The 55830-nt window shown below is 61.8% G+C and carries 56 protein-coding genes (2 of these 56 cut by a window edge); 34 read left to right on the forward strand and 22 right to left on the reverse strand.

What is annotated here, in order from left to right; all coding sequences use genetic code 11:
* Together rnd and ACSQ2W_RS00870 are read left to right on the forward strand one after the other, a co-directional pair.
* On the forward strand, positions 1 to 978 hold the 3' portion of the coding sequence (gene rnd / locus ACSQ2W_RS00865) for a ribonuclease D (RefSeq protein WP_436084537.1). Its footprint begins 168 nt before the window's first position; 978 of the gene's 1146 nt are visible here — the last part of the coding sequence; the start codon falls outside the window, past its left edge; its stop codon occupies positions 976 to 978.
* A 118-nt stretch (positions 979 to 1096) separates the two neighbouring features.
* A complete protein-coding gene (locus ACSQ2W_RS00870) occupies positions 1097 to 2167 on the forward strand; it encodes an adenylate/guanylate cyclase domain-containing protein (RefSeq protein WP_436084538.1) in 1071 nt (356 codons plus the stop codon).
* A gap of 89 nt (positions 2168 to 2256) precedes the next feature.
* Here ACSQ2W_RS00870 and ppx read toward each other — a convergent pair whose 3' ends face one another.
* From ppx to ACSQ2W_RS00890, 4 genes are all read right to left on the reverse strand, one after another.
* Positions 2257 to 3777: an exopolyphosphatase gene (gene ppx / locus ACSQ2W_RS00875; protein WP_436084539.1), complete on the reverse strand. Its 1521-nt coding sequence runs from the start codon at positions 3775 to 3777 to the stop codon at positions 2257 to 2259.
* A 12-nt stretch (positions 3778 to 3789) separates the two neighbouring features.
* The gene (locus tag ACSQ2W_RS00880; RefSeq protein WP_436084540.1) at positions 3790 to 5976 is read right to left on the reverse strand and encodes an RNA degradosome polyphosphate kinase; all 2187 of its coding nucleotides are present in this window, start codon (positions 5974 to 5976) and stop codon (positions 3790 to 3792) included.
* Between the two features lie 66 nt (positions 5977 to 6042).
* Positions 6043 to 6729 (reverse strand): DnaA regulatory inactivator HdaA, encoded by a 687-nt coding sequence (gene hdaA / locus ACSQ2W_RS00885; RefSeq protein ID WP_436084541.1) that lies wholly within the window; start codon positions 6727 to 6729, stop codon positions 6043 to 6045.
* Positions 6730 to 6736: 7 nt separating this feature from the next.
* On the reverse strand, positions 6737 to 7858 hold the full coding sequence (locus ACSQ2W_RS00890) for an AI-2E family transporter (RefSeq protein ID WP_436084542.1): 1122 nt from the start codon (positions 7856 to 7858) through the stop codon (positions 6737 to 6739).
* A 219-nt stretch (positions 7859 to 8077) separates the two neighbouring features.
* Between ACSQ2W_RS00890 and purM the strand changes: the two genes are divergently transcribed.
* From purM to ACSQ2W_RS00910, 4 genes are all read left to right on the forward strand, one after another.
* Positions 8078 to 9148 (forward strand): phosphoribosylformylglycinamidine cyclo-ligase, encoded by a 1071-nt coding sequence (purM, locus tag ACSQ2W_RS00895; RefSeq protein WP_436084543.1) that lies wholly within the window; start codon positions 8078 to 8080, stop codon positions 9146 to 9148.
* 8 nt (positions 9149 to 9156) lie between these two features.
* A complete protein-coding gene (gene purN / locus ACSQ2W_RS00900) occupies positions 9157 to 9780 on the forward strand; it encodes a phosphoribosylglycinamide formyltransferase (protein WP_436087634.1) in 624 nt (207 codons plus the stop codon).
* Between the two features lie 83 nt (positions 9781 to 9863).
* Positions 9864 to 10103, forward strand: coding sequence for a type II toxin-antitoxin system Phd/YefM family antitoxin (locus ACSQ2W_RS00905; RefSeq protein ID WP_436084544.1), 240 nt, complete (start codon positions 9864 to 9866; stop codon positions 10101 to 10103).
* Positions 10103 to 10510: a type II toxin-antitoxin system VapC family toxin gene (locus ACSQ2W_RS00910; RefSeq protein WP_436084545.1), complete on the forward strand. Its 408-nt coding sequence runs from the start codon at positions 10103 to 10105 to the stop codon at positions 10508 to 10510. The genes ACSQ2W_RS00905 and ACSQ2W_RS00910 overlap by 1 nt, the downstream gene beginning before the upstream one ends.
* On the opposite strand, the gene ACSQ2W_RS00915 is transcribed toward ACSQ2W_RS00910, so the two are convergent.
* Positions 10507 to 11106, reverse strand: a complete 600-nt coding sequence (locus tag ACSQ2W_RS00915) for an NUDIX domain-containing protein (protein ID WP_436084546.1) — start codon at positions 11104 to 11106, stop codon at positions 10507 to 10509. The genes ACSQ2W_RS00910 and ACSQ2W_RS00915 overlap by 4 nt on opposite strands.
* A gap of 7 nt (positions 11107 to 11113) precedes the next feature.
* Entirely contained in the window at positions 11114 to 13246 is a 2133-nt protein-coding gene (locus tag ACSQ2W_RS00920) for a molybdopterin-dependent oxidoreductase (RefSeq protein ID WP_436084547.1), read from the reverse strand.
* A gap of 68 nt (positions 13247 to 13314) precedes the next feature.
* Between ACSQ2W_RS00920 and ACSQ2W_RS00925 the strand changes: the two genes are divergently transcribed.
* The 4 genes from ACSQ2W_RS00925 (at position 13315) to ACSQ2W_RS00940 (ending at position 16039) form a co-directional block, all read left to right on the forward strand.
* On the forward strand, positions 13315 to 14181 hold the full coding sequence (locus tag ACSQ2W_RS00925) for a 23S rRNA (adenine(2030)-N(6))-methyltransferase RlmJ (RefSeq protein ID WP_436084548.1): 867 nt from the start codon (positions 13315 to 13317) through the stop codon (positions 14179 to 14181).
* Between the two features lie 61 nt (positions 14182 to 14242).
* Complete coding sequence (locus ACSQ2W_RS00930; RefSeq protein ID WP_436084549.1) at positions 14243 to 14674, forward strand: hypothetical protein; 432 nt, start codon at positions 14243 to 14245, stop codon at positions 14672 to 14674.
* 5 nt (positions 14675 to 14679) lie between these two features.
* Positions 14680 to 15411 carry a ribonuclease T2 family protein gene (locus tag ACSQ2W_RS00935; protein ID WP_436084550.1) on the forward strand — a complete coding sequence of 244 codons (732 nt, stop codon included), beginning with the start codon at positions 14680 to 14682 and terminating at the stop codon, positions 15409 to 15411.
* A 37-nt stretch (positions 15412 to 15448) separates the two neighbouring features.
* Entirely contained in the window at positions 15449 to 16039 is a 591-nt protein-coding gene (locus ACSQ2W_RS00940; RefSeq protein WP_436084551.1) for a glutathione S-transferase, read from the forward strand.
* Positions 16040 to 16115: 76 nt separating this feature from the next.
* Here the strand turns inward: ACSQ2W_RS00940 and ACSQ2W_RS00945 are convergent, their stop codons facing one another.
* Positions 16116 to 16754, reverse strand: coding sequence for an outer membrane protein (locus ACSQ2W_RS00945; protein WP_436084552.1), 639 nt, complete (start codon positions 16752 to 16754; stop codon positions 16116 to 16118).
* 367 nt (positions 16755 to 17121) lie between these two features.
* On the opposite strand from ACSQ2W_RS00945, the gene ACSQ2W_RS00950 reads away from it, so the two are divergent.
* From ACSQ2W_RS00950 to ACSQ2W_RS00970, 5 genes are all read left to right on the forward strand, one after another.
* Positions 17122 to 17886, forward strand: coding sequence for an SDR family oxidoreductase (locus ACSQ2W_RS00950; protein WP_436084553.1), 765 nt, complete (start codon positions 17122 to 17124; stop codon positions 17884 to 17886).
* Positions 17883 to 19904 carry an excinuclease ABC subunit UvrC gene (uvrC, locus tag ACSQ2W_RS00955; RefSeq protein ID WP_436084554.1) on the forward strand — a complete coding sequence of 674 codons (2022 nt, stop codon included), beginning with the start codon at positions 17883 to 17885 and terminating at the stop codon, positions 19902 to 19904. Before ACSQ2W_RS00950 ends, uvrC begins: the two co-directional genes overlap by 4 nt.
* A 171-nt stretch (positions 19905 to 20075) precedes the next feature.
* Entirely contained in the window at positions 20076 to 20663 is a 588-nt protein-coding gene (pgsA, locus tag ACSQ2W_RS00960; protein WP_436081930.1) for a CDP-diacylglycerol--glycerol-3-phosphate 3-phosphatidyltransferase, read from the forward strand.
* The gene (gene moaD / locus ACSQ2W_RS00965; protein WP_436084555.1) at positions 20663 to 20923 is read left to right on the forward strand and encodes a molybdopterin converting factor subunit 1; all 261 of its coding nucleotides are present in this window, start codon (positions 20663 to 20665) and stop codon (positions 20921 to 20923) included. The genes pgsA and moaD overlap by 1 nt, the downstream gene beginning before the upstream one ends.
* 4 nt (positions 20924 to 20927) lie before the next feature.
* Positions 20928 to 21398 carry a molybdenum cofactor biosynthesis protein MoaE gene (locus ACSQ2W_RS00970; RefSeq protein WP_436084556.1) on the forward strand — a complete coding sequence of 157 codons (471 nt, stop codon included), beginning with the start codon at positions 20928 to 20930 and terminating at the stop codon, positions 21396 to 21398.
* Here ACSQ2W_RS00970 and ACSQ2W_RS00975 read toward each other — a convergent pair whose 3' ends face one another.
* Positions 21399 to 22295, reverse strand: coding sequence for a branched-chain amino acid ABC transporter permease (locus ACSQ2W_RS00975; protein WP_436084557.1), 897 nt, complete (start codon positions 22293 to 22295; stop codon positions 21399 to 21401).
* Positions 22296 to 22371: 76 nt separating this feature from the next.
* Between ACSQ2W_RS00975 and ACSQ2W_RS00980 the strand changes: the two genes are divergently transcribed.
* Both ACSQ2W_RS00980 and ACSQ2W_RS00985 read left to right on the forward strand, forming a co-directional pair.
* Entirely contained in the window at positions 22372 to 22932 is a 561-nt protein-coding gene (locus ACSQ2W_RS00980; protein ID WP_436084558.1) for a CGNR zinc finger domain-containing protein, read from the forward strand.
* Positions 22929 to 23450: a hypothetical protein gene (locus ACSQ2W_RS00985; RefSeq protein ID WP_436084559.1), complete on the forward strand. Its 522-nt coding sequence runs from the start codon at positions 22929 to 22931 to the stop codon at positions 23448 to 23450. Before ACSQ2W_RS00980 ends, ACSQ2W_RS00985 begins: the two co-directional genes overlap by 4 nt.
* A 98-nt stretch (positions 23451 to 23548) precedes the next feature.
* Here ACSQ2W_RS00985 and ndk read toward each other — a convergent pair whose 3' ends face one another.
* Positions 23549 to 23971, reverse strand: a complete 423-nt coding sequence (gene ndk / locus ACSQ2W_RS00990; RefSeq protein ID WP_436084560.1) for a nucleoside-diphosphate kinase — start codon at positions 23969 to 23971, stop codon at positions 23549 to 23551.
* A gap of 266 nt (positions 23972 to 24237) precedes the next feature.
* Between ndk and ACSQ2W_RS00995 the strand changes: the two genes are divergently transcribed.
* The 4 genes from ACSQ2W_RS00995 (at position 24238) to ACSQ2W_RS01010 (ending at position 28242) form a co-directional block, all read left to right on the forward strand.
* Positions 24238 to 24753 carry a DinB family protein gene (locus ACSQ2W_RS00995; RefSeq protein ID WP_436084561.1) on the forward strand — a complete coding sequence of 172 codons (516 nt, stop codon included), beginning with the start codon at positions 24238 to 24240 and terminating at the stop codon, positions 24751 to 24753.
* A 136-nt stretch (positions 24754 to 24889) separates the two neighbouring features.
* Entirely contained in the window at positions 24890 to 25969 is a 1080-nt protein-coding gene (locus ACSQ2W_RS01000; protein WP_436084562.1) for a GGDEF domain-containing protein, read from the forward strand.
* A gap of 58 nt (positions 25970 to 26027) precedes the next feature.
* Positions 26028 to 27917, forward strand: a complete 1890-nt coding sequence (locus tag ACSQ2W_RS01005; protein WP_436084563.1) for an ATP-binding cassette domain-containing protein — start codon at positions 26028 to 26030, stop codon at positions 27915 to 27917.
* A 106-nt stretch (positions 27918 to 28023) separates the two neighbouring features.
* Positions 28024 to 28242, forward strand: coding sequence for a hypothetical protein (locus ACSQ2W_RS01010; RefSeq protein WP_436084564.1), 219 nt, complete (start codon positions 28024 to 28026; stop codon positions 28240 to 28242).
* Between the two features lie 4 nt (positions 28243 to 28246).
* On the opposite strand, the gene ACSQ2W_RS01015 is transcribed toward ACSQ2W_RS01010, so the two are convergent.
* Positions 28247 to 29089 carry a GNAT family N-acetyltransferase gene (locus ACSQ2W_RS01015; RefSeq protein WP_436084565.1) on the reverse strand — a complete coding sequence of 281 codons (843 nt, stop codon included), beginning with the start codon at positions 29087 to 29089 and terminating at the stop codon, positions 28247 to 28249.
* 159 nt (positions 29090 to 29248) lie between these two features.
* On the opposite strand from ACSQ2W_RS01015, the gene ACSQ2W_RS01020 reads away from it, so the two are divergent.
* Positions 29249 to 30175 (forward strand): Gfo/Idh/MocA family protein, encoded by a 927-nt coding sequence (locus ACSQ2W_RS01020; protein WP_436084566.1) that lies wholly within the window; start codon positions 29249 to 29251, stop codon positions 30173 to 30175.
* A gap of 30 nt (positions 30176 to 30205) precedes the next feature.
* Here ACSQ2W_RS01020 and ACSQ2W_RS01025 read toward each other — a convergent pair whose 3' ends face one another.
* The 4 genes from ACSQ2W_RS01025 to ACSQ2W_RS01040 form a co-directional block, all read right to left on the reverse strand.
* Positions 30206 to 31345, reverse strand: coding sequence for a DUF418 domain-containing protein (locus ACSQ2W_RS01025; RefSeq protein ID WP_436084567.1), 1140 nt, complete (start codon positions 31343 to 31345; stop codon positions 30206 to 30208).
* Positions 31346 to 31431: 86 nt separating this feature from the next.
* Positions 31432 to 32046, reverse strand: coding sequence for a TetR/AcrR family transcriptional regulator (locus tag ACSQ2W_RS01030; RefSeq protein WP_436084568.1), 615 nt, complete (start codon positions 32044 to 32046; stop codon positions 31432 to 31434).
* A 214-nt stretch (positions 32047 to 32260) separates the two neighbouring features.
* Positions 32261 to 32710 (reverse strand): DNA polymerase III subunit chi, encoded by a 450-nt coding sequence (locus ACSQ2W_RS01035; protein ID WP_436084569.1) that lies wholly within the window; start codon positions 32708 to 32710, stop codon positions 32261 to 32263.
* 8 nt (positions 32711 to 32718) lie between these two features.
* Positions 32719 to 34215: a leucyl aminopeptidase gene (locus ACSQ2W_RS01040; protein WP_436084570.1), complete on the reverse strand. Its 1497-nt coding sequence runs from the start codon at positions 34213 to 34215 to the stop codon at positions 32719 to 32721.
* On the opposite strand from ACSQ2W_RS01040, the gene ACSQ2W_RS01045 reads away from it, so the two are divergent.
* The 7 genes from ACSQ2W_RS01045 (at position 34214) to rsmA (ending at position 42121) form a co-directional block, all read left to right on the forward strand.
* Complete coding sequence (locus tag ACSQ2W_RS01045) at positions 34214 to 34543, forward strand: hypothetical protein (RefSeq protein ID WP_436084571.1); 330 nt, start codon at positions 34214 to 34216, stop codon at positions 34541 to 34543. The two genes, ACSQ2W_RS01040 and ACSQ2W_RS01045, sit on opposite strands and share 2 nt — an antisense overlap.
* A complete protein-coding gene (lptF, locus tag ACSQ2W_RS01050; RefSeq protein WP_436084572.1) occupies positions 34540 to 35715 on the forward strand; it encodes an LPS export ABC transporter permease LptF in 1176 nt (391 codons plus the stop codon). The genes ACSQ2W_RS01045 and lptF overlap by 4 nt, the downstream gene beginning before the upstream one ends.
* Positions 35712 to 36797, forward strand: coding sequence for an LPS export ABC transporter permease LptG (lptG, locus tag ACSQ2W_RS01055; RefSeq protein ID WP_436084573.1), 1086 nt, complete (start codon positions 35712 to 35714; stop codon positions 36795 to 36797). The genes lptF and lptG overlap by 4 nt, the downstream gene beginning before the upstream one ends.
* Entirely contained in the window at positions 36797 to 39130 is a 2334-nt protein-coding gene (locus ACSQ2W_RS01060; RefSeq protein WP_436084574.1) for an LPS-assembly protein LptD, read from the forward strand. The genes lptG and ACSQ2W_RS01060 overlap by 1 nt, the downstream gene beginning before the upstream one ends.
* Before the next feature lie 183 nt (positions 39131 to 39313).
* The gene (locus ACSQ2W_RS01065) at positions 39314 to 40252 is read left to right on the forward strand and encodes a peptidylprolyl isomerase (RefSeq protein WP_436084575.1); all 939 of its coding nucleotides are present in this window, start codon (positions 39314 to 39316) and stop codon (positions 40250 to 40252) included.
* A gap of 10 nt (positions 40253 to 40262) precedes the next feature.
* Complete coding sequence (gene pdxA / locus ACSQ2W_RS01070; RefSeq protein ID WP_436084576.1) at positions 40263 to 41294, forward strand: 4-hydroxythreonine-4-phosphate dehydrogenase PdxA; 1032 nt, start codon at positions 40263 to 40265, stop codon at positions 41292 to 41294.
* Positions 41294 to 42121: a 16S rRNA (adenine(1518)-N(6)/adenine(1519)-N(6))-dimethyltransferase RsmA gene (rsmA, locus tag ACSQ2W_RS01075; RefSeq protein WP_436084577.1), complete on the forward strand. Its 828-nt coding sequence runs from the start codon at positions 41294 to 41296 to the stop codon at positions 42119 to 42121. The genes pdxA and rsmA overlap by 1 nt, the downstream gene beginning before the upstream one ends.
* 253 nt (positions 42122 to 42374) lie before the next feature.
* On the opposite strand, the gene gmk is transcribed toward rsmA, so the two are convergent.
* The 7 genes from gmk to fabD all read right to left on the reverse strand — a co-directional run bounded on the left by gmk (position 42375) and on the right by fabD (position 49313).
* Positions 42375 to 43040, reverse strand: coding sequence for a guanylate kinase (gene gmk, locus ACSQ2W_RS01080; protein ID WP_436084578.1), 666 nt, complete (start codon positions 43038 to 43040; stop codon positions 42375 to 42377).
* Between the two features lie 2 nt (positions 43041 to 43042).
* Positions 43043 to 43930, reverse strand: a complete 888-nt coding sequence (locus ACSQ2W_RS01085) for a YicC/YloC family endoribonuclease (protein ID WP_436084579.1) — start codon at positions 43928 to 43930, stop codon at positions 43043 to 43045.
* A gap of 155 nt (positions 43931 to 44085) precedes the next feature.
* Positions 44086 to 45264 carry an endolytic transglycosylase MltG gene (mltG, locus tag ACSQ2W_RS01090; RefSeq protein WP_436084580.1) on the reverse strand — a complete coding sequence of 393 codons (1179 nt, stop codon included), beginning with the start codon at positions 45262 to 45264 and terminating at the stop codon, positions 44086 to 44088.
* Positions 45265 to 45572: 308 nt separating this feature from the next.
* Positions 45573 to 46832, reverse strand: coding sequence for a beta-ketoacyl-ACP synthase II (gene fabF / locus ACSQ2W_RS01095; RefSeq protein WP_436084581.1), 1260 nt, complete (start codon positions 46830 to 46832; stop codon positions 45573 to 45575).
* A 219-nt stretch (positions 46833 to 47051) separates the two neighbouring features.
* Positions 47052 to 47288 (reverse strand): acyl carrier protein, encoded by a 237-nt coding sequence (locus ACSQ2W_RS01100; RefSeq protein ID WP_018327362.1) that lies wholly within the window; start codon positions 47286 to 47288, stop codon positions 47052 to 47054.
* 317 nt (positions 47289 to 47605) lie between these two features.
* Positions 47606 to 48343 carry a 3-oxoacyl-[acyl-carrier-protein] reductase gene (fabG, locus tag ACSQ2W_RS01105; protein ID WP_436084582.1) on the reverse strand — a complete coding sequence of 246 codons (738 nt, stop codon included), beginning with the start codon at positions 48341 to 48343 and terminating at the stop codon, positions 47606 to 47608.
* 25 nt (positions 48344 to 48368) lie between these two features.
* Positions 48369 to 49313 (reverse strand): ACP S-malonyltransferase, encoded by a 945-nt coding sequence (gene fabD, locus ACSQ2W_RS01110; RefSeq protein WP_436084583.1) that lies wholly within the window; start codon positions 49311 to 49313, stop codon positions 48369 to 48371.
* Positions 49314 to 49478: 165 nt separating this feature from the next.
* Between fabD and ACSQ2W_RS01115 the strand changes: the two genes are divergently transcribed.
* Positions 49479 to 50522 (forward strand): aldo/keto reductase, encoded by a 1044-nt coding sequence (locus ACSQ2W_RS01115; RefSeq protein WP_436084584.1) that lies wholly within the window; start codon positions 49479 to 49481, stop codon positions 50520 to 50522.
* A gap of 102 nt (positions 50523 to 50624) precedes the next feature.
* On the opposite strand, the gene ACSQ2W_RS01120 is transcribed toward ACSQ2W_RS01115, so the two are convergent.
* Positions 50625 to 51668: a class I SAM-dependent methyltransferase gene (locus tag ACSQ2W_RS01120; RefSeq protein WP_436084585.1), complete on the reverse strand. Its 1044-nt coding sequence runs from the start codon at positions 51666 to 51668 to the stop codon at positions 50625 to 50627.
* 305 nt (positions 51669 to 51973) lie between these two features.
* Between ACSQ2W_RS01120 and ACSQ2W_RS01125 the strand changes: the two genes are divergently transcribed.
* From ACSQ2W_RS01125 to ACSQ2W_RS01140, 4 genes are all read left to right on the forward strand, one after another.
* Positions 51974 to 53977 carry a putative bifunctional diguanylate cyclase/phosphodiesterase gene (locus ACSQ2W_RS01125; RefSeq protein WP_436084586.1) on the forward strand — a complete coding sequence of 668 codons (2004 nt, stop codon included), beginning with the start codon at positions 51974 to 51976 and terminating at the stop codon, positions 53975 to 53977.
* Positions 53978 to 54370: 393 nt separating this feature from the next.
* Positions 54371 to 54820: a 30S ribosomal protein S6 gene (gene rpsF, locus ACSQ2W_RS01130; protein ID WP_056332059.1), complete on the forward strand. Its 450-nt coding sequence runs from the start codon at positions 54371 to 54373 to the stop codon at positions 54818 to 54820.
* 18 nt (positions 54821 to 54838) lie between these two features.
* Positions 54839 to 55087 carry a 30S ribosomal protein S18 gene (gene rpsR, locus ACSQ2W_RS01135; RefSeq protein WP_158473674.1) on the forward strand — a complete coding sequence of 83 codons (249 nt, stop codon included), beginning with the start codon at positions 54839 to 54841 and terminating at the stop codon, positions 55085 to 55087.
* A gap of 255 nt (positions 55088 to 55342) precedes the next feature.
* Positions 55343 to 55830, forward strand: partial view of a DUF2232 domain-containing protein gene (locus ACSQ2W_RS01140; RefSeq protein WP_436084587.1) — the 5' portion only. The gene runs 490 nt beyond the window's last position; the window shows 488 of its 978 coding nt (coding positions 1-488); its start codon is at positions 55343 to 55345; its stop codon lies beyond the right edge, outside the window.

Here is a 55830-nt window from a genome sequence, read left to right on the forward strand (position 1 = left end):
GATATCGATCTTGCGCCGTTCTTCGAACTGATGGCCGATACCAGCGTGATCAAGGTGTTTCACGCCGCGCGCCAGGACATCGAAATCATCTACAACCTCGGCCAGCTGATCCCGCATCCGATCTTCGACACGCAGGTCGCCGCCATGGTCTGCGGTTTCGGCGACAGCGTTTCCTATGACCAGCTCGTCAGCCGCATCAAGGGCGTGCACATCGACAAGTCCTCGCGCTTCACCGACTGGAGCCGCCGGCCGCTGTCGGACAAGCAGCTCGATTATGCGCTGGCCGACGTCACCCATCTGCGCGAGGTCTACCTGCATCTGAAGGAAGAGCTTGAGCGTGAAGGCCGCTCGCTCTGGCTGACCGAGGAGATGGCGATCCTCGAAGCCAAGGAAACCTACGACATCCACCCGGACGATGCCTGGCAGCGGCTGAAGATGCGGCTGAAGAAGCCGCAGGAACTCGCCGTCTTGCAAAAGGTCGCGGCCTGGCGCGAGCGCGAGGCGCGCAGCCGCAATGTGCCGCGCGGCCGCATCCTCAAGGATGACGGCCTCTACGAGATCGCCCAGCAGCAGCCCAAGGACACGGAAGCCCTGTCGCGCCTGCGCACGATCCCCAAGGGCTGGGAGCGTTCGGCAGCGGGCACAGCCATCCTCGAGGCCGTCAACGCCGCGCTCGAGCTGCCGAAATCGGAAATGCCGAAGCTGCCGCGTCAGAACCAGTCGGCGGAAGGGGCCGCTGCCGCCAGCGAAATGCTCAAGGTGCTGCTCAAGCTGATCGCGGAAAAGCAGGGCGTCGCCGCCAAGATCATCGCCAATTCCGACGATCTGGAGCGCATCGCCTCGGAAGGCCCGAAGGCTGATGTCGGGGCGCTTAAGGGCTGGCGCCGCGAGTTGTTCGGCGATACCGCGCTTAAGCTGATCAATGGCGAAGTCGCGCTGCGTTTCATCGACCGCAAGATCGAGGCGGTGGAGCTTTAAGCTCTCCGGCGACCGTGACGTCATCCGACCCATTTCGACAAGAAGATTACGCGAATTTTCTTGACCCTACGTCCCCAAGTGGAACAATGGCGTCTCCTGCCACGGCGAACCGGGTATCATGAGAGAAATATCTCCCACAGAGAACTGGCTGATGATCACGCTCGGCATGGCGCTGAGCGGCGTGCTCTACGGCCTGGTGGTCTATCCCGACTCACCCGTGATCATCGGCGCGGTCTTCGCTGCCTTTTTGGGCGTGCCGATCATCGCGTTCGAACGCCGGCTGCTGTTTCGCCCGCTGAGCCGGCGGATCGAGCGGCTTCCAACGCCGGTCTTCATCGTTTCAGCGCTGGTGATCTATGAAGTGCTGATGAGCGCCGGCTATGCGCTGGCGGCCCTGTTGCTGTGGGGGCTGGGCTTCATCGAGCCGAAGTCGCTGGCCGACATCATCGTCATGCCGTTCCACGTCTTCCTCTATGCGCTCGCCGTCTGCGCCCTGATCGTTTTCATACTGCGCGTCCGCGACCTGCTCGGCCACGATGTGTTCACGAGCATGCTGATCAGCCGTTACCGCACACCGGTAAAGGAGGAGCGCGTCTTCCTGTTCATCGATCTCGCCGATTCGACTTCCTTTGCCGAGAAGCATGGCGACCTGCGCGCGCAGCAGTTTCTGAAGGCGCTGTTTGCGGCCTTTGCTGAGCCGGTCCGGCGCCACAAGGGCGCGATCGACGACTATGTCGGCGACGCTGCGATCGTTACCTGGCCATTGGAAAAAGGCGTGAAACATGCACGCTGCGTTCGCTGCATCTTCGATATCCTTGACGATATCGAAGCCGATGCGGAAGCCTGGCGCAAGCGGTTCGGCCAGGTGCCACGGCTGCGGGCCGCCCTTCATGGCGGATCGATCATCACGGCGGAAATCGGCGTACACCACCACAAGATCGCCTATTTTGGCGACACGGTGAACACGACGGCGCGGCTGGAATCGCTGTGCAAGACGCTGAACAGGCCGGTGCTGATCTCGGCCGAGCTTGCGGAAAGGATCAAGTTTCCGCACACGGTCGCGATCGAGGATCTCGGCAGCCACGCGGTCAAGGGACGTGGCCAGACGCTAGGCGTAATGGCACTGAGATCACAGGCCAAGATCGCGGCCGCCGCCGAGACGTTCGATCTGCGGATTCCGGCCGAATAGCATTTTGCACCGAAGTTGAACCAGCGATATTCGCCTGGGCCACCGCCTCATCTCCGGAAAGCCGCCTAACCAACAATCGGATTCCCTGCCTACTGGAACCGAAACGCGATCCGCTTGCCTGTCAGCCTGGCAAGCTGCTGCAGCCGGCCGTCGAGACGCTCGCCGGTAAATTCCGAATAGGCGGAGGGCACGACGAATTCGAGATCGAGGTCCGGGGCCCTGGACGGGCGGATATCGAGATTGCGAACGATGCCCGGCATTGAGGCCGACAACAGGTAGACGACCCTGAGCAGGCCGCCCAGAAGCTTGGCGAGTTCCAGCAGGCGCGGCGTGGCGATCGCCGCCAGGGGTTCGGTGGCGCCGTCGTCGTTGAGGCCTTCGAAACGATAGTAGTTGGCAAGCGCGATATAGGCGCGACCGGCATGGGTGATGCCGGCGAAGGTACTGTGGGCGATGATGTTGAGCGCCTGCAGTCCGCGGTAGTCGGGATGGGCGCGCCAACTGATATCGGCGAGCAGGCAGGCGGCCTGGCGGTAACGCCCCTCTTCCTCGGTCTCGGTGATGCCGAAATGCGGCACCATCTTGCCGCTCCAATCGGCAAGCTCGCGCGCATGCTCGGGCGAGCGGGCACGCAGGATGGCGATTTCGCCGGCCGCCGTCAGCAGCGGATCATGGGCGCGCATGGTTTCCGACAGCAGCGAAAACAGATAGCCCTCGCGAACGCCGAGCGCTGAAAACGAGATGCGTGCCGGCTTCATCTGCGCGATCGCTTCCTGCATGGCAACGGCGCCGAAGGGCAGGAGTGCACGGCGGGTCTTCGAGATGCTCGCATATGCCGGAGACCTGGTGTCCTTCGGCTCGATCACCTCGGGCAGGAAGGCAATGGCTTCCTCATAGGAGATCTCGTACCCCTGCATCATGTTCAGCGGATAATTGCGCATCTCCATATGCAGCTTGGCGATCGAGCGCCAGGTGCCACCAACGGCGTAGAAGGTGCGGCCGGCAACGTTCCGCAGCACCTGCGCGCCCTTCATGTAGCGGCGCACATGGCTGCGCGCCTTGACGATCGATCCTTCGGCGTGTTCCGACAGTCGGATGCCGCCGAGTGGCAGGGTGATGCCCTTGCCGACCTTGGTGCCGACGACATCGACAAGCTCCAGCGAACCGCCGCCGAGATCGCCGACGACGCCGTCCGGATCGTGATAGCCGCTGATGATGCCCATCGCGGAGAAATAGGCTTCTTCCTCGCCGGTCAGCACGCGAATCTTCTGGCCGAGTATGATCTCCGCCCGGCGGATGAAATCCGGGCCGTTCGAGGCATCGCGGGCGGCGGCTGTGGCGAGCACGAAAACGGTCGAGGCGCGCGCCTGGGTGGACAGAGCCCTGAAGCGATGCAGCGCCTTCAGTGCCCGCTCGACGCTCACGGCGTCCATGCGTCCGGTCGCGTCGATGCCCTTGCCGAGGCCGCACATGACCTTTTCGTTGAACAGCACTGCGGGGGAGCGGCTCAGCCCCTCATAGATCACCAGTCGAATCGAGTTCGACCCGATATCCACGACGGAGACCGGGGCAATTCCAGGCAAACGCCCCTGGGCTTCAGATTCTACCATGCAAATCCAGTTTTATCTTCTGCGGCCGCTGTCCCAGCCGGCGATTACCTTCGGGGTGCTGGATTTCAAGGCTTCTCCCCGCCCGGACAGGCTGGGGTTGGTCATGAAATAGACCTGAGCATTGAACGGCTCGGAATCGCGGGCGACTTCCATGCGCCGCGACGTTCCGTCCGGAAGGATCTCGTAGCTCTGCTGGTTATCGATGAGATTGCCCAGCATGATCTGCGACAGTACCTGTTCATGCACAGTCCGGTTGATGAGAGGCACAAGGGTCTCCACCCGCCGGTCCAGATTGCGCGGCATCATGTCCGCCGACCCGATATAGACGAGCGCGTGCTCGGAGGGAAGTCCATGGCCGTTGCCGAAGCAGAAGATGCGCGAATGTTCAAGGAAACGTCCGACGATCGATTTGACGCGGATATTGTCGGACAGACCCGGCACCTGCGGCCGCAGGCAGCAGATGCCGCGCACCACCAGGTCGATCTCGACGCCCGCCCGGCTTGCGCGGTAGAGCGCGTCGATGATCTCCGGATCCACCAGCGAATTCATCTTCATCCAGATCGACGCGGGACGGCCGGCCTCGGCATGGTCGATTTCCTCGCCGATATGCTGCAGGATGCGCGGACGCAGCGTGTGCGGCGAAATCGCCAGCTTCATGCCGGCCTCGGGCTCGCCGTAGCCAGTGATAAAGTTGAAGATATTGGCCATGTCATGGGCAATCTTCGGATTGCAGGTGAAGAAGGACAGGTCCGTATAGATCTTCGCCGTGACCGGGTGGTAGTTGCCGGTGCCGAGGTGGCAGTAGGTCCTGAGCTTGCCCTCCTCGCGACGCACCACCATCGACATCTTCGCATGTGTCTTCAGTTCGATGAAGCCGAACACCACTTGCACGCCGGCGCGTTCGAGGTCGCGCGCCCAGCGGATATTGGCTTCCTCGTCAAAGCGCGCCTTGAGTTCGACCAGCGCCGTCACCGACTTGCCCGCTTCGGCGGCATCGATCAACGCACGCACGATCGGGCTGTCGTTGGACGTCCGATAAAGCGTCTGCTTTATCGCCAGAACGTCAGGATCGCGCGCAGCCTGGAGCAGAAACTGGACCACCACGTCGAAGCTCTCGTAGGGGTGGTGGACGACCATGTCCTTTTCGCGGATGGCTGCAAGACAGTCTCCGGCGTGTTCGCGGACGCGTTCGGGAAATCGCGCATTGTACGGCTCGAAGCGCAAATCGTCGCGCGGCGCCTTCGTGATCTCGGACAAAGTGTTGAGGGCCAGAAGGCCGGGCAGCACGGCGACGCGGTTTTCCGCGACGCCGAGTTCGCCGACAACGAAATGGCGCAGTTCCAGCGGCATCTCGGAATCGATCTCGATACGGATCACCGATCCGCGGCGGCGGCGCTTCAGCGCCGTCTCGAAGAAGCGGACGAGATCTTCGGCCTCTTCCTCGACTTCGATATCGCTGTCTCGAATGATGCGGAAGGTGCCCGAACCCTTGACCTCATAGCCGGGGAACAGCCGCTCGATGAACAGGCTGACCGCATCCTCCAGCGTGATGTAGCGGATAACGGACTTGGCGTCCGGCAGGCGGATGAACCGTTCGAGCGCGACCGGCAGGCGTAGAAGCGCCGTCATCGGCTCGCGGCCGCTTTTGCTGACGAGCTGCAAGCCCATGGTGAAGCCGAGATTCGGGATGAACGGGAACGGGTGCGCCGGGTCGATCGAAAGCGGCGTCAGCACCGGAAAGATCGACTGCTCGAACTCATTCGCCAGCCAGGTCCGGTCCTGCGCCGACAGCGACACCGGGCGGACGATGAGAATATCTTCCTTGGCGAGATATTGCTGCAGGACGGCAAGCGAGGCCTGCTGTTCCATCTGCAGATTGTCGATTTCCTTGAGGATGTCCTCCAACTGCTCGACCGGCGTCTTTCCATCCGGGCTGCGCACCAGCACGCCCTGACGCACCTGGCCTTCGAGACCGGCGACGCGGACCATGAAGAATTCGTCGAGGTTGGCGGCGGAAATCGACAGGAAACGCACGCGCTCCAGCAACGGATGCGCCGTGTTCAGCGTTTCCTCCAGAACGCGGCGGTTGAACTGGAGCCAGGAGAATTCGCGGTTGATGAAGCGTTCCGGGCTCGTCAGGAGATCGGTTTCATACGCCACAGGCTCATGGGCGATTGTCGCAGATTTTACAGTGTCCATTATCTTCAGCCCGCCTTATGCTTTTCCCGAAGCGCCTAGCCCAGTTTGACGACGGAACTGTGACAGTCAATCGATTTCGCGTGTCTTTCCAAGGGTGTTGAGCACTTCCGACGCCAACGCCCTATTGATGCGCGTTCCGCGTGCAAGCGCCAGATGATCGAGCCGCTCGACGATCGTCTGAGCCGATTCGAGCGAGCGTTCCATGCGCGCCACGATGTAGCCGATCAGCCGGTCATCGACGCTGAGCTGGCGATCGGCCAAAAGCTTGACCAGAACCTGGGCCAGCAGCTCATCATCCGGCTCGCCGATCTCGACCACGGTTGCAGCCTTCAGGCGCGAGCGCAGGTCGGCCAGCTCGACCGGCCAGGACATCGGCCACAGCCGGCTGGTGATCAGCAGGCTGGTGCCATTCTCGCGCACGCTGTTGATGACGTGGAACAGGGCCTGGTCGTCAAAACCCTGCCGGTCGGCATCCTCAAACAGAACTGGGTTCTTCGCCGCGACCTCAGCTGCGTCGCTGCCCGCTGCCGGATGAATGGCGACAGCGCCGCTCGTTTCCCGCCAGATGGCTGCCAGATGCGATTTTCCCGAGCCGACAGGCCCGGCCAGGATGACGACCGGCGACGGCCAGCGCGGCCAGCTGTCGATGATGGACACGGCTGCCCTCAGCCGTTCGGAAACGAGAAGATCGTCACGACCGGTCTGAGGCTCGTGCTGGAAAACGAGCGGCAGTTGTTCGAACTTGCTGACCATACGCTGCTTACTCTGGAAATTCCTGCTCCGGCGCGGTCTTCTTGCCGGTCCGGTGGCCGTGATAGAGCGTGCTGTCAAGGTAGCGCCCGATGCCGAAGCGGACAAGCACGCCGATCGCGGCAGCCGACGGTACCGCCACCAGCAGGCCAACGAAACCGAAGAGGGCGCCGAACGCCAGAAGCGCAAACATCAGCCAGACCGGATGCAGCCCGACGCTCTTGCCGACCAGCCGCGGCTGAAGCACGTTGCCTTCGAGAAACTGCCCGACGAAAAAGATGCCGGCCACGATACCGATGTGAAGATAGTCCGGCCAGAACTGGACGAGCGCCACGCCGACGGCAAGCACGAGGCCGACGAGCGAGCCGACATAGGGAATGAAGCTGATCATGCCGGCAAACAGGCCGATGAGCAGGCCGAAGTTCAGGCCGGCGAAGGACAGCCCAATGCCGTAGAACAGGCCGAGAATGATGCAGAGCGACCCCTGTCCGCGCACGAAACCGGCAATCGTCAGGTTCATGTCCCGGGCGATCTGGCGAACGGTGGCGACATGGTCGCGCGGGATCCAGCTATCGACCCTCCCGACCATCCGGTCCCAGTCGAGCAGCAGATAGAAGGCGACGACCGGGGTGACGACCAACAGCGAGATGATATCGAGCAGCGCCATGCCCGAATTCCATATCTGCTGGAACAGCGTGCCGAGGAAGCTCGCGCCCTGTTCGAGCAGCTTGGCGGAGTTCTGCTTGATCGTATCCATCTGTCCGGCCACCCAATCGGGCAGCCACGAGGCATGCGGGCTGGTGACGAATTCCTGCAGCTTGGTGATGTATCCCGGCATCTTCTGAATGAAATCGGCTGCCTGGGTGAAAACGATCGGGATGATGACGACGAGCGACAGGGCAAAGACGACAACGAAGCCGAACAGGATGACGACCGTCGCCATCAGGCGGCTCAAGCCAAGCCTCTCCAGCCGGTCGGCGACCGGATCGAGAAAATAGGCAAGCGCCATGCCGGCGATGAACGGCAGGAGGATCGTCGAGAACACCATCAGGAAGGCGATGAAGGCGGCGAGGAAAAGCACCCAGAAGATGACCTGGCGCTGCAGTCCGCTGCTGCTTACTTTGTTGACCATGCCGCTATTCCGATGCCCCGCGCTTGAAGCCGCATAACGCCGCTTCTGCCTTTGGAGATAGGATGGGCCACCGACCGCGGTCAAGCCTATGGCTGCAAACGGTCGGGACAACGCGGCAAAACAGTAAAAAAGCGGGCGTTTCAGGGGCAATATGCTTGCACTTCCCTGATCGTCATGCCAATCGCATTGCCAAAACGACAAACCGCCGGAGATCAAGCCATGAGCGAGCCAGGAAAGAACGGTCTGACCTACAGCGATGCGGGTGTGGATATCGACGCCGGAAACCTTTTGGTGGAAAAGATCAAGCCGCACGTGCGCTCGACCCGGCGTCCCGGCGCCGACGGCGAGATCGGCGGTTTCGGCGGCCTGTTCGACCTGAAGGCGGCAGGCTTCACCGATCCGGTTCTGGTTGCCGCCAATGACGGCGTCGGCACCAAGCTGAAGATCGCCATCGACGCCAACAAGCACGACACCGTCGGCATCGACCTTGTCGCCATGTGCGTCAACGATCTCGTCGTGCAGGGCGCGGAACCCTTGTTCTTCCTCGATTACTTTGCCACCGGCAAGCTCGATCCGGACCAGGGTGCCGCGATCGTCGGCGGCATCGCCGCGGGCTGCCGCGAGGCGGGCTGCGCGCTGATCGGCGGCGAGACGGCCGAAATGCCGGGCATGTATTCGGGCGGCGACTACGACCTCGCGGGCTTCGCCGTCGGTGCGGCCGAACGCGGGCAACTGCTGCCGGCGGGCGATATCGCCGAGGGCGACGTCATCCTCGGCCTCGCCTCCTCCGGTGTTCATTCGAACGGTTATTCGCTGGTCCGCAAGATCGTTTCGCTCTCGGGTCTTGCCTGGGACGCGCCCGCTCCCTTCGGCGAAGGCACGTTGGCCGACGTGCTGATGACTCCGACGCGCATCTATGTGAAGCCGCTCCTGAAGGCCATTCGCGAGACCGGCGCGCTGAAGGCGCTTGCCCACATCACCGGCGGTGGCTTTCCGGAAAACATTCCGCGCGTGCTGCCGAAGCATCTGGCCGCCGAGATCGATCTTTCGGCCATCCAGCCGCCGGCCGTCTTCTCCTGGCTTGCCAAGACCGGCGGTGTCGCGGCCAACGAAATGCTGCGCACCTTCAACTGCGGCGTCGGGATGATCGTCGTCGTGGCAGCGGAAGATGCTGAAAAAGTGGCTTCGGTTCTCAAGGCCGAAGGCGAGACTGTCTTTGCGCTTGGCCGCATGGTCGCCCGCGCAGAAGATGGAGCCGGCACGATCTACAAGGGCACGCTTGCTCTATGAACGATACGGTGAAAACGGCCCGCAAACGGGTCGTGGTGTTCATTTCCGGCGGCGGCTCCAACATGCTGGCGCTGGCGAAGGCAGCCTCGGAACCGGATTTTCCGGCTGAGATCATCGGTGTGGTTTCCGACAAGGCCGATGCCGGCGGGCTCGCCAAGGCGGCGGCACTCGGTATTCCGACCTTTTCCTTCGTCCGCAAGGACTATGACAGCAAGGACGCGCACGAAGCGGCGATCCTGTCGGCGCTGGAAAGCCTTTCGCCTGATATCATCTGCCTCGCCGGCTATATGCGCCTGCTGAGCGCGACCTTCATCAACGCCTACGAAGGCCGGATCATCAACATCCACCCTTCCCTGCTGCCGCTTTTTCCAGGCCTGCATACCCACCAACGGGCAATCGATACCGGCATGACGGAAGCCGGCTGTACCGTGCATTTTGTCACCGAGGGCATGGACGAGGGGCCGGTTATTCTGCAGGCAACCGTCCCGGTCATTGCCGGCGATACGGCGGAGACCCTTGCTGCGCGGGTGCTGGTGGAAGAGCATCGGACTTATCCCGCAGCGCTGCGGCTCGTTGCTGAAGGCAAGGTGCGGCTGGACGGCGGCAAGGCGGTTATGGCGGACGCCTTATAAAACGCCGGCCCTTGACCAACCCCTTGACCAAGTACGCGCCCGCGCCTAGTTTGTGCCAGTGGATTTTACATTGGAGCATGGCCATGACCCGAACCGTCAAGGTGGCCGAGGCCAAGACACATCTTTCCGAACTCCTTGTTAGCGTCGAAGCGGGCGAAGAAATCATTATCGCCCGGGGCGACGCACCTGTCGCACGCCTAGTACCGATCAACGATCGTGAACAGCGCGCCAACCTGGTACGGCTCTTGCGGCAAGAGCGGGCCGCGCGCAAACCAGTGTCCCTGGAAGAAATTCTTCAATGGCGTGACGAAGGCCGAAAATAGTGGCCGCCTTTGTCGTCGATGCATCGGTCGCGGCTGTATGGTTCCTGCCCGAAGAGGACCATGAAATCGCCGAAGCGGCGATGGACCAACTCGTAAGCGAAGCGGCCCTGGCGCCTGATCTTCTCGCGCACGAACTGCGCAGCATTCTGCTTACTGCCGAAAAACGGAAACGCATTCCGGGCGAGGATGTGCTGACTTCGCTCATTCGCCTCCGGCAACTGCCGATCAAAATCGTCGGTGACGGTGACGACGCCGTTATCATCAGGCTTGCCCGTAAACATCAACTGACGGCCTATGATGCTGCATATCTCGCACTTGCTTTGACGCAAGGCGTACCCTTGGCAACGCTGGACCGGAAACTGCAACAGGCAGCGATGGCCGAGGGCATTCCGCTTTTTGGACTCTAAGTGACCGCCAACCTCTCCCGGTTCAGCATCGCCCATTGCAGCAGCATGATCGTCTTGCCGTCGCAGATCTCGCCGCTGTCGATCATCGCCATAGCATCCTTCAGCGGAACCTCGAGAACCTCGATGTCCTCGTCCTCGTGCGAGGCACCGCCGCCGTCTTCGGCGCGCACCGTCACGTCGATGATCGCGGCGAAGAAATGGATGGTCTCGGTCACTGCGCCGGGCGACATGAAGGCCTGGAAGACGGGACGCACATCGGTGACCAGATAACCGGTTTCCTCCATCACCTCGCGCCGGATCGCCTCCTCCGGGTGATCGCCGTCAAGCAATCCGGCCGGCGTTTCGAGCAGCCAGCCGGAATGGCCGTTGAGGTGTGCGGGCACGCGGAACTGGCGCACGAGGATGACGCTGTCGCGCCTCGGATCGTAGAGCAGGATCGTCGCGCCGTTGCCGCGATCGTAGACCTCTCGTTTCAGCTTCTTCGTCACTCCATTGGAGCCGGTATAGTTGAAGGTGACATTGCGCAGGTGATACCAGTTCTTCGAAAGCGTCTCGTCTTTCAAGAGTTCGATCTTTGCGTCGCGAAACTTCGTCATTCGCCCTTCAATCCTTGCGCAGCCATACGTGATTGTCATGGAAGGCGGCACCGCCATAGGGCGCTGCCGCATCGGCACCGGTGAGCACGTTGATGCCCTCCCCGTCCAGGTGCGAATCGTTCGGCCAGAGCCCCTCGGCGATCACCACGCCGCGCCGCGCGCCGCCGCCGAGCCTGGCATGCAGGCGGATTTCGCCGCGCTCGTTGCCGATCCGGACGATATCGCCGTTTGCAAGACCAAGAGCCGCAGCATCGTCCGCGTGGATCATCGCCTCGGGGCGAACCTCCTTCTGGATGGAAGACGGCGTCTCGGCAAACGTCGAGTTCAGGAAGGAGCGCGCCGGCGACGTTGCCAGCCGGAACGGATGTTTCTCGTCCGCGACCTCGATCAGGTCGACATGATCGGGAAATTCCGGCAGTTTTGCATGCGGGCCTTGGAGGCCGAGTGCCTTCGGTGGCCGGTTCGGCGCCGGCGTACCGGTCCAGTCAGCCTTGAAGCGGAATTTGCCGTCTGGATGGCCGAACCCCTTGATGAAATGCGCCGTGTCGAAATCCGGCTGGACATCCAGCCATTTGTCGCACTTCAGGCCCTCATATCCGATGCCGTAGTTCACCAGGATATGGTCGATATGCTCGCGCTCGCTGAGGCCGAAGCCGGGCTTGTCGGCCACGCCGAGGCGCTTGGCCAGTTCCTCGATCACGAAGAGATTGGTCCGCACCGTCGAGGGTGGCTCGACCACCTTGGGGCCGAGCAGGATGTGTTGGTGGCCGCCGCCGCGATAGAGATCGTCATGCTCGAGGAACATCGTGGCGGGCAGGACGATATCGGCGAGTTTCGCCGTATCGGTCATGAACTGCTCGTGCACGGCGACGAACAGGTCGTCGCGCAGGAAGCCGCGCTTCACCAGCCGCTGCTCGGGCGCGACGTTGGCCGGATTGGTGTTCTGGATCAGCATCGCCGTGACCGGCCCGCGATGGCGCAGTGCCTCGGCGTCGCCGGTCAGCACCCGGCCGATTTGCGATTGATCGAGCAGACGGATATCCGGGTCGAGCATCGCCGAACCCACCAGTTCGCGCTTGTCGAACTTGAAGATATCGTTGTTGGAATGAAACGCGCCGCCGCCTTCGTGTTTCCACGATCCAAGAACGGTCGCCACCGAGGCGGCCGCGTGGATCGCGACGGCGCCGTTGCGCTGGCGGGTAAAGCCGTAGCCGAGGCGGAAGTAGGTTTTCGGGGTCGTGCCGACGAGCTTGCCGAAAGCCTCGATCTCCGCGGCCGGCAGGCCGGTGATGGCGGACGCCCATTCCGGCGTGCGGGTTTTCAGGTGACTTTCGAGCCCGGCCGGATCATCGGCATAGTCTGCCAGATAGGACCGGTCCGCATAGCCGTCGCGGAAGGCGATATGCATGACGGCGCAGGCGAGCGCCGCATCGGTGCCGGGCTTTAGCACCAGCCCCATATCCGCCTGCTTGATTGTCGGATTGTCGTAGATGTCGATGACGACGATCTTGGCGCCGCGTTCCTTGCGCGCCTTGATCGCATGGGTCATCACATTGACCTGCGTCGAAACTGCATTGGTGCCCCAGATGACGACGCAATCGGATTTCGCCATCTCGCGCGGATCGGGGCCTCGGAGCGAGCCCGTGGCCATCGTCAGCCCCGTCCAGGCGAGATTGGTACAGATCGAGCCGAAGAAGCCCGAATAGCGCTTGGCATGGCGCAGGCGTTCGATCGAATCGCGCTGCACCTGGCCCATCGTGCCGGCGTAGAAATAAGGCCAGACAGCCTCGGAGCCATATTGCTGTTCGGCCTTGACGAAAGCCCCGGCGATTTCGTCAAGCGCATCGTCCCAGCTGATCTCCTGCCAGCTTCCCTCACCCTTCGCCCCCTTGCGCCGCTGCGGCACCATCAGGCGGCCCGGATGGTAGATACGCTCGGAATAACGCGCGACCTTGGCGCAGATGACGCCGGCCGTATAGGTATTGGCGCTTGCGCCGCGAACCCGGCCGATCCGGCCCTCCTGCGTCAGATCGATTTCGAGCGCGCAGGCGGAGGGACAGTCGTGCGGACAGACCGAATGGGCGATGGACTTTTCTGGCTTGATGGGGGTCGCAAGGTTCATGTCTTTTCTATATTGCATCGCGCAAGGGTCTCAAAGTCCCAACCGCCATGCATTCCAACATTTCATCGGCACCATCAGGGACGCGAATGAATTACCGTCACATCTACCACGCAGGCAATTTCGCCGACGTCCTGAAGCACGCCGTGCTCGCCCGCCTGATCGTCTACATGGAACAGAAGGACAAGGCTTTCCGAGTGCTCGATACGCATGCGGGCATCGGCCTTTATGATCTGTCGAGCGAGGAGGCGCAGAAGACCGGCGAATGGCAGGACGGCATCGGCCGCCTTCTCGACGCGGACATCCCGGCGAAGGCAAAGGCCCTGCTTCAACCCTATCTGACGGCCGTACGCGACCTCAACCCGGATGGCGGCCTCAAGCTTTATCCCGGCTCGCCCAAGCTCACCCGCATGCTGATGCGGCCGCAGGACCGGCTGTCGGCGATGGAACTGCACCCGGATGACTACGAGACGCTGCACCGCCTGTTCGACGGCGATTTCCAGAGCCGCATCACCCAGCTCGACGGCTGGCTGGCGCTCGGCGCCCATCTGCCGCCGAAGGAAAAGCGCGGGCTGGTGCTGGTCGATCCGCCCTTCGAGGTGGCCGGCGAGTTCGAGCGGCTGGCGGACGGTCTCGCAAAAGCCTGGCGCCGGTTCTCCGGCGGCACTTTCTGCCTGTGGTATCCGCTGAAACAGGGCGCACCGATAACCGCCTTTCACGCCGCGCTGAAAGCGCTGGAAATCCCGAAGATGCTGTGTGCCGAGCTGTCGGTGCGCAGTGATCGTGACACGACCGGTCTTTCGGGGTCGGGACTGATCGTCGTCAACCCGCCCTATACGCTGAAGGATGAGCTCGATGTCCTCCTGCCCTTCCTCAAGGACCGGCTGAAGCAGGATCGGCACGCCTCCGCCCGGGTCTTCTGGCTGCGCGGCGAGGAAGTGCCGGAGCAGGATTGAACGAGACTTGACGGCTAGCCCCCGGAGACGCAATCTCGGGGGGACATTTCGGGAGACGATCATGACCAGAATGCGCGCCGCATGCCTCCTTCTCTCCCTCGCGACTGCCTTGCCCGGCGCGGTCCCGGCCAGGGCAGCCGAACCGTCGAGCACACTGGATTATACCGCGACAGCTTGCCGCAACCGGTCAATTCTCGGCTTCATCACAGCCGATTTCGGCTATCGCGCTCGCCACTACCTGAAGGCGGACATCGCCATCGCGGAAATCCGCGACATGGGCCTGAACCGGATCGAACTTCGCGACGAGACCCACCCGGTGGAGCGCGAATATTGCTTCGCCACGGCCGTCACGACCGATGGCGAGCGGCGGGCTCTCTGGTATCTGATTGAGCGCGGCTGGGGTTTTGCCGGCATCGGCTCCAACATCGAGTTCTGCCTGAGCGGCCTTGATCCCTGGTATGTCTACGGCGCGCAATGCGCCTCGCTGCGGTAAGCCTTGTGAGGGATTTCCGGCGCCTGTTCCTGCCGCTCGTCGGCGCGCTTCTGCTGGCCGCATGCAGCGGAGAAGATGAACAGCAGCAGGCGGGGAAGACCGGCACGCCGGCCTCTGCCTCTACCGCTTCCGTCGCCAGTACGCAGGCCAAAGCCCAACTCATACCGCTCGGCAGCGGCTTCGATTTCTACGTCCTGTCGCTGTCCTGGTCGCCGAGCTGGTGCATCGAAAACGATCCCTCCGGCCGGACTGAACAATGCGCGGCGGGCCACGGCTTCATCGTTCACGGTCTCTGGCCACAGAACGAGCAGGGCTATCCGGAATTCTGCCGGACGCGCGAATCCGACCGTGTGCCGGAGGCGCTTGGGCGCACCCTGTTCGACATCATGCCATCGATGGGCCTGATCGGCCATGAATGGCGCAAACACGGGTCCTGTTCGGGGCTGAGCCAGAAAGACTATTTCACCGTGCTCCGTGCCGCCCGCGAGAAAGTGACGATACCGCCAGCGCTGCAATCGGTGGAAACGCACCGGCGAACAACCGCGGCGGAGATCGAAACCACCCTATCCGCCGCCAATCCAGGCCTGCGCGACGATGCGCTGGCCGTCACTTGCGCAGAGGGACGCATCGAAGAGGTGCGCATCTGCTTCAGCAGGGACCTCAGTTTCCGCACCTGCGGCGAAATCGATCGCGGGGGCTGCAAACTGAAAAACTTCAACCAGCCGCCTATACCCTGATATCTAACGGGCCTTGAACACAAAAAGAAAGAACACGATGAAGATTCTCTACTCCCCCGCCTCCCCCTATTCCAACAAGGTGCGCATGGGCGCTCGCTACGCCGGAATTGCCGCCGAAAGCGTGCTGACCGATACGAACGCCAACACGCCCGAACTGATCTCCAACAACCCGCTCGGCAAGATCCCGACGTTGATCACCCCCGATGGAAAGTCGATCTACGACAGCCGGGCGATCATGCATTTCATCGACCGCGAGACGAAGGGAAAGCTCTATCCGCGCAATGCCGAAAAGCGGACCGAGGTGGAAATGCTGGAGGCGCTCTGCGACGGCATTTGCGACAGCCTGCTCGCCATCGTCTACGAAAAGCGCTTCCATCCGCCGGAAAAGATCCACCAGCCCTGGATCGACAAGCAGTGGGAAAAGGTCGTGCGCGGCCTCGACTACCTCAACGCCAACCTGCCGAAGACCGGCGCCAAGCTCCATGCCGGCCATTTCGCGCTTGCCGCGATGCTACGCTATATCGAACTTCGCTTTGCCGGCGAATGGCAGAAGGGCCGTCCGAAGCTGAAGAACTGGCCGCAGAAGTTCGAGAAATTCTTCCCGGACTATGCGCAGTTCAAGGCTTGAGCCGCAGCAACGACTCATCCAGAAACGCAAAAAGGCCGGATCGCTCCGGCCTTTTTGTCATGCATGAACTTCGGTATCAGAACTTGACGCCCATACCGACCTTGACGCTGTGTTCGTCGTAACCGGAGGAAACGTTGCCGCCCGGCAGGTTGAAGTCCTTCGAGCCGTAGTCGGTGTAGCGATATTCGACGCGCGCCGTGACGTTGTCGGTGACGAACGCTTCGGCACCGGCACCGGCCGTCCAGCCGAGCAGCGTGTTCTTGTCCGAACCGCCAGCCTGCGTTGCCTTGACGCTGGATGCGGCAACACCGGCCGTACCGTAGAGGAGAACCGGGTTCAGGTCGTAACCGACGCGGGCACGAACCGAGCCGTTGACGCCCTGCTCCATCTTGCGGGTGGGGCTGCGGGTGTCGTTGTCGCCGTAATTGATATCGGCTTCACCGCCGTAGACGATCTGGCCGCTCTGCATGTTGTAGCCGCCGTAGAGACCGCCACCCATACCGGAAGCGCCGCGACCGCCCGTCGCATCATATTCGCCGCGAGCCCAGTTGGCCGTACCACCGACGTAGGCGCCCGACCAGTTCTTCACGGCCGGCTCGCTGTATTCGGCAGCCGGGGCAGCCGGAACTTCGTCGATCGCATCTGCGGCCTGCGCGGCGGAGAAGGCGATGAGGGACACGGCAGATGCCATGAGGGTAGCGATGAGAGTACGCATTAAAGTCTCCTTTCGAACCGATGCTCCGGACCCTCGCGGTCCTAAACTGATACATCGGACAAATTGCAATTAACCCGCCCGGTTGACGGAGAAATTGGCGACCAAATGCGGATTCACAAGAGCCAAATTGTGAATTTTTAGTGGCACGAGGGCGGCAGAAATTCGATGTTGCTGTGTAGCCACAGGGTATTTATTAACCACAAAATAGGTTTAACCAAATATATACTACAACTATCGAAAACAATTCAATTTAGCGCTCTCCCGTTAATTTTTCCGAAACGAACGAGCGGGCCGGTTTCGCAATCTGTCGCCTGCTCCTATATCCTTGCGAAATGCATAGACACGAATCGTACGGCAGGATCCGCCCTTGAGGACGCCTTTGAAAACAGCGCTGGTCACCGGAGGCGCCAAGCGCATCGGCAAGGCAATCGTCGAGGATCTGGCGGCGCACGGCTTTGCCGTCGCCATTCATGCCAATGCCTCGGCCGCGGAGGCAGAAGAGCTTGCAGCCCACCTTCGCGCGCAAGGCGGCAATGCGGCGGCCATTGTCGCGGACCTGACCGATACCGCTTCCGTCACCACCGTGATGGCAAAAGCCGTCGAGGCGCTCGGTCCGATCGGGCTGCTCGTCAACAATGCCTCGCTGTTCAAGAAGGACAGTCTCGAAGAGTTCGACGAGACGATCTGGGACCGGCATTTCGCCCTGCATGTGAAGGCGCCGTCGCTGCTGGCGCGCGATTTCGCGGCGCAGCTGCCGAAACAGCATTCCGGCGTGATCGTCAACATCGTCGATCAGCGGGTCTGGTCTCCAAATCCGCGATTTTATTCCTATATGTTATCGAAATCGGCGCTGCTGACGGCGACCAAGACGATGGCGCAGGCCTTGGCCCCAAGAATTCGCGTCAACGCCATCGGCCCCGGCCCGACCCTGCCGAACGAGCGGCAGAACCAGGCGGATTTCCAGACGCAGGTGGATGCCGTGATCCTCAAGACCGGGCCGCAACTGGGGGAATTCGGCAGGACAATCCGCTTTCTGTTCGACACACCCTCGATGACCGGGCAGATGATCGCGCTCGATGGCGGCCAGCATCTGGCCTGGCAAACGCCGGATATTTTGGAGATTGTGGAATGAACGGGCGCGTGCCCACCGATGGCGGCATTCTTTACGACGAAAATGCCAGCGACGAAGACGACCTCATCGACGTAGCGGAAAGCCCCGCGCCGGCGCCCATTCTTGACTGGGCGGAAACCAGCGCGATCCCGGACGGGCTGCGCGGCGCCGAACTGATCCAGGCCTTCGTCAAGCTTTTGCCCAACAGCCCCGGCGTCTACCGCATGTTCAACGAGGCGGGCGACGTGCTCTATGTCGGCAAGGCACGCAGCCTGAAGAAGCGCGTCGGCAACTACGCGCAGGGCCGCGTCCACTCCAACCGTCTCTCCAAGATGGTGCGCGAGACCGCGCATATGGAATTCGTGACGACGCGCACCGAGATCGAGGCGCTGCTGCTCGAAGCGAACCTGATCAAGCGCTTGCGGCCGCGCTTCAACGTGCTGCTGCGCGACGACAAGTCCTTTCCCTATATTCTGGTGACCGGCGACTCCAGAGCCCCGGCGCTCTACAAGCATCGCGGCGCCCGCAGCCGCAAGGGCGATTATTTCGGCCCGTTCGCATCGGCCGGCGCCGTCGGCCGGACGATCAATTCGCTGCAGCGCGCCTTCCTTCTGCGCACCTGCACCGACAGCGTCTTCGAGACCCGCACGCGGCCCTGCCTGCTGCACCAGATCAAGCGCTGCGCCGCCCCCTGCACGCGTGAGATCAGCGATGCCGACTATGCAGAACTGGTCAGCGAAGCCAGGGATTTCCTCTCTGGCAAGAGCCAGACGGTGAAGGCGACCATTGCCGCCGCCATGAACGAGGCTTCGGAGAATCTCGATTTCGAGCGGGCGGCCCTCTACCGCGACCGGCTGGCGGCGCTGTCGCATGTCCAGAGCCATCAGGGCATCAACCCCTCCGGCGTCGAGGAAGCGGATGTCTTTGCCATCCACCACGAAGGCGGCATTTCCTGCATCCAGGTATTCTTTTTCCGCACCGGCCAGAACTGGGGCAATCGCGCCTATTTTCCGAAGGCCGATCCCGGCCTGCCAGCAGCCGAGGTGCTGAGCGCCTTCCTCGCCCAGTTCTACGACGACAAGCCCTGTCCGCGGCAGATCCTGCTCTGCGAACCCGTGGCCGAACAGGAACTGCTGGGCGAAGCGCTGACGGAGAAATCCGGCTACAAGGTTTCAATCCTCGTTCCCCAGCGCGGCGAAAAGAAGGATCTGGTCGAGCACGCAGTCGCCAATGCCCGCGAGGCGCATGGCCGCAAGCTCGCCGAAACCGCGTCGCAGTCGCGCCTGCTCCAGGGGTTTGCCGAGACCTTCAAGCTGGAGCGCGCTCCGCGCCGCATCGAGATCTACGACAACTCCCATATCATGGGCACCAACGCCGTCGGCGGCATGGTGGTGGCGGGGCCGGAAGGTTTCGTCAAAGGCCAGTACCGCAAGTTCAACATCAAATCGACCGACATCACGCCCGGCGACGACTTCGGCATGATGAAGGAAGTGATGACCCGGCGGTTCTCGCGGCTTTTGAAGGAAGAGGGAAAACCGGATCGCAGCGCCGAACCGGGCGAAGACACCGGCTTTCCGGCCTGGCCCGATGTCGTCCTGATCGACGGCGGCCAGGGGCAGATGACGGCGGTCAGAGCAATCTTGAAGGAACTCGACATCGAGGATTGCGTCGTTGCCATCGGCGTCGCCAAGGGCGTCGATCGCGATGCCGGGCGCGAGCGCTTCTTTCCGCCCGGCCGCGACGGCTTCACGCTGCCGCCGCGCGACCCGGTGCTTTATTTCATCCAGCGCATGCGCGACGAGGCGCACCGCTTCGCCATCGGCTCGCACCGGGCGCGGCGGAAGAAGGAAATGGTCAAGAACCCGCTGGACGAGATCGCCGGCATCGGGCCGACGCGCAAGCGCGGGCTTCTCCAGCATTTCGGCACCGCCAAGGCGGTTTCCCGCGCCGGCATCAACGATCTCGTGGCCGTCGAGGGTATTTCCGAAGCCGTGGCACGGCTCGTCTACGACCACTTTCATGAGGATGGTGCGAAATAGCATGTTCCCGGGGGACTGCAGGTTGAATCCTGGGGAACTTCCGCCAATGCGGTTCAGCGTCCGTTCAGATGAATTCCGCCACAATTGCGGGTGATCTATCAAACAACGGTTGACGCGGCTGTCACAAAGCCGTTCATCTGTCGCCCAAGAACTCGCAGAGAACCCGAATCCATGTCCTCCACGCCGACCACCTACAGCATCCCCAATCTTCTGACCTACGGACGCATTCTGGCTGTTCCGCTGATCGTTCTGTGCTTCTTCATCGAAGGCAAACTGCAGAGTTCAGACCTTGCCCGCTGGACGGCGCTGGCGCTGTTCGCAATCGCCTCGATCACCGATTTCTTCGACGGCTATCTCGCCCGCATCTGGCAGCAGACCTCCAATATCGGCAAGATGCTCGACCCGATCGCCGACAAGCTGCTGGTCGCCTCGGTCCTGCTGCTCGTCGCCGCCGATGGCACGATCGCCGGCTGGTCGATCTGGGCCGCGATCATCATCCTGTGCCGCGAAATCCTCGTTTCGGGCCTGCGCGAATATCTCGCCGCCCTGAAGGTCAGCGTGCCGGTTACCCGCATCGCCAAGTGGAAGACGACGATCCAGATGATCGCTATCGCCTTCCTGCTCGCCGGTCCCGCGGGCGACAAGATCCTGCCCTACACCACCGAGATGGGCATCCTGCTCCTGTGGATCGCCGCGGCCATCACGCTCTATACCGGCTATGACTATTTCCGTGCCGGGCTCAAGCATATGGTCGACTGATGGCAAGCGTCGATCTCGTCTATTTCGCCTGGGTGCGCGAGCGGATCGGCAAAGCCGGGGAAACGCTGGAGCTTCCCGAAAGTGTCGTCACGGCCGGCGACCTGCTGGCATACTTGAAGACTCTGGGGGAGGAATACGAGACGGCGCTGGAGCACGAGAACGTCATCCGCGTCGCCATCAACCAGGAACATGTCGATCATAGCGAGCCGATCGACGGCGCGCGGGAAATCGCGCTGTTTCCGCCGATGACTGGAGGCTGAGGCCGTGCGCGACGTGCCTGTGACCGTGCGCGTCCAGCGGGAGGATTTCGATCTTGCCGCCGAGGTGCGGGCGCTTTCGCAAGGTCGCCACGACATCGGCGCCGTCGTCACCTTCTCCGGTCTCTGCCGTGACGAAGCTGGAACGTTGAGCGCGCTTGAACTCGAACACTACCCCGGCATGGCGGAAGCGGAGATCACCCGCATCTGCAGGCAAGCCGTCGGCCGCTTCGGGCTGCAGGCCGTAAGCGCCATCCACCGCTACGGCAAGATCCTGCCCGGCGAAAACATTGTGCTGGTCGTCACCGCCTCGCCGCGTCGGCAGGCAGCCTTCGACGGCGCCAATTTCATCATGGATTTCCTCAAGACCTCCGCCCCCTTCTGGAAGAAGGAACATGCGGCCGATGGCAGCGCCGGCGGCTGGGTCAGCGCCAGGGACGAGGACGACAGCGCCCGGGATCGCTGGTCCGAAAGCTGACTACGGCTGGAACTGCTCCTTTCGCGTCAGGACCAGAAGCAGGACGAGGAACGAGAAGATCGCAAAATCCCGCCACAGCATCGGGCCGTAGGCGCTCCACAGCGTTTCGCTCAGGCCCATTGCAGCTGCCCCGACTGCTGCCAATAGCGGCGCCGTCTGGCCGCCGATGGCGGCGATGAACAGCACCTTGACGCCGAAGGTCAGGCCTGCGCCAAAATCCATGTTGCCGTAGTAGGAGGTGGCAAGAATGCCGGCGATGGCGGCCAGCAGCGCCGACAGGCCGTAGGCGGCGACGAAGACGCGCGTGCCGTCGACGCCGCAGAGTGCCGCTGCGCCTGCATCGTCGGACACCGCCCGCCAGGATCGACCCCAGGCGGAGCGTGCCAGAAATTGGTGCCCTGCCCCCACCATGGCCAGCATCAGTGCCGTGTTCAGAAGCTGGATCGCCGTCAGCGTCACCGGGAATTCAGGGTCGGACCAGAGCGTGAGCGGCGTGTTGAGGAACGGCGGCAGCCACAGGCTGCGCGTTTCCGCCGCGATCCGCGACAGTTCCATCAAGACCATCGCCACGCCGAGAGAGGCAACGACCACCGTATTGGCCGACGTCATCGCCAGCTTGCGCATGACCGAGCGGCCGACGACGAGGCCCGCGCCCAGCGCGTAGACCAGCGCCGAGATCGCCCCGACCGCAAGCGCAACCGGCAGGACCAGCCAGAGACGGTTCCAGGCGAAATCGGAAAACAGCAGGAATATCTGGCCAGCGAAACCGAACAGCGCGCCATAGGTCAGGTCGGCCCTTTTGGTAATAGAGAAGGAAATCGAATAGCCGAAGGCGAGCAGCGCGTAGAGGGCGGCGATCGGCAGGGCGCTGGCAAGTTGTTGCAGAAAATAGGCCATGGAAAATCCGGTTGATGACAACATGATTGTAGATCATCATAACTAGTAAAATACGTTTTACCAGTTAGGATATTGCATGACGTTTTCATGGACCCCGCATCGTTTTTCCGGTGGCGCACTCGCTCTCGATGTCGCCAATTCGGTCGTTCTGCGCTTCGATGCCGGAAAGCGGATTGACCGTTATGCTGACCCCGTGGTCCTCGACACCTTTGCCGCGGCGGCGACACGTTACTGCGCCGACAGGGACCTGTTCGGGCCGCTGGAGCCGGTCGTGCCGCAAGACCGGACGGCCTTTCTCAATCTTCGGGAAGCAGCCGACCGGCATTTTCGCGCCGAGGTACTCGGGCATTCCTCGTCCGAGCACCTTGCCGATCTGCTCGACGCGGCATCCACCGTCATCCGGCGGCATCCGATCAGTGCTACGCCCACGCCGCTCGATGTCGCCACGGCGCGCTCGGCTCTGATGCTTGCCACCTTGAGCGAGCCGGAGCGCTTGAAAATCTGCCCCAATTGCCAATGGCTTTTCCTCGATCGCAGCCGCAACCGCAGCCGCACCTGGTGCGACATGACGGTCTGCGGCAACCGCGCGAAGGCGAGCCGGCACTACCAGCGCCAGAAGAAGGAGTTGACCCAATGAGCATGCAGCCGAAACACCTCACTCTTGCCGTCCTTCTTCTGGCTGGCGCAGCCGCCCTTGCCGGCTGCCAGCGCGAAACCGGGCCGGACCCGCTCGAACTCACCGGCAAGATGTTCATCTTCAACTATCGGCTGGCCTATGCCACCTACATGATCACGCTGACCAAAACCGAGCCGGTTCCGGAGGGCAGTACGGTTGTGGCCACATTCGAAAACCCCGCCGGCGGCGCGCCGCTGACGCTCGATCGCAAGCTCTTTGCCAAGCTCGACAAGGTGGTTCTCGAAAGCCCGGATGTGACCTGCGTGAAAAAGCAGCGCCCCTACGCCGTCACCATCGAGGTCAAGGGGCCGGACGGCGCGGTCCTGCAAACGCTGAAGACCACGGTGACCTCCAATCTCGATCAGGACATCCTGCCCGCCAAGGCGCTGGTCGTCGGCCCCGGCTATGACAAGAACCCGGAGGTCTTCAAGGACGGCAAGACGCCTGAACACTTCGAAACGGCGAAGTGCCCGTCCTAGACTCCGGCCGCCCCAAAAGGAAAAGCCGGAGCGTTGCCGCCCCGGCTTTTAAAAGGAGTCTTTTCAAGTGCTTCGGGCCGAAACCCTCAGAGATTGAATCAGCCGACGATTTCGGTGTCGGAGAACCAGTACTTGATTTCCTCGGCAGCTGTTTCGGGAGCGTCCGAGCCGTGAACCGAGTTCTCGCCGATCGACAGGGCATGGACGTTGCGGATGGTCCCTTCGTCGGCATTGGCCGGGTTGGTGGCGCCCATGATCTCGCGGTTCTTCAGGATGGCGTTCTCGCCTTCGAGAACCTGGACGACGGTCGGACCGGAGGTCATGGTTTCGACCAGTTCGCCGAAGAAGGGGCGTTCCTTGTGAACGGCGTAGAAGCCTTCGGCTTCGCGCTTGCTCATCCACACACGCTTGGAGGCGACGATACGCAGGCCTGCGTCTTCAAACATCTTGGTGATGGCGCCCGTCAGGTTGCGCTTGGTGGCGTCCGGCTTGATCATCGAAAAGGTGCGTTCAATCGCCATTGTCTCAATTCCCTTGGTTTTCCGTGAGTCGGCGGTTCAATAACCGCCAATCCCGCGCAAAACAAGGGGGAGCGGCTAAGTTTCACGCCGCTGTCACGAAGCGCCCGATGCCGCTCTGAAGGTCAGGACATCACGCGAACCAGCCATTGTCGGGTCGATATCGAACGCGGAAACGGCGAACGGTCAAATCAGTAAATTTCATGGATCGCATCACCCACCGCGATGCCGTTCTGGATTAAGCTCCCGGCACATCAAAGGAGGTCGCAATGCTCGATCACTACCGCATGTTTGCCAAATACAACCGCTGGGCAAACCGCCTGCTCTACCAGGCGGCGGGCGCGCTGACGGATGCGCAATACCGCGAGGACAAGGGCGCCTTCTTCAGTTCGCTGCACAGGACGCTTAGCCACATCCTCGCCGCCGACCGCATCTGGATGAAACGCTTCACCGGCTCGGGCGATGCGCCAAGCGCCCTTGATGCCATCCTGTTCGACGATCTCACCACCCTGTCAGCGGCCCGCGCCGCCGAGGACGAGCGGATCGTCGCCTGGGTCGATAGCCTCGCCGAAGCCGACCTCGCTGGGCATTTCACCTATACGCCGATCACCAACCCGGTTCCGGTCACCCAACGCCTCGCCCCGGTGCTCGCCCATGTCTTCAACCACCAGACCCACCATCGCGGCCAGTGCCACATGATCTTGACGGCCCTCGGCCAGCCGAGCCTTGGACTGGATCTGGCTTATTTTCTCAGGGCACCGGAGGGGGAAGGCTACGCAAAGTGACGCTGACGCGCGCAACTGTTACGCGCCAACCACCGGTCACCCGCTGTCCGGCACATCCTCCCGCCAGTCACCTTTGACGGTCTCTTAATGCCGGCATGGTATGAGGCATCCGGTACAACCGGTAAGGATCGAGGACATGGCGGACAAATTCCGGCAGGACGGCCATCAGGCGCAGAATGCGGCCGTGCTCCTCAAGGTCGCGCAAACGATGGCCAAGCTCGGCATTGCCCCGTTTCCCCGCAACTACGAGCTGTTCTATGATGCTTTGTGCGGCCAGAATGCCGCGCTGACGCGCGACGTGGCAAGCCTCGGCCCCGAGCCGGCACAGAGCAGGCTTGACGAGGTCGGTATCAAACATCACCTGCCCGGCTTTGCCGCGATCGCCACGGAGAATATCCGCGCCGACGCCGCCCAAACGATTTCGGCGATCAACCACGGGCTGAACAACAGCATCGCCAAGAAGGAAGCTTTTGCCGCACTGCTGCGCCATTTCATCGATCGCCTCGAAACCGATCCCGTCGCCGGAATGTCGGAATTCGCCGACGACGCCGGCAGATTGCGCGATGCCGTCACGGCCTTCGAGCGGGAGGAGCGCGCTTTCGCCATCTCCATGCGCGAAACGGTCGCACAGCTTGGCGGGATCGGCAGCGACATCGAGATCATGCGCAAGGCCTCGATCCGCGACCCCGTGACCGGCCTTGCCAACAGGATCGCCTTTTCCGCCAAGCTGGCGGCCCTGTATGACGACGGCAACGCCGCCGGCCCCGCGGCCCTGGCGCTGGTCACTGTCGAGGGCCTGCGCGACCTCGGTGAGAGCCACGGCGCGGCCACTGCCGAGAAGGCCTTGAAGAAACTGGCGCCGGTGTTCCGCAAATCAGTCAAGAAGAACGACTTCGTCGCCCGCATCGGCGCGAACGAATTCGCCTTCGTGTTCCATGACGTCAGTGCCGATAATGCCGACGCGATCGCGCAGCGTATCCGCGCCTCCGTCGAGGCCGTTGAGATCACGCTGCCGAACCGGACGTTCACGTCGGAAACGCTGTCCCTCTCCACCGGCATTGCCATGGCGCTGACCGCATCCAGCAGCACCGATCTCTTCACCCAGGCAGAGCTTGCGCTTCACGCCGTGCGCGCCGGCGGCGGGCCCGGCGTTCTCGTCTTCTCGGCCGCGATCGGCAGCCGCGCAACAAAAACCTACTCCCCGCACGCCGCTTGAGCCTGTTGCGCTGCGGCGAACTCTTGCCTTCGGCCAAGACTTCAGCCAAAACGCCGCCATGATTACGATCAACGACCTCTCCGCCCGCATCGCCGGGCGTCTCCTCATCGATCATGCGAGCGTGGCGCTTCCGGCGGGCACGAAGGCTGGTCTCGTCGGCAGGAACGGCGCCGGCAAGTCGACGCTGTTCAAGATCATCACCGGCGATATGGAAAGCGAGAGCGGCTCGGTTTCGATCCCCAGGAACACGCGCATCGGCCAGGTGGCGCAGGAAGCCCCGGGCACCGAAGAGCCGCTGATCGAGATCGTGCTCAAGGCCGACAAGGAACGCGAAGCGCTTTTGACGGAAGCCGAAACCGCGTCCGATCCGCACCGGATCGCCGAAATCCACACGCGCTTGACGGACATCGATTCCCATTCGGCGGAGGCGCGGGCCGCCAGCATCCTGTCCGGCCTCGGTTTCGACGCGGACGCGCAGTTGCGGCCGGCATCGAGCTTTTCCGGCGGCTGGCGCATGCGCGTCGCGCTGGCAGCAGTGCTGTTCTCCGAACCGGACCTGTTGCTGCTCGATGAACCGACCAACTATCTCGACCTCGAGGGCACCTTGTGGCTCGAGGACTATGTCCGCCGCTATCCGCACACGGTCATCATCATCAGCCATGACCGCGACATGCTGAACATGGCGGTCAACTCGATCATCCATCTCGACCAGCAGAAGCTGACCTTCTATCGCGGCTCCTACGATCAGTTCGAGCGCCAGCGCGCCGAGGCGATCGAGCTGCAGACCAAGGCGAAAGCCAAGAACGACGCTGCGCGAAAACACCTGCAGTCCTTCATCGACCGCTTCAAGGCCAAGGCCTCGAAAGCCCGCCAGGCGCAGAGCCGCGTCAAGGCGCTGGAACGCATGGGCACGGTTTCGGCCGTGATCGAGGATCACGTCCAGCCGATCCGCTTTCCCAGGCCCGAGAAGCAGCCGGCCTCGCCGATCGTGGCGATCACCGGCGGCGCGGTGGGCTATACGCCGGGCAAACCCATCCTCAAGGGCCTCAACCTCAGGATCGACAATGACGACCGCATCGCGCTGCTCGGCTCGAACGGCAACGGCAAGTCGACCTTCGCGAAATTCATTTCCGGCCGGCTTTCCGCCGAAAGCGGCGACATCCGTGTGCCACCCAATCTGAAGATCGGCTTCTTCGCCCAGCACCAGCTCGACGACCTCAGACCGGCCGAGACGGCCGTCCAGCACGTTCGGCCGCTGATGCCGGAAGCGCCGGAAGCCAAGGTGCGCGCCCGCGTCGCCCAGATGGGGCTTGCGACAGAAAAGATGGAAACTCCTGCCAAGGATCTTTCCGGTGGCGAGAAGGCGCGCCTTTTGATGGGTCTTGCCGCCTTCGAGGCGCCGAACCTGCTCATTCTCGACGAGCCGACCAACCATCTCGACATCGATAGCCGCAATGCGCTGATCGAGGCGCTCAACGAGTATGAGGGCGCGGTCATCCTGATCTCGCACGACCGCCACCTGATCGAGGCGACCGTCGACCGGCTGTGGCTGGTCAAGGACGGCACCGTTGCCAACTACGACGGCGACCTCGAGGACTACCGCAACACCATCGTCCAGAATTCGCGCGGCAAGGGCAACAAGGACAAGGGCAACGGCTCCGAGGACAACCGCTCCAAGGCAGAGCAGCGCAAGGCCAATGCCGATAAGCGGGCTGCGTTCGCGCCACTGAAAAAAAAGATCAACGATATCGAATCCTTGACCGGCAAACTGCAGAAACAGATTCACGCCCTCGACAAGGAGCTTGAAGACCAGGAGATCTACGAAAAATTTCCTGCCAAGGCCGCCGCCAAGGTCAAGGAGCGCGCCGAGATCATGACCAAGCTCGCCAAGGCGGAAGAACACTGGATGGACCTGTCCACCGAGTATGAAGAGGCGATGGCGGGGTGATTGCCTCCATTTATTTTCTGGAAGCAAGCTCATCCACAAGCAAAGACTAAAATTTTAACCGAGCGTTTAAGGCCTCGTTCAAAATCGAGCTTTATATTCGCGTTCCATGAAACACGAAACGCAGAATGCCTTCCGCTTCCGGCGTGTCAAATGGGGAAATCCCCGGCACGCGATGAACGCGTTGCGCAACAAGGAGCCGGTTTTCGTCGATGACGCTCCGGCCCCGGGCAGATTGTTCTGGGTTCTCGTCGCGCTTCTCGTGATCAGCGTTTTTGCCAGCGTCCTGATCATCGGCGGGCAGCACAATCTGTTCCCCTGGGCCTGATGCCCTATCCAAGCTCGAACGTGGTGATGCCGTAGATCTGTCCGAGCGGCAGCTCCGGCGCTGGTCCACGGTACATCCGCGCCGTCTCGAACACCGGCTTCAGATTGTAGCGATCGCAGAGCGCCCGCGCGGCGGCGTTCGGCTCGGGGATATCGAGATAGACCCTGCCACCGCCGACGCTCGTCACCAGTTTGCGGAAGATCAGGTCGGCGCCGGTTTCCGTATCGGCAAACAGCGGTCCGATCTTGTGACCCTCGCGGCAGGCGCGAATGGTGCCGTAACCCAGGACCTCGGCGTTTCTGATCAACGCAAAGCTCTCGCGCGTTGAAAGCGGCTTCAGCCACTCGCGCAGGAAGGCATCGCGGCGGGCCGGATTGAAGCGCGCGTCGTAGTCGATCAGCATCGGCACATGCACCGGGGAGACGGAAACCAGCTCGGTGCCGGGCGGCTCGGTGCATTGGACTTCGCCGCCATAGCGGAAATTGGCATGCGCATAGGCGAAACCGGATTTGCGGTAGTTGTCCTGCTGCGCCACCACGCCATCGAGCCCGATGGTCCGGTCTCCCGCTGCCGAAACCGCCTTTTGCCACAGCGTAAAGCCGATGCCCTGACCGCGATAATCCGGATGCGCCATGTAGAAACCGAGAAAGGCATAGGCCTCGCCGTACCGGACCAATGAAAGCGCCGCCGCGACAACACCGTCTTCCTCGGCGATCCAGTAGCCGTCCGGATCAGCCGCCCAGAAAGCGGCTGCGTCGTCGAGGCCGGGATTCCAGCCCTCCCGCGCGGCCCAGTCGATGAGAATATCGAGATCGGCGCGGCTGGCTTTTCGAATGATCGGGGGCATGGCGGCTCCTGTTTGGAATTGCAGCCTTATCCAAATAGGGCGGCTTTGCTATTGTCCACCACCGGCAGCAACGAATATCTGCGCCACGGCAGCGCTTGCCCGGTTCTCGCTTTCTGCTACAAAGCCGTCCATAAAGTCATACAAATCGAGCGAAACACCATGAGCCCCATCCATATCTCGATCGTCGGCGTCGGTAAAATCGTCCGCGACCAGCACCTGCCCGCCATCGCCAGGAATTCGGACTACAAGCTGATCGCCGCCGCCAGCCGTCATGGCGTCGTCGATGGCATCGACAATTTCAAGTCGATCGAGGCGATGCTCGACGCCGTGCCGGCCATCGATGCCGTGTCGCTCTGTATGCCGCCGCAGTTTCGCTATCAGGCGGCGCGCGTGGCACTCGAAGCCGGCAAACACGTGTTCCTCGAAAAGCCACCGGGCGCGACGCTGAGCGAAGTGGCCGATCTCGAAGCGCTGGCGGCGTCCAAGGGCCTGTCGCTGTTTGCGAGCTGGCATTCGCGCTATGCGCCGGGCGTCGAAGCGGCAAAGTCCTTCCTCGCCTCGACCAGGATCAACAGCGTCAAGGTGATCTGGAAGGAAGACGTGCGCCACTGGCACCCGAACCAGGACTGGATCTGGCAGGCCGGCGGCCTCGGTGTCTTCGATCCCGGCATCAACGCGCTGTCGATCGTCACGCACATCCTGCCGAACCCGCTATTCATCACCTCGGCGACGCTGGAATTTCCGGAAAACCGCGACGCCCCGATCGCCGCCTCGATCACCTTTACCGACGCGAACAACCTGCCGGTCCTGGCCGAATTCGACTGGCGCCAGACCGGCCACCAGAGCTGGGACATCATCGCCGAAACCGACGCCGGCACGATGACGCTCGCTGAAGGCGGCGCGAAACTGTCGATCGACGGCAAACTGGTTCATGACGAGCCGGAACAGGAATATCCGGCGCTCTACGCCCGCTTCGCCGAGATCATCAAGGCGAAACAATCCGACGTCGACCTTTCACCGCTACGGCATGTGGCCGACGCGTTCATGCTCGGCAAGCGGAAGTTCGTCGAAGCGTTTATCGATTGATTGCCCAAACCACGAAAGGCCGCCGCCCTATCACGCCTGGGCGACGGCCTTTTTCCGCATCGCCGGCCATGCTGCGATCGTGATCGCCCGCAGCAGCCATTCCAGCGGACCATAGGCATGACTGCTCATCCACCATCGGCTCGCAACCAGCTGGACAGCAAAGGTGCCGACCGCCAAAGCGCATGCGGTCCCTAGCCCGAGCTGCCCCACAAGTCCGAAACCGAAGCCGGTAAAAATCAACGAGCACACCAGCGCCTGGAGCAGGTAGTTGGAGAGCGCCATGCGGCCGGCAGGAGCCAGGAACGCGGCAACGCGTTTGCCCTTTCCTGACTGGAACCAGATCATTGCCGACGCCCCATATGCGCAGGCCAGCAACGGCGCCGTGAGAATTCCACTCCCCAACCCCAATGTTTCCCAGCCGGTACCGGGACGAAATACCGCGCTTAAGGCGTAGAGGAATGCGCCTGCGAGGCCGACCGTCAATCCGAGCTGCCGGATGCGCCTCAACTCCAGTTGGTACGCTTCCAAGCGCTCGAACAGGCGATCTTTGCCCGCGACGAAACCAAGAAGAAACATGGCGAAGGCGCAAGGCCCCTGCAGGAAGGCCAGCACCATCAACATCTGCGGAAGCTCGCGCATGTGTTGAGCAATGACGGTTGCGGGCGAGCCATTATAGGCGGCGCGCGCAGCTTCGGCCTGAACCATCACGCGTGCAGCGTCGCTCGTCTCCCCGGCCAGCAGTTGCAACGTTCCAAGGACGATCCAGGCCAATGCGGTGATGATGATGAGCCATGCGGCCAGCCCGAGCAACCGGGACTGCGGTTGGTTGCGCATTGACAGGAGCACCACACCCAGCAAGGCGTAGGTGGTCAAGATATCGCCATGGAACAGGAAAATCGCGTGAAAGGCTCCGAAAAGCCATAGTCCAATCTGCCGCCGCAGCATGCGGGGCACAAAATTCCCGCCCGCCCGCTCCGCCGATTGCATCTGGAGGGTGAAGCTGTAGCCGAACAGGAACGAGAACAGCAGGTAGAACTTGGTTTCGAAGAGCAGCGCAACCAGTCCATGAAATGCCTGATCGAGCGGGCCGCTGAACTGTGGATCGGAGACGCCAGAGCCGTAATAGGTCGAGGCAAAGACGGTGATGTTGACGACGAGGATGCCGAACAAGGAAAACCCGCGTAGCGCGTCTATGTTGACAAGGCGCTGCTGCGCTGTGGAGGATAATGCCATTTGAAGTGCTCGTTCATGAGGGATCACGCAGATGATTGCGCTGCGTCGGGGCGCAGTATACGGGCTAGCAGCAACCGCATGGTCTTGCCCTGCTTTGCCGGGCGGAAAGCCGGGTCGATGGCCACGCGCGAAAATATTCCGTCAATGAGCGCGGCGATCCAGGTGGCGACATCAGATGGCGGAAGAGTTGCATCGATCTGTCCACGCGTCATCGCGCTGGCCAGAAGGGCTTCAAGTGCTGCGCGCATTCCCGTGTCGTTTCGAGATACCCGCGCGCCGATATCGGTGTCGCGCATGGCTTCCGCCGAGGTTTCGAGCGCCAAGCTGGCATAAGACTGATCCGCGGCCAGTTGCAGAACCACGTCCATGAAGCTGAGAAGTTCGGCGTAGAGGTCGTCGGCCTGCAAGATCCTCGCGAAGTACGCCGCCGTCTCGCTGCCTTCGGCATCGACGATGGCGGCGATGATCGCCTGCTTGCCTGAAAAATAGTGAAACAGATTGCCGGGGCTCATTCCTGCCTGTGCGCATATCGCGGCCGTGGTTGTTTGATGGAAGCCTTTGCGCGCGAAACAGAACCGCGCGGCATCTAGGATTTTACGCATTTGGGCTTCGTATTTTTCGGGATCGACTTTTCGCATCTTGGTTTCCACGTTTGCGTACAGCGTCTAATTAATTAATCGACTAGTCAATCTATTAATTAATTAGACGCGGCTTCCTGCCGAGGCAAGGCATCCTGAAGCAGGTTGCCTACCTCCCGTGAACCCCAAAGCATAGGATCCCCGGTCCGCTCACGGACAGATGCCCGTTTGCCGGCGAATGTGCGTTATCAAGCGACTTGCGGGACCGGCGGACTCAAGCCTTTTTCACCCAGCGGCCGTCCTGGTTCTGCTGCCAATAGGTCAGCGCATGTCCCTCGCCCTTCAGCGCCTTCCAATGCGCCCGCGCGCCTTCCAGTTGCGCCTGATCATAGCCATCGAACATGAACACCACGCGCTCGTACCCGCCGACCGGCGGTGGCTCGGCACCGTCGACGAGAAAGCGGACGGTGGCGCCGTTGGGATTGCCTTCTCCCGCCGTCAGCAGGATCGGCTGCTCCTCGGCAAAATTTGCGACATCCGTGCCGTGGGGTAAAAAACTGTCGTCACGATAGGTCCACAGATGCGTGTCGAGCATGTCGCGCCGTTCCTCGTCCACCGTCTGCACGACGACGCGCCAGCCGCGCTCGATGCTTTTGTCAAGCAGCGGTGGCAGCGCATCTTCGAGCTTGGATTCGGTCAGGTGATAGAACAGGATATCCGTCACGGGTGAGATCAGCCTTCGTAATTCGCGCGGACGAACTCGTCGAGCAGGCGCACGCCGAAGCCCGAGCCCCACGACGGGTTGACCTCGTCGGTCGGCGAGCCCATGGCGGTGCCGGCGATGTCGAGATGCGCCCACGGCGTATCCTTGACGAAACGCTTGAGAAATTGCGCCGCGGTGATCGAGCCGGCATAGCGGCCGCCGGTGTTCTTCATGTCGGCGAACTTGCTGTCGATCATCTTGTCGTATTCCTTGCCAAGCGGCAGGCGCCACAGCCGTTCCTGCGTCGTCAGCCCCGCCGCCGTCAATTGCCTGGCAAGCTTGTCGTCATTGGTGAACAGGCCGGCATGATGGCTGCCGAGCGCCACCATGACGGCGCCGGTCAGCGTCGCCAGATTGATCATGAACTGCGGCTTGAAGCGATCGTTGCAGTACCAGAGCGCGTCGCAGAGCACGAGCCGGCCTTCGGCGTCCGTGTTGATGATCTCGATCGTCTGGCCGGACATGGAGGTGACGATGTCGCCCGGACGCTGGGCATTGCCGTCGGGCATGTTTTCCACAAGGCCGATGATACCGACGACATTCGCCTTGGCCTTGCGCGTCGCCAGCACGTGCATCACGCCAGTGACGGCGGCAGCGCCGCCCATGTCGCCCTTCATGTCCTCCATGCCGGCGCCGGGCTTGATCGAAATGCCGCCCGAATCAAAGACGACCCCCTTGCCGATGAAGGCGACAGGTCGGTCTTTCGGTTTTCCACCTTTCCACTGCATGACCGCAAGCCGCGGCGGCCGCACGGAGCCTTGCGCCACGCCAAGCAGCGCGCCCATGCCGAGCTTCTTCATTTCGCGCTCGGTCAGGATCTCGACCTCGACGCCGAGTTTCTCGAGTTCCTTTGCCCTGGCCGCGAACTCGACCGGCCCAAGCACGTTTGCCGGTTCGTTGACCAGGTTGCGCGCCATGAAAACGCCTTCGGCGATCGCCTGCGAATTGGCCGCCGCCTTCTTGGCTGCAATGACCGCGCCGGTGACAATGGTCACTTTCACTGGCTTCGGCGGTCCTTTCTGCTCATCATCGTCCTTCTTCGTCGTCTTGTAGGTATCGAAGCTGTAGGCATTCATCTCCATGCCGAGCGCAAAATCGGCAGCCGCCTTGCCGGAGACCTCGACGCCGGGCGCATCGAGGAAAATCGTCACCTTCTCCGCGCCGCGGATTTTCGAGGCTGCGGTACCGCCCGCCTTCAGCCAGTCATGCGCGGAAAGGCCGGCGCCGTCGCCGAGCCCGAGAACCACGATGCGATCGACCGGCGCACCCTGTGGTGCAACGATATCGAGCGTGCTCAGCGACTTGGCCTTGTACTTGGCGATCCGCGCAGCCTTGGCAATAATTGCCTCGGGATCCGTGTCCGCAGCGCCAGCCGCCTCTTTTCCGTCAACAGTCTTGAGCAGGATAGCCAGACCACCGGACAACCGTGCTGATTTGCTGAAACCGATTTCGAATTTCATCGACATGAAGACACTCCAGAAGGGCCGCCGGGCGGACGCCGTTATGTTACATGGCAGTTACAGTGGCAAACATTCGCCATCAACCGCAAGCCCGGAAACGGATCTGTGCACCCTTCTTGGTTTTGATGGCCTTGGCAAGACGCGAGCACATGTTTACATGCTGTTAACTGTCATTCTTTGCCGTGCATTAGCCCTGCCCTTTTACAATTTGGTTGTCGTGGAAAACTTGCAAACCGGTTCGATCAGCGCGATAGGGACACGTCGTCCGGCCGGAAGCCTGTCGCCGGCGCCAGACCGGGCAAGCGGTAGAAAGATGGGCCAGGACCAGCCATGAAATTGATCGAGCGCTATATCCTGAGGCGGGCAACGGGCATGTTCCTTGCCACGCTCCTGCCGCTGATGGCGATCGTCTGGACGACGCAGGCGCTGACCAGCGTCAACCTGGTGACGGACAGCGGCCAGTCCATCCTCGCCTTCCTGCGGCTCGCGACCCTCATCCTGCCGTCAATCATCCCGCTCATCCTGCCCTTCGCACTCGTTATCGGCGTGGCGCAGACACTGACGGCGATGAATGCCGATTCGGAGCTCACGGTTCTCAATGCCGCCGGCAGCTCGCGCATGACGATCATCCGGCCGATCCTTTACCTCGGCATCGCGCTCAGCATCCTGTCCTTTGCGGTCGACAATTTCGTCGAACCCTATTCGCGCATGGCCGTGCGCAAGATGATCGCCACCGCGCATGCCGATCTCCTGTCGTCCGTCGTGCAGGAGAACACCTTCCGCAAGATTGCCGACGGCCTTTATGTCCAGGTCGCCTCGCGCCGCAGTGGCGGCGTTCTGCACGGGATTTTCGTCGCCGATTCGCGCAACCCGGCCTATGAGCTGGTCTATTACGCACGCGAAGGTGCTGTGGACGAGAATGGATCGGCGCTGGTGATGAAGGATGGCGAGGTGCACCGCAAGCTTCCAGACAGCAATGTCTCGATCATCAAGTTCGATTCCTACGCCTTCGACCTCACGGACCTGACCAAGATGGCGGGCGAAGCGACCATCCGCGCGAAAGACCGGGACCTGTTTTTCCTGCTCGATCCGGATCCGAAGGACCCGGTTTACGAGAAGAACCCGATGTCCTTCTCGGCGGAACTGCACCGCCGGTTCACCGAGTGGACCTTTCCCCTGCTCTTTGCGCTAATTGCGCTGGTCGTCAGCAGCGATGCGCGATCGCATCGCGAAGCCCGCATGCATCCGATGATTACCGCCCTCCTGACCTGTCTTTTCGTCCGCTGGGCAACCTTCTACGCCGCCAACAGCGCGGAGGAATCGCGCTCCTTCGTTCCGGTCATGTATCTCATTCCGCTTGCGACCGGCGCCTTGGCGATCCGTCAGCTGATGGGCAACAGGCGGCTTGAGATCCCGCTGACCTGGGAACAGAAACTCAACGAGATCCTGGTTCGCCTGCGCCTCACCAAGGTCGCGCCGGCATCCGACGGGAACCAGTCCGCATGATATCCACCACGCTCGGGCGTTATTTCTTCAGGCGATATGCGGTGACGACCTTCTGGTTCCTCACCGGAATTTTCGCACTGATCTTCATCATCGATTTCAGCGAGCTGTCGAACCGGATGTCGCAATTGCCGCGGTACTCGGTCGCGGGCGCCCTTCTAATGACGACGTTCCGCATTCCGATGATTCTGCAGCAGACCGTTCCCTTCGTCGCGCTGTTTGCCGGCATGGCGGCACTGATCTCGCTCAACCGCCGCTATGAGCTGGTGGTGACCCGCGCTGCCGGCATTTCCGTCTGGCAATTCCTGCAGCCCTTCGTCATCGGCGCATTCCTGTTCGGCATCCTGACGGTCATCGCCCTCAATCCGATCGCCGCCTGGGGCACGAAGCAGGCGGAAGCGCTGGAAGCGGAATGGGGAAGCTCATCCTCGGCCCGGTCGGCGATCTCCATCCCCTGGCTGCGGCAGATCTACGGAAATGACGATACGATCATCGGCGCCCGCTCCGTTCAGGACGAGGGCAAGACTCTGGTCAACGTCACGGTGCTCCATTTCGATCCGCTCGGCACGATCGTTTCGAGACAGGACGCGGCCACGGCAAAACTGGAAGATGGTTACTGGCTTCTTAACGCTGTGACGGAAACGCGCAACGGGCAGTTGCCGCGCCGTCTCATGACGGCACAGCTACCGACTCATTTGAAGCCGGAATTCGTCCAGGAAACGCTGGCAAAGGCTGATTCCATTCAGTTTTTTGACCTGCAGCGCAAGATCGAGGTGGCGAAATCCTTCGGCTTCCCGACGAACGGCATGGAAACCCAATTCCATTCCATGCTTTCGCTTCCACTGCTTCTGGTGGCAATGACGCTGATCGCTGCAAGCGTCTCTTTAAAATTTAGCCGGTTTAACCAATCGAGGCCGGTGATTCTCGGTGGCATCCTGTCAGGCTTCGTGCTTTATGTCGTCACCGTGCTTGTCAAAGCATTCGGGAGCAGCGGCATTGTGCCTCCGTTCGTTGCAGCCTGGCTGCCGGTTGTTGTAGCGATGGCGCTGGGCTCGACTATTCTATTGCATGAGGAAGATGGCTAGTGGCGGCAGGCAACCGCAAACATATCAGGCTGCTCACGGCCCTTCTGCTTTCCGGCGTTGCGTTCCAGGCGCTTACCCCGATCGCACCCGCTTGGGCACAAGAAACCAATATCGATTCGCTTCAGCCGAAGCTCCCCGAAGACGCCAAGATGCTTCTGTCGGCCAACGAGCTCGTCTACAATCAGGACGCGGAGCGCGTGATCGTGCGCGGCGGCGTGCAGATCAATTATGGCGGCTACCAGATGGTCGCCCAGCAGGTCGAATACAGCCAGAAGACCGGACGCATCATTGCGACCGGCGAAATCGAACTCATCGAACCCGGCGGCAACAAGATCTACGCCGACAAGATGGACGTGACAGACAATTTCGCCGATGGCTTCATCGAAACGATGCGGCTTGAGACGACCGACCTGACGAAGCTGGCCGCAGTCACCGCCGAGCGGCGCAACGGCGAGGAGATGATCCTCAACAATGCCGTCTATACCGCCTGCACGCCCTGCGCGACCAATCCGGATCATCGCTCGCTCTGGCACGTCAAGGCGCAGCGCATTGTCCAGAACGGCAAGACCCACACCATCCGCATGGAAAATGCCAAGTTCGAGCTGTTCGGAAAACCGATCCTCTACCTGCCCGTCCTTGAGGTTCCGGACCATACGGTGAAGCGCAAAAGCGGCTTCCTGTTCCCGAAATTCAGATACACGCAGAAACTCGGTGCCGGCGTCGGCGTTCCTTATTATTGGGCGATTTCGCCCTATATGGACGCGACCGTCACTGCGACCGGTTTGACGCGCCAAGGCTTCCTGCTCGAAGGCGAGTTCCGTCAGCGCTTCGAAAGCGGCGAACATATCCTCAGCATGGCCGGCATCAGCCAGATGGACCGCGACAGTTTCACCGACGGCACCGTCGATGCCAACGAAACGGCCCGCGGCATGGTCGCCTCGAAGGCCAAGTTCGAGATCAATCCGCGTTGGACGTTCGGCTGGAACGTGCTGGTGCAGAGCGACAACAACTTCGCCAAGACCTACGAACTTTCGACCTTCGACGGGACGACCTATACGAACCAGGTCTATCTGACGGGTCTCGGCAAGCGCAATTATTTCGACGCGCGCGCCTTCTACTTCGACATTCAGGATGCCGACCCGGACAGCCTTGCCGAAAACAAGCAGGCCGTCGCGCAGGTACTGGACTATTCCTACACTGCGCCTCAGCCGGTGCTTGGCGGCGAACTGACCGCCGATTTCAACCTGACCAACGTCAAGCGCAACCGCGAGGATGTGCTTGAAATACCCGGCGTGGTCGATCGGTTCCGCGGCCTTGAAGGCACGGCTCACCGGCTAAGCGCGGACGTGGAGTGGAAGCGGAATTTCATCGTTCCTGGCGGCCTGACGTTGACGCCGATCCTGGCGGCGCGCGGCGACGTCCTCGGATTGAACATGACCGATCCGGGCACCGACTATACAGGCAATTTTAACGATGACGACGCAGCCACCCGCCGCATGCTGACGGCTGGCATCGACGCTCGCTATCCCTTTCTCCTGACGACCGACTACAGCAGCCACATCATCGAGCCTATCGCCCAGGTCTATGTTCGCCCCGACGAGGAATATGCCGGTGGTCTGCCGAACGAGGATGCGCAGAGCTTCGTCTTCGATGCGACCACGCTGTTCGACCGCGACAAGTTCTCCGGCTATGACCGCATCGAGGGTGGAACGCGAGCCAATCTCGGTTTCCGCTACACGGGTGCGCTCGGCAATGGCTACGCGCTGCGCGCCATCGCCGGCCAGTCCTTCCATCTTGGCGGCCTGAACTCTTTCGCGACCGACGATCTGGTCAAGGCCGGTTCGGATTCCGGCCTGGAAACGGACCGGTCCGACTATGTCGCGATGGTCGGCATCGATGCACCCTCCGGCATCACCACAAGCCTGAGCGGCCGCTTCGACGAGAGCAATTTCGATCTGCGGCGCGCCGATGCGACGATCGGCTACCAGGGCATCTTCTGGCAGACGGCGCTGACCTACACCAGCATTCAGGCTCAACCGCTCTACGGATCGACCAGCGACCAGGACGAAATCCAGACGGCTGCGGCCTACAAGTTCCATGACTACTGGTCGGTGTTCGGCTCGGTCACCTACGACCTGAACAGCAATGTCGTGACCCGCAACGGCATCGGCATCACCTATGACGACCGCGACACGATCTTCTCGCTCGTCTACAAGGAAGAGCGCGACACCGATCAGACCGTCGCCAATGACTGGTCGATCGGCGCTCGTATCAGCTTCCGTACCTTGGGCGACATCAACGTCGGTGACGCGGACTTCGACGACCTGAACTAGGCCGCGCAGCACCGGTTACGTTGCGCAGCAGCCTGAACCGCGATTTGCCGTGACCGGCAGGCCTTGTCATTGTTCGGCCGCATGTATTATGCATCTTGCGGAAAAACGCGCAGGACGATTGCGCTCGGCAGAAGATCATCACCTCCGGGGCTTCGCATTCGGGGAAGACGAAAAGGATAAGAAATGGGCGGGAAACACTCGATCAGGCGCGCGGTTTCGACAATGATCCTCGCCTGCGGCCTGGCATTGGCTGCCGCGCCGGCGGCAGTGCAGGCGGCGAGCAAGGTCGTCGCCGTCGTCAACGGTTCGCCCATAACCTCCGGCGACATCGCCAAGCGTGCCGCGTTCCTGCGCCTGCAGCGGCAGGGCGGTGGCCAGGCGGCTGCCCGCCAGCAGCTGATCGACGAAGTTCTCAAGCGCGCGGAAGTCATCCGGGTCGGCGCCTCCGTTGGCACGAGTGATGTCGATGCCGCAGTCGGCCGCTTTGCCTCCGGCAACAAGCTGACCATCGAGCAATTGTCGCACGTGCTTGATCAGGCCGGCGTGGGCCTCGACCACTTCAAGAGCTACGTTGCGGTCGCCATGAGCTGGCCGCGTGTCGTCAACGCCCGCTATGGCGGCGGCAGTCGCCTTTCCAACGAGGAACTCGTCCGGCGCATGCAGGAAAACGGCGGCAACAAGCCGGTGACGACGGAATATTTCCTGCAGCAGGTGATCTTCGTGGTCCCTGCCTCCAAGCGCAACGCCATCATCGGCAAGCGCCAGGCGGAAGCCAACGCATCGCGCTCGAAATATCCCGGTTGCGAACAGGCCAAGGTCTTTGCCGCAACGATGCGGGACGTGTCGATCCGCAATCTCGGCCGCATGATGGTGCAGGAGATTCCCGAGGACTGGAAGTCGCTGGTCGAAAAGGCCGGCGACGGCAACACGACGGGAACGCGCGTCACCGAAAAGGGCGTCGAGTATCTCGCCATCTGCAAGAAGCGCCAGGTTTCCGACGACCTTGCTGCTGAAGTCGTCTTCCGCGCTGAGGATATTGGCAAGAAGACCGAGGGCGAAGACGCCAACAGCAAGCGTTACATCGAGGAACTGCGCAAGCGGGCGCAGATCATCGAAAAGTAATCGCCCTGTCATGACAGCACCAGCAAGCGACAGGCCGCTCGCCCTGACCATGGGGGATCCGGCCGGCATCGGCCTCGACATCAGCCTTGCCGTCTGGGCAAACAGGCAGGCCTGGCGGACGCCGCCCTTCATCCTGATCGGCGATCCCGCCGCCCTTGCCGAGCGCGCCCGCATCCTTGGCCATGACATCGCGATCCGCGAAACGGATTGCGCCGGGGCAATTGCCGCTTTCGATGCCGCGCTGCCGGTTCTGCCGGTCGCCTGCGCCACGCTCCCGAGGCCGGGCGAGCCCAATTCAGCCAATGCCGGCGCCATTACCGGCGCCATCGAGACCGCCGTGCGGCTGACGATGGAGGGGGCGACATCCGCCGTCGTCACCAATCCGATCGCAAAATCGGTGCTCTACGCGGCCGGCTTCAAGTTTGCCGGACACACAGAATTTCTCGCCGATATCGGCGAACGCGCCACCGGCGAAAAGCTGCTGCCGATCATGATGCTGGCCGGGCCGAAGCTGAAGGCCGTACCGGTGACGATCCATATCCCGCTGAAGGACGTGCCGGCGCAGCTGACACCCGACCTGATCTACCGCACATGTACGATCACCGCGGATGATCTGAAGCGGCGTTTCGGTCTTGCCTCGCCGCGCATCGCCGTCGCGGGGCTCAACCCGCATGCCGGTGAACACGGCGCATTGGGTCTCGAGGACGATGCGATCATTCGCCCCGTCATCGACCGGTTGAAGGCCGAAGGACTCGATATCACCGGCCCCCTGCCCGCCGATACGATGTTCCACGACCGCGCCCGCGCAACCTATGACGTGGCGATCTGCATGTATCACGACCAGGCGCTGATCCCGGCCAAGGCGCTCGGCTTCGACGACAGCGTCAACGTCACGCTCGGCCTTCCCTTCATCCGCACTTCGCCGGATCACGGCACGGCGTTCAGCCTCGCCGGCAAGGGTGTCGCTCGCGCCGACAGCCTGCTGGCCGCGCTGAGAATGGCCAAGGAACTGGCCGACAATACCGTGAAGGCGAACGGCTGATGGCGGCGATCGACGGCCTGCCGCCGCTGCGTGACGTCATTCAGCGCCATGGTCTCGATGCCAGGAAAGCATTGGGCCAGAACTTTCTGTTCGACCTCAACCTCACCCAGAAGATCGCCCGCACCGCCGGGCCGCTCGAGGGCGTGACGGTGATCGAGGTCGGCCCCGGCCCCGGCGGCCTGACCCGCGCCATCCTGTCGCTCGGCGCCCGAAAGGTGATTGCCGTCGAACGGGACAGCCGCTGCCTGCCCGCACTCGCCGAGATCGCAGATCACTATCCCGGTCGCCTGGAGGTGATCGAGGGGGACGCCCTGAAGATCGACTTCGACACCCTTGCGACCGATGGCCCGGTCAGGATCATCGCCAACCTGCCCTACAATGTCGGCACGCAACTTTTGGTCAACTGGCTGCTGCCGAAGGCATGGCCGCCCTTCTACCAGTCGATGACACTGATGTTCCAGCGAGAGGTTGGCTTGAGGATCGTGGCGGAGGCGGACGACGATCATTATGGCCGGCTCGGGGTCCTCTGCGGCTGGCGGACGAATGCGCGCATGGCCTTCGACGTGCCGCCACAGGCGTTTTCACCGCCGCCGAAAGTGATCTCGTCCGTGGTCCATCTGGAACCGCGCGAAAACCCGATCCCCTGCTCCGCAGCTAACCTCGAAAAGGTAACGATGGCGGCCTTCGGCCAGCGCCGCAAGATGCTGCGCCAGAGCGTCAAATCGATCGGCGGCGAAGCCTTGCTCGCCAAGGCCGGTATTGACCCGCAGCGGCGCGCCGAAACGCTGTCCGTCGAAGAATTCTGCCGGATCGCCAATTGTCTTTAACACGACAGCAGGGCAATCGACTGGGGGAGAGTTTACCCCCCTCTGTCATTTCGTGACATCTCCCCCACAAGGGGGGAGGTCATTCTTTTCCCTCATGCGCCTTCTCTTAAAGAAAACTAAGCTCCGTAAGGATCGCACGATGGTGCACGGCCAATCTCCCCCCTTGTGGGGGAGATGTCACGAGAGTGACAGAGGGGAGTGAAGCCGCACGTCGGTGTCAAATGATTGCCCTTCAACCAATCCTGCCTGAAACTCAGAGCTTCGGCGTCTCGGTCAAAAGCCCATTGACGAACTCGAACAGGCCGGGACGACGGTCGCGGCGCAGGCGCTCGGCCTCGACGATCGCCTTGACGGAGGCAAACGCGCTGTCGAGGTCCTCATTGACGACGATATAGTCGTATTCGATCCAGTGCTCGATTTCGGACCGCGAATTGGCGAGCCGGGTGGCAATGACCTCTTCCGTGTCCTCGGCGCGCCGATGCAGGCGCGATTGCAGCTCGGCCATCGACGGCGGCAGGATGAAGATCGACACGACATCGCCGCCCATCTTCTCCTGCAGCTGCTGGGCGCCCTGCCAGTCGATGTCGAACAGCATGTCGCGGCCTTCGGCCATGGCCTCTTCCACCGCGTCGCGCGGCGTGCCGTAGAAATTGCCGTGGACCTCGGCCCATTCCAGAAGCGCCTCGGTCTGGCGCAGGCCCTCGAACTCGCGGATCGACTTGAAGAAGTAGTGACGGCCTTCGATCTCGCTCGGGCGGCGCTTGCGCGTCGTCACGCTGACGGAGATGCTCATCTGCGGATCGGCTTCCAAGAGGTTGCGCGCGATCGTCGACTTGCCGGCGCCCGAAGGCGACGAAATCACCAGCATGAGGCCGCGGCGCCGAATGGCTTTTGTGGATGGTGGGCTGGCGGGGCTCATGGTCACTCCAGATTTTGGACCTGTTCACGAAACTGGTCGATGACGACCTTCAGTTCGATGCCCGCGGCAGTCACCGTCGCGGCATTCGATTTGGAGCAGATCGTATTCGATTCGCGGTTAAATTCCTGGGAAAGGAAATCGAGTTTCCGGCCGACAGGTCCGCCCTTTTTTAAGAGATCCCGGGCAGCGGCGACATGCGTGCGCAACCGGTCGATCTCCTCGCGGATGTCCGCCTTCGCCGCAAGCAGCGCCACCTCGCCGTAGAGGCGATCCTGATCGATCGTCAAGCCGCCATCCAACACCAAGGCCACCTGCTGCGCCAACCGCGCAGCGATCGATTGCTGGCTGCGCGACGGGTCCGCTTCGATCTGGCGGATCAGCATTCCGATCGCTTCGATCTGGTCGAGCAGGACCTGGCAGAGTGCTGCCCCTTCCGTCTCACGCATTGCGGCAATGTCTGCAAGCGCCAGCCGCAGGCCTGCCAGGAGATCGTTGTCGCGAGCGGTGCGTTCCCCCTCCCGTTCTTCCGGCTCGCGAAAATCAACGATACCGCGGATCGAGAGCAGCGTGTCGAGGCGCAACGGCGCCGGGTCGATGACGTCACGCAGTTGCTCGCGCAGCGACAGGACAGCGGCCAGCGCAGTCTGGTTGACCACCGTCTCGACGCCCGCCTCGCTGGCGCTGACGGTTAGATTGATCTGCATGTTACCACGCGAAATGCTCTCCGCCACGAGCTTGCGCACATCGGTTTCCAGATGCTCGGTTCCGGTCGGCAGCCGCAGCCGCAGATCGAGGCCCTTGCCATTGACCGAGCGCAGTTCCCACGCCCAACGATAGCGCCCGGAGGTTCCCTCGCGGCGGGCAAATCCGGTCATGGATTGCAACGGCATGGTCTTCTCCCTGGGTTCGCGGCACACCGGCCGGAATTGGCTCGTGAAGTGAGCGTGGAACTCTTGAAATGGTGCATGAATGTGTACGGCTCCGGCACGGTTGACCGCAAGGGTCAAGCGTGCCGGAGCCGTATCATCCACAAGCGTGGGACTGATTATTGCTGGACGGGCACGGGTTCCGCCGCCTTGGCAGCCGCAGCGGCCTTCTCGGCCTCCAGTTTACGCCAACGGCGGACATTGTTGTTGTGCTCGTCGAGCGTGGCTGCGAACACATGCCCGCCTGTGCCGTCGGCGACGAAATAGAGGTCCGATGTCCGCGACGGATTGGCAACCGCCTCGAGCGCTGCCCGGCCGGGGTTGGCGATGGGCGTCGGCGGCAGGCCCTTGATCAGGTAGGTATTGTAGGGCGTCTGCTTGTCCAGGTCCGATTTCAGGATCGGTCGGTCGGTCGGCTTTCCGTCACCGCCGAAAATACCGTAGATGATCGTCGGGTCGGACTGCAGACGCATGCCCTTTTCGAGCCGGTTGATGAAGACGGAGGCGACACGCGAGCGCTCGTCGGCGATGCCTGTTTCCTTCTCAACGATCGACGCGAGGGTCACGAACTCGTCACGGCTGGAAACCGGCAGGTCCGGGCCGCGACGATCCCATATCTGATCGACCAGCGCCTTCTGAGCAGCGGCCATCTGCGCGACGATTTCACTGCGCTTGGTGCCGCGCGAGAATTTATAGGTATCCGGGCGCAACGTGCCTTCGGCGGGTAACTCTGCAGGCAGATTGCCTTCGAGTACGGGATCCGCGCTCAGCTTGCTGAACATCTGCTTGACGGTCAGGCCTTCGGGAAGCGACACGGAGTAGAGGATCGACTTGCCGGACTTCAGCAGTTGCATGATCTCCTGCATGGACGAGCCAGCCTTGATTTCGTACTCGCCGGCCTTCAGCGTGTCGTCGTCCAGATAGGCTTCCGACATGAAGCGGAAGACACGCCCGTCAGAGACGATATTGTTGCGCTCGAGGCTGCCTGCGATCTCCTGGATGCCGGCGCCGTTGCGCACGATGAAATTGGTGTTTGCCGTCAGCGGGCCCTTAGCCTCGTAAGCCGTCATGGCGTAGTAAACCGTTGCGCCGGCAGCGACTGTCAGGCAGACGACGACGGTCATGAGGAAGTTCAGAAAGATAACGACCTGGCTTTTCGCCTTGCGCGACCGTTTCGGCGGCTGCGGCACTTTTTCCGGACGAAGGGCTTCGCTGGCCGATTTCGGAATGATCGGGCCGTTGTTTCCGGCCTCGCTGCGGCCGAAAGGCGCTGAGCTATTTTCGTTTGCGTCGTTCACGAGTGTCCTGATTTCTGGAGTTCGCATCATGCACGTCCCAATCCCTGATGCGAACTCCAGAAGAGAAGCAGGAAAGAGAATCATTTCATCACGACTATAACGGCCTACGCCTTCCGCCTTGTGTCAGCATGGTCTGACGGCCAAAGCCTGGCTTCCGTTATCGATCGCAAATCATCCCTATTGCACGTTTGAACTGAGCAATGCGGCAAAAGCTGGATTGCGGATGCAATTAGAGCATCGGTTTACACGAGAAGCCCTGATATCGGGGGTTCACGGGCCGCCGCCGCGCCGGTCCGTGAACGACGATGTCAGGCAAAGCGGCTCAGAACGAGGGAGGCGTTTGTGCCGCCGAAACCGAAGGAATTCGACAGCGCGACATTGATCTCGCGCTTGCGCGCGACATGCGGCACCAGATCGATCTTCGTTTCAACCGAGGGATTGTCGAGATTGAGGGTCGGCGGCGCGACATTGTCGCGGATCGCCAGCGCGCAGAAGATCGCCTCCACCGCACCGGCAGCGCCGAGCAGATGGCCGATCGCCGACTTGGTCGATGACATCGAAACCCTGGCCGCGTGCTTGCCAAGAACGCGCTCGGCGGCGCCAAGCTCGATCGTATCCGCCATGGTCGAGGTGCCGTGGGCGTTGATATAGTCGATATCGGCAGCCGTCAGGCCGGCGCGCTTCAACGCCATCTGCATGCAACGATAGGCCCCGTCGCCGTCTTCCGCCGGCGCGGTGATGTGGAAGGCATCCCCCGAAAGGCCGTAGCCGACGACTTCCGCATAGATCTTGGCGCCTCGCGCCTTGGCATGCTCGAGTTCTTCGAGCACGACAACGCCGGCGCCCTCGCCCATGACAAAACCGTCACGGTCCTTGTCATAGGGGCGCGAGGCCTTCTCAGGATCGTCATTGTGCTGGGTGGACAGCGCCTTGCAGGCCGCAAAGCCGGCCAGCGCGATGCGCGAGATCGGCGACTCCGTACCGCCCGCGACCATCACCTCGGCGTCGCCGAGCGCGATCAGCCGGGCTGCGTCGCCGATGGCGTGAGCGCCGGTCGAACAGGCTGTTACCACCGAATGGTTGGGGCCGCGCAGTTTGTGGCGGATCGACACCTGACCGGAGGCAAGATTGATCAGACGGCCGGGAATGAAGAACGGGGAAACGCGGCGCGGACCCTTGTCGCGCAACGTGATGCCGCCATCGACGATGCCTTCGAGGCCGCCAATGCCGGAACCGATCATGACGCCGGTGGCGATCTGGTCTTCGTCGGATTTCGGGTGCCAGTCGGCATCCGCCAGAGCCATGTCGGCTGCGGCCATGGCATAGATGATGAAGGAATCGACCTTGCGCTGTTCCTTCAGCTCCATCCAATTGTCGGGATTGAAAGTGCCGTTGGTGCCATCGCCAAACGGCAGGCGGCAGGCAATCTTTGCAGGCAGGTCTTCGACTTCGAATTCAGTCACCTTGCGGGCGGCGTTTCCTCCGGCAAGAAGCCGCGACCAGCTGATCTCGGTTCCGCAACCCAATGGAGATACCATGCCGGTACCGGTGATAACGACACGTCTCATAACCCGTGATCCACCCTGCCTGTTAATTCCAGAACCGGACCGGACCACATGCTAAAAACCGGACCCGTACATCCATTCCGTGATGTTCATTTCGCGCAATCAGGTACGGAAGTCACCAGACTTTCCTTAATTGCGCGTATTGCTCCCGAAGCGGGGAGCAAGCCCCGCGAAGGGACTTGAAGGCGGGCCGCCATGCGCCCCGCCCTGTACGGCCTGAAATCAGGCCTGCGCCTTTTCGATGAACTTGACAGCATCGCCGACCGTCAGGATCGAATCGGCTGCATCGTCGGGGATTTCGACGCCGAACTCTTCTTCGAATGCCATGACCAGTTCGACGGTGTCGAGCGAGTCCGCGCCCAGATCGTCGATGAAGCTTGCGCCTTCCGAAACCTTTTCGGCGTCGACGCCAAGATGATCAATAACAATTTTCTTTACGCGTTCTGCTACGTCGCTCATGTCGGATTCCTCGACCTTTGTTTTTTCTCAACGATGCCGTTCTGACATCGGTACCCTATTAACGCCAGAGAGATCAAGACGATCACCCCGGCAATCTCTTCAACCGCAAGAGCGGCAGACCACGCACTGCAAAAGACGGCGGGTGCCTCATATCTTCCGATCGACTGCGCACAGTCATGGCCCGCTTAACACGGTTTAAGTCTGTCGCAAAGTCCGAAAATGGCCGGGAATGGCTTGGTCAACACGCAATTCCCGGTATTTCCGCCCCGCCCCTTCGATTAACGCGAAAACGCGGCAGCGCAGGCGTTTTGCCGCCTTCAGATCATCGCCATGCCGCCATTCACATGGATCGTCTGGCCGGTGACATAACCAGCCTCGTTCGACGCCAGATAGGCGACGGCGGAGGCAACTTCGGCGCCGGTGCCCATCCGCTTCATCGGGATGGCGCCCATGATGGCGTCCTTCTGCTTGTCGTTCAGCTTGCCGGTCATGGCGCTCTCGATGAAGCCGGGAGCGACGCAGTTGACCGTCACGTTGCGGGTGGCGATCTCCTGCGCGAGCGACTTGGAAAAGCCGATCATGCCCGCCTTGGAAGCGCAGTAGTTGGCCTGCCCCGGATTGCCGGTGACGCCGACGATCGAGGTGATGTTGATGATGCGACCATGGCGGCGGCGCATCATCGGATGGGTCAGCTCACGCGTCAGCCGGAAGACCGACGTCAGGTTGACTTCGAGCACCGCGTCCCAGTCCTCGTCGCTCATCCGCACGAACAGGCCGTCCTTGGTGATGCCGGCATTGTTGACGAGAATATCGACGCCACCGAGCTCGCTCTCGGCCTTTTCGCCGAGCGCCTTGACGGCGGCACGGTCGGCAAGGTTGGCCGGAAACAGGTGGACGCGCTCGCCGAGCGAATTGCCGAGTTCCTCGAGCTTTTCGACGCGGGTGCCGTGAAGGCCAACAATGGCGCCCTGTGCATGCAGGATGCGGGCGATCTCTTCGCCGATGCCGCCGGATGCGCCGGTGACGAGAGCCTTGCGGCCAGACAGATCGAACATTGTGTTGTTCCTTATAGGTTTCGGCTCAGCCGAGCAGAGTTTGAAGCGCCGCGTCAATGTCGGCGGGGGAATTGACGGCTATGCCGGTCACCGTCTTGTCGATGCGGCGGGCAAGACCGGTCAGCACCTTGCCGGAGCCGATCTCGTACAGCGTCGTCACGCCGTTCGCAGCGAACCACTCGACGGTCTCGCGCCAACGGACCTGGCCGGTGACCTGCTCGACCAGCAGGCTGGCGATCTCGCCCGCATCCGTCACCGGCGCTGCCCGCACATTGGCGATCAGCGGCACGACTGGATCGTTTTTCGCTACCGTTGCCAGGGCCACGCGCATGGCGTCTGCCGCGGGCGTCATCAGCGCCGAATGAAAGGGCGCGGAAACAGGCAAAAGGATGGCGCGCTTGGCGCCCCTCTCGGTCGCAAGCATCGCCGCCTTTTCGACCGCGGCCTTTTCGCCTGAGATCACCAGCTGGCCGCCGCCATTGTCGTTGGCGATTTGGCAGGAGCCGAGCGCGGAGGCGTCCGCGCAGACGGCGTCGACATCGCCATGCTCAAGCCCGATGATCGCCGCCATCGCGCCCTTGCCGACGGGAACCGCCGCCTGCATGGCATTGCCGCGGATGCGCAGGAGCCGCGCCGTATCGGCAAGCGAGAAGGTGCCGGCGGCACAGAGTGCCGAATATTCGCCGAGCGAATGGCCGGCGACACAGGCGACCTTGGATCTCAGATTAAGCCCCTTGGCCTCGAGCACGCGGATGGCGGCGATCGACACCGCCATCAGCGCCGGCTGGGCGTTTGCCGTCAGCGTCAGCGTCTCTTCCGGGCCGTTCCACATGATATCCGAGAGCTTTTCGCCGAGCGCCTCGTCGACCTCGGCAAAGACGGCAGCGGCCTCCGGAAAGGCATCGGCCAGGTCCTTGCCCATGCCGAGCGCCTGGCTGCCCTGTCCGGGAAATGTGAATGCGATTGCCATGGGATATGTCCTTCCCTTCAATTTTCCTTTCCATTCACATTCCTTGCGCCCGAGTCAAGGCTTGAGCGGCCTTCGACCCCATCTGTGCATGGGGACGCGCGCTTTTCTCTTGCGCTGCAGCAAACAGCCTCTACATTCGCCGCCAAACCAGATCGAGGCACTTCCATGCACTACAAGACACTCGGCCGCACCGGCATCACCGTTTCCGAAATCTGCCTCGGCACCATGACCTGGGGCAGCCAGAACCCGGAAAGCGAGGCCCACGAGCAATTGGACTATGCCCTCGGGCAAGGCATCAATTTCATCGACACGGCCGAACTCTATCCGGTGACGCCGCTTTCGGCCGAAACGCAAGGGCGCACCGAGGCCTATATCGGCACGTGGCTGAAGGCGCGCAGAAAACGCGATGACGTCGTCGTCGCCACCAAGGTCGCCGGCCCCGGACGTCCCTATATCCGCGGCGGCAGCCCGATGAGCCCCGCCACCATGCGGATCGCGCTCGACGAAAGCCTGAAACGGCTGCAGACGGACTATGTCGATCTCTATCAGCTGCACTGGCCGAACCGCGGCCACTACCACTTTCGCAATGCCTGGACCTACGATCCGTCGAAGCAGGACAGGTCGACCGTGCCGGGTGAACTTCTTACGATCCTCGAAACGCTCGGAGAATTCGTCCGGGCTGGCAAGGTCCGCGCCATCGGCCTGTCGAACGACACCGCCTGGGGCGCGATGACGATGCTGTCACTTGCCGAGAAACACGGCCTGCCGCGCATCGCCTCCATACAGAACGAATACAACTTCCTCTACCGCGCCTTCGATCTCGACCTTGCCGAAGTCAGCCACCACGAGGATATCGGCCTGCTCGCCTATTCGCCGCTTGCCGCCGGGCTGATGACCGGCAAATATCTCAACGGTGCGTGCCCAGAAGGCTCCCGCCTCAGCATCAACGGCGACCTCGGCGGCCGCTATACCGAATATCAGGAAGGAGCCGTCGCCGCCTATGCCGGGCTCGCCCGCACCCACGGCCTCGATCTCGCCCAGATGCAGCTCGCCTTCAGCCTCACCCGCCCCTTCATGACCTCGGTCATCATCGGCGCAACGAGCATGGCGCAGCTGAAGACGAATATCGGCGCCAAGGATGTCAGGCTGTCGGCCGAGGTGCTGAAGGGAATCGAACGGCTGCACCGCCAGTTCCCGGCGCCGATCTGAAGCCGCCAAACGTAGCCAGTCAGAGGCTGCCGAGCGCCGGCACCTTCCGGCTCCGAGACCAGCATGGCCTGCCGCGTGCAGCAGGCCATGGTAAATCAAGACTTACGAACGCTTCCTGATCGTGCCGTAGACGATGTTCCGGTTGGTGCCGAACCAGACACTCGCGTCGACGCTGTTGCGCTCGACGCTCGAATTGATGACGTTCCACATATCCGCCTCCGAGCGCAGCAGCAGCGCCCAGTTCATGTAGGACTCCATATAACCATCGTCGGCCATGTCCTGCGCGAAATTGGCGAAGAGGAAGACACCGCCCGGCTTAAGCATCTCCATGCAGGCCTGCGTCAGCTTGATCGCGACTTTGTCGGCGAGATAGTCATAGAGGCCAGCGGCATAGATGAAATCGAACTTGCCAAGCTGATGTTTCTTGCTGAGCAGCCCACGCACGGAACCATCGATCGCCTCGATGCAGGTGCCCTGGAAATCCCGTGTGATCGACCCGATGCTGAGCGGGTCCTGATCGAGAGCGACCCACCGCTTGATCCGCCCTTCCTTGAGCGCGACCGAGCTGTCGGCTTCGCGCAGATGGCCGGCGGCGACCGTGAGTATCTCGGTTTCGGGGCCTTTTTCCGCGGCGATCTCGTCAACATAGCGGGTCAGAATGTCGCGCCGCTCCCTGACCGCGACAGGGCCTGGGGCGTTCCTAGTATATTCATAAATCCCGAGCCCAAGCGGAGTGGACTTTGCGACTTCGTGCGCAACGGCGGGGTGGCCATAGATGAAGTCGATCAGGCTCGCGTCACCGGAATAGCCGCGCGGCTTCTCGAAAGACCAGCGCGTGAACGGATCCTGCTGAAAGATCTTCGCCGACGGATGGCTCTGCACGATCGGGATAAGCGCCTGCCAGACGCTTGGCTCGAACTTGTTGCGCGTCTCATGAAGCGCGCCGATAAGCCACTTTACAGTCTGCGCCGGATCGCTGCGTTCTTCGATCCGCTGCGAGGCAATCGCCAGCACGAGCGCAAGTTCAGCCTTCGCTGTTGCGAGCTGATCATCGTGTCGATCGGTTTTAGTGGAGGAAAGTTCTGTGATGATGGCTTGGGGGGTAATCAGGCTTTCGCCGTCGAAGGCAATATTGAATTGGGACACTCGAACCTCGTGCGTTAATAGATCATTAATATAATGGTGAAAAATAGATGAAGTGCCAATCCGAGCGGCCCCGTTTTCGCGGGTTATGGTTAACGCACTCGCGCTGCGGTTGAGCCCGCCGCGGGTGCGTCGACGCTCGTCCCCAAGTTCAGAAAAAGTTAAGGCACCTGTCCTATTGTGCCGGAAACTGCTGCCCTTTCCTGATAGCTTGCCTATCCGGATGGCCGGCGTGGGGCGACTGAGACAGCGTCGACTGTTGGAAACCTCGAGCTCTAGAGAATGCGACGCAACGCAATGGAAAGTGCATGAAGCACACGTTGGCCGACGTAGTTGAAATCGATCTCCATACCGAGCCGCCGAGACCGGCGTCGGCGGAGCTTCGTGCGCTCTATCGGGAGGAGGGCCAAAGCACGCGCAGGCAGGCCACCAGACAAGGGCTCTGGATCGCCGTCGCCGCCTATCTCCTGTTTTCGATCACCGACATCTTGCTCGTTCCGGACGTCGCGCTCTACACGATCGCCGCACGTTTCGCCGTCGGCATCGTCGCAATCACCGCGCTCGAAATACAGGTCCGCTTGAATGCCAGCGCGAACGCGATCGATGCCACCTGTGCTGCTGCGGTTATCCTGGCCTATGCCGGCTGGTTATGCACGGCCATGATGACATCAGATGTTCAGAGCATATCCTATTACATGGTCTTCGGCGCCATCTTCATGATGAGCGTCAACCTGTTCTTCAGCTTCCATTTTCGCCTTTCCGTCGTCGCATCGATCATCATTCTCCTCATTTTCCTGTCCGCTCTGCTGTCGTTTCCACCCATGGACCCCACCTACAAGCTCGCATTCGGCACGTTTTGCGTCTCGTGCTTCGTCTTCACGTCCTATGTGAACTGGAAACTCAACAGGGAACGCTACAAGGTCTTCCTCAACGCCCTTGAGGCGAAGGTTCAGCACAACGAGGCATCGGAGCGGGGCAAGGCTCTGCTGAGGCTGTCGAACACAGATCCATTGACGGGCCTTGCAAATCGCCGGGCCATCGACCAGAGGCTGCGCACCCTTTGGGACAACTGGCAAAAATCCGGCAAGAGCTTTGCGGCAATCCTGATCGACGTCGATTTCTTCAAGCGATACAACGACTGCTACGGCCATCAGGAGGGTGACCGCTGCCTTATCCAGGTGGCCAATGCACTCGAAGCCTCGATCCGCCCCTACGGCGGCTCGATCGGACGCTATGGCGGCGAAGAGTTCATCGTCCTCGCTCACCGGGACACCGGCGAGCGAGTGGCGGACCTTGCAGAAGCCATTCGCCGCACGGTCGAGGACCTGGCGCTCGCGCACGGCCAGCGGCGGGACGGGACGTCGATCGTCACCGTCAGCGTTGGCGCCTCGTTCACCAGGAGTCAAAAGGGCACGAAGCTCGAGAAGGTTATCCACGAGGCGGATCGCGCCCTTTACGCAGCCAAGGCAAGCGGTCGCAACTGTGTGCGCCTGTTCGATCCGAACGATCCCCAGAGCAGCGATGAGAGCGAGAACGTCGCCGCCTTGCTGAAGATCGCGATCGACCAGAAACTTGTTTCCCTCGTCTATCAGCCGATAAGAAACGTCGTATCGGACCGGGTCGAAGCGGTCGAGGCGCTGATGCGCCTGAGAATGCTGGACGGCACCGCGGTGACGCCGAGCCTTTTCATTCCCGTCGCGGAACGAACCGGCGCCATCCTGGAACTCGGGCGCTGGGCCATACGCACGGTGTGCCGCGAACTCCTGATGGACGACCACGTTCCGGTCGTCAGCGTCAACGTCTCGCCAATTCAGCTCAAGGCTCCCGGCTTTGCAGCGTCCGTCGCGGCGATCCTCGGAGAGACGGGCGTCGCCGGCGGCCGGCTGGCGCTGGAGATCACCGAAGGTCTCGAGATGGAGATGCATTCGGACATTCTCCGCTGCATCAGCGACCTGAAGACGCTGGGCATCAAGATCTGGCTCGATGATTTCGGAACGGGTTTTGCCGGTCTTTCGTGGCTTCGCCTGATCGATTTCGACACGGTGAAGATCGACCGCTCGTTCCTGCACGACTGCGGCACCCCGCGCGGCAAGGCCATGCTCCAGGACATCATCGGCCTCGTGCGAAATCGCGGGCACAAGATCCTCGTCGAAGGCGTGGAAAACGACGAGCAGCTGAGGCTCATGAAGGAATGCCGCATCGACCAGGTCCAGGGCTTCCACGTCGGCCGCCCGGCCCCCGCGCATAATTTCACGGCGCCCCCTCCCGCAGATCCGCGCACGGCGCGGCTGGCAAGCCCCCTGCGGGGATGACCCGATCACGCCAGGCGCCTTGCGCGCAAAGCCCCGGGCGACGCGTAGTCGCCTTGAAGGAGAAGACCCCCTGCCCGGCCCGTTGGACCACCCTTCCCACGAGGGGCAGGGAAAGACGGCACCAGCGCTAATTTCACCCCGCCCCTTGCTTCCTGGCCGAAAATGCGTATAAACGCGCTGTTCGCAACATCCGGTCTTCTGGCTGGTGGCTGAACGGAGGGCCGGTTTCCCTTAGAAACCTGTCAGGACCTAAAGGGTCCAGCCTCCCGTGTCTCCGCTCTCGACCGTCTCGAAACAACACTTTCTTGCCGGCTGTCCGCAGCCACTTGAACAGTCGTTGAGGCTTAGCCGCTAGAGCCCGGATGACGATTAACGCAAGAAAGGCAAAGCCTCATGGCTCTTTATGAACATGTATTCCTTGCCCGGCAGGATATTTCCGCTCAGCAGGTCGACGCTCTCGTCGAACAGTACAAGGGTGTACTGGAAGCTAACGGCGGAAAAGTCGGGCGCGTCGAAAACTGGGGCCTCAAGTCCCTGACGTACCGCATCAACAAGAACCGCAAGGCTCACTACGTTCTGATGGACATCGATGCTCCGGCACCGGCCGTTCACGAAGTCGAGCGCCAGATGCGCATCAACGAAGACGTTCTTCGTTACATGACCATCGCTGTCGAAAAGCATGAAGACGGCCCGTCCGCCATGATGCAGAAGCGCGACCGCGACGACCGTCCGCGCCGCGATGGCGACCGTCCTGACCGTGGTGGCTTCGGCGACCGTGGCCCGCGTCCGGACCGTGGTGATCGTGAAGACCGTCCGCGCCGTCCGCGCGAAGATCGTGCATAAGGTTTAGGAGAAAAGACAATGGCTGACATTTCATCCGCTCCGGCCCGCCGCCCGTTCCATCGCCGCCGCAAGACCTGCCCCTTCTCCGGCGCCAACGCTCCGAAGATCGACTACAAGGACGTCCGCCTCTTGCAGCGCTACATTTCCGAGCGCGGCAAGATCGTTCCGTCCCGCATCACGGCAGTCTCCCAGAAGAAGCAGCGCGAACTCGCCCAGGCGATCAAGCGCGCCCGCTTCCTCGGCCTCCTGCCCTACGTCATGTCCTAATGCATGTCCCCTTGGAGCCTTGCTCCAAGGAAAGACATATGCATCTGGATCAGCATGACTCTCCGTCAGTCGTTTGACTCGACGGAAGCTGACTCAAGGTGAGGCGAAACGCCATCCGGCATCGCCTCACCTTCTCCCTTTCGCGTTGGGCGCGGATCGGAAACACCGGCGCAACACCAGCGCTAAAACCCATGTTGGGGCTTTGTTCCTTCATCAGGAGACGCCTCTAACTGCTTGATAAGCAGGACAGCGACCGTGAAGACACTGAATGCAACATCGCTGCTGACCGGCGCGCTGGCCGGCGTCACCGCCGCCCTGCTTTTGCTCGGCGCGACGCCGCAGTCGTATTTCGCCATCCTGCTCGTCGTCGCGTCCGCGCTGCCCGTTCTCATTGCCGGCCTCGGCTGGGGCAATGCCGCGGCCGCAACCGCCGTTGTCGTCGCTGCTCTCGGCCTTGCCGTGTTTGCCTCCCCCTTGTCTGCCCTGTTCGTCGTGATCATCATGCTCGCGCCGGCCGCCTGGCTCAGCCACCTCGCCAATCTGGCGCGGCCGGCTTCCGAGATCGGCGGCCCGGAAGGCGCGCTTGCCTGGTATCCGCTCTCCGATATCCTCGCCCACCTCGTGGCTCTGGTTACGGTCTCGGCGATCATCATCGGCGCGGTGCTGGGATATGACGACCGTTTCGCCAGCATCGTGGTCGATCAGGTGCTGATCGCGATGAAGGCGCAGGACCCGCTGTTCAA

This window comes from Pararhizobium sp. LjRoot255 (assembly GCF_964252905.1).
Lineage (GTDB): Bacteria > Pseudomonadota > Alphaproteobacteria > Rhizobiales > Rhizobiaceae > Pararhizobium.

Excerpts from the sequence above, each read along its gene's own strand:
- ACSQ2W_RS00870 (WP_436084538.1), top strand. The coding sequence starts at position 1,097 with ATGAGAGAAATATCTCCCACAGAGAACTGGCTGATGATCACGCTCGGC.
- ppx (WP_436084539.1), bottom strand. The coding sequence starts at position 3,777 with ATGGTAGAATCTGAAGCCCAGGGGCGTTTGCCTGGAATTGCCCCGGTC.
- ACSQ2W_RS00880 (WP_436084540.1), bottom strand. The coding sequence starts at position 5,976 with ATGGACACTGTAAAATCTGCGACAATCGCCCATGAGCCTGTGGCGTAT.
- hdaA (WP_436084541.1), bottom strand. The coding sequence starts at position 6,729 with ATGGTCAGCAAGTTCGAACAACTGCCGCTCGTTTTCCAGCACGAGCCT.
- ACSQ2W_RS00890 (WP_436084542.1), bottom strand. The coding sequence starts at position 7,858 with ATGGTCAACAAAGTAAGCAGCAGCGGACTGCAGCGCCAGGTCATCTTC.
- purM (WP_436084543.1), top strand. The coding sequence starts at position 8,078 with ATGAGCGAGCCAGGAAAGAACGGTCTGACCTACAGCGATGCGGGTGTG.
- ACSQ2W_RS00905 (WP_436084544.1), top strand. The coding sequence starts at position 9,864 with ATGACCCGAACCGTCAAGGTGGCCGAGGCCAAGACACATCTTTCCGAA.
- ACSQ2W_RS00915 (WP_436084546.1), bottom strand. The coding sequence starts at position 11,106 with ATGACGAAGTTTCGCGACGCAAAGATCGAACTCTTGAAAGACGAGACG.
- ACSQ2W_RS00920 (WP_436084547.1), bottom strand. The coding sequence starts at position 13,246 with ATGCAATATAGAAAAGACATGAACCTTGCGACCCCCATCAAGCCAGAA.
- ACSQ2W_RS00925 (WP_436084548.1), top strand. The coding sequence starts at position 13,315 with ATGAATTACCGTCACATCTACCACGCAGGCAATTTCGCCGACGTCCTG.
- ACSQ2W_RS00930 (WP_436084549.1), top strand. The coding sequence starts at position 14,243 with ATGACCAGAATGCGCGCCGCATGCCTCCTTCTCTCCCTCGCGACTGCC.
- ACSQ2W_RS00940 (WP_436084551.1), top strand. The coding sequence starts at position 15,449 with ATGAAGATTCTCTACTCCCCCGCCTCCCCCTATTCCAACAAGGTGCGC.
- ACSQ2W_RS00945 (WP_436084552.1), bottom strand. The coding sequence starts at position 16,754 with ATGCGTACTCTCATCGCTACCCTCATGGCATCTGCCGTGTCCCTCATC.
- uvrC (WP_436084554.1), top strand. The coding sequence starts at position 17,883 with ATGAACGGGCGCGTGCCCACCGATGGCGGCATTCTTTACGACGAAAAT.
- pgsA (WP_436081930.1), top strand. The coding sequence starts at position 20,076 with ATGTCCTCCACGCCGACCACCTACAGCATCCCCAATCTTCTGACCTAC.
- moaD (WP_436084555.1), top strand. The coding sequence starts at position 20,663 with ATGGCAAGCGTCGATCTCGTCTATTTCGCCTGGGTGCGCGAGCGGATC.
- ACSQ2W_RS00975 (WP_436084557.1), bottom strand. The coding sequence starts at position 22,295 with ATGGCCTATTTTCTGCAACAACTTGCCAGCGCCCTGCCGATCGCCGCC.
- ACSQ2W_RS00980 (WP_436084558.1), top strand. The coding sequence starts at position 22,372 with ATGACGTTTTCATGGACCCCGCATCGTTTTTCCGGTGGCGCACTCGCT.
- ACSQ2W_RS00985 (WP_436084559.1), top strand. The coding sequence starts at position 22,929 with ATGAGCATGCAGCCGAAACACCTCACTCTTGCCGTCCTTCTTCTGGCT.
- ndk (WP_436084560.1), bottom strand. The coding sequence starts at position 23,971 with ATGGCGATTGAACGCACCTTTTCGATGATCAAGCCGGACGCCACCAAG.
- ACSQ2W_RS00995 (WP_436084561.1), top strand. The coding sequence starts at position 24,238 with ATGCTCGATCACTACCGCATGTTTGCCAAATACAACCGCTGGGCAAAC.
- ACSQ2W_RS01000 (WP_436084562.1), top strand. The coding sequence starts at position 24,890 with ATGGCGGACAAATTCCGGCAGGACGGCCATCAGGCGCAGAATGCGGCC.
- ACSQ2W_RS01005 (WP_436084563.1), top strand. The coding sequence starts at position 26,028 with ATGATTACGATCAACGACCTCTCCGCCCGCATCGCCGGGCGTCTCCTC.
- ACSQ2W_RS01010 (WP_436084564.1), top strand. The coding sequence starts at position 28,024 with ATGAAACACGAAACGCAGAATGCCTTCCGCTTCCGGCGTGTCAAATGG.
- ACSQ2W_RS01015 (WP_436084565.1), bottom strand. The coding sequence starts at position 29,089 with ATGCCCCCGATCATTCGAAAAGCCAGCCGCGCCGATCTCGATATTCTC.
- ACSQ2W_RS01020 (WP_436084566.1), top strand. The coding sequence starts at position 29,249 with ATGAGCCCCATCCATATCTCGATCGTCGGCGTCGGTAAAATCGTCCGC.
- ACSQ2W_RS01030 (WP_436084568.1), bottom strand. The coding sequence starts at position 32,046 with ATGCGAAAAGTCGATCCCGAAAAATACGAAGCCCAAATGCGTAAAATC.
- ACSQ2W_RS01045 (WP_436084571.1), top strand. The coding sequence starts at position 34,214 with ATGAAGACACTCCAGAAGGGCCGCCGGGCGGACGCCGTTATGTTACAT.
- ACSQ2W_RS01040 (WP_436084570.1), bottom strand. The coding sequence starts at position 34,215 with ATGTCGATGAAATTCGAAATCGGTTTCAGCAAATCAGCACGGTTGTCC.
- lptF (WP_436084572.1), top strand. The coding sequence starts at position 34,540 with ATGAAATTGATCGAGCGCTATATCCTGAGGCGGGCAACGGGCATGTTC.
- lptG (WP_436084573.1), top strand. The coding sequence starts at position 35,712 with ATGATATCCACCACGCTCGGGCGTTATTTCTTCAGGCGATATGCGGTG.
- ACSQ2W_RS01065 (WP_436084575.1), top strand. The coding sequence starts at position 39,314 with ATGGGCGGGAAACACTCGATCAGGCGCGCGGTTTCGACAATGATCCTC.
- pdxA (WP_436084576.1), top strand. The coding sequence starts at position 40,263 with ATGACAGCACCAGCAAGCGACAGGCCGCTCGCCCTGACCATGGGGGAT.
- rsmA (WP_436084577.1), top strand. The coding sequence starts at position 41,294 with ATGGCGGCGATCGACGGCCTGCCGCCGCTGCGTGACGTCATTCAGCGC.
- gmk (WP_436084578.1), bottom strand. The coding sequence starts at position 43,040 with ATGAGCCCCGCCAGCCCACCATCCACAAAAGCCATTCGGCGCCGCGGC.
- ACSQ2W_RS01085 (WP_436084579.1), bottom strand. The coding sequence starts at position 43,930 with ATGCCGTTGCAATCCATGACCGGATTTGCCCGCCGCGAGGGAACCTCC.
- fabF (WP_436084581.1), bottom strand. The coding sequence starts at position 46,832 with ATGAGACGTGTCGTTATCACCGGTACCGGCATGGTATCTCCATTGGGT.
- ACSQ2W_RS01100 (WP_018327362.1), bottom strand. The coding sequence starts at position 47,288 with ATGAGCGACGTAGCAGAACGCGTAAAGAAAATTGTTATTGATCATCTT.
- fabG (WP_436084582.1), bottom strand. The coding sequence starts at position 48,343 with ATGTTCGATCTGTCTGGCCGCAAGGCTCTCGTCACCGGCGCATCCGGC.
- fabD (WP_436084583.1), bottom strand. The coding sequence starts at position 49,313 with ATGGCAATCGCATTCACATTTCCCGGACAGGGCAGCCAGGCGCTCGGC.
- ACSQ2W_RS01115 (WP_436084584.1), top strand. The coding sequence starts at position 49,479 with ATGCACTACAAGACACTCGGCCGCACCGGCATCACCGTTTCCGAAATC.
- ACSQ2W_RS01125 (WP_436084586.1), top strand. The coding sequence starts at position 51,974 with ATGAAGCACACGTTGGCCGACGTAGTTGAAATCGATCTCCATACCGAG.
- rpsF (WP_056332059.1), top strand. The coding sequence starts at position 54,371 with ATGGCTCTTTATGAACATGTATTCCTTGCCCGGCAGGATATTTCCGCT.
- rpsR (WP_158473674.1), top strand. The coding sequence starts at position 54,839 with ATGGCTGACATTTCATCCGCTCCGGCCCGCCGCCCGTTCCATCGCCGC.